At 60.7% G+C, this 56,860-nt stretch carries 58 protein-coding genes (2 of these 58 only partly in view); 15 read left to right on the forward strand and 43 right to left on the reverse strand.

Annotation, left to right across the window (positions count from 1 at the left end; translation table 11 throughout):
* The 9 genes from fliJ to fliR form a co-directional block, all read left to right on the forward strand.
* Positions 1-177, forward strand: partial view of a flagellar export protein FliJ gene (fliJ, locus tag NX778_RS08530; protein WP_258811295.1) — the final stretch only. It extends 264 nt beyond the left edge of the window; the window shows 177 of its 441 coding nt (coding positions 265-441); its start codon lies beyond the left edge, outside the window; it ends in the stop codon at positions 175-177.
* 13 nt (positions 178-190) lie between these two features.
* Entirely contained in the window at positions 191-1,537 is a 1,347-nt protein-coding gene (locus NX778_RS08535; RefSeq protein ID WP_258811296.1) for a flagellar hook-length control protein FliK, read from the forward strand.
* Positions 1,538-1,788: 251 nt separating this feature from the next.
* A complete protein-coding gene (fliL, locus tag NX778_RS08540; protein WP_258811297.1) occupies positions 1,789-2,289 on the forward strand; it encodes a flagellar basal body-associated protein FliL in 501 nt (166 codons plus the stop codon).
* Positions 2,290-2,299: 10 nt separating this feature from the next.
* The gene (fliM, locus tag NX778_RS08545) at positions 2,300-3,298 is read left to right on the forward strand and encodes a flagellar motor switch protein FliM (protein ID WP_258811298.1); all 999 of its coding nucleotides are present in this window, start codon (positions 2,300-2,302) and stop codon (positions 3,296-3,298) included.
* A gap of 2 nt (positions 3,299-3,300) precedes the next feature.
* Positions 3,301-3,720, forward strand: coding sequence for a flagellar motor switch protein FliN (gene fliN, locus NX778_RS08550; RefSeq protein ID WP_258811299.1), 420 nt, complete (start codon positions 3,301-3,303; stop codon positions 3,718-3,720).
* Positions 3,717-4,298, forward strand: a complete 582-nt coding sequence (gene fliO / locus NX778_RS08555; protein ID WP_258811300.1) for a flagellar biosynthetic protein FliO — start codon at positions 3,717-3,719, stop codon at positions 4,296-4,298. Before fliN ends, fliO begins: the two co-directional genes overlap by 4 nt.
* Complete coding sequence (fliP, locus tag NX778_RS08560) at positions 4,288-5,028, forward strand: flagellar type III secretion system pore protein FliP (protein ID WP_258811301.1); 741 nt, start codon at positions 4,288-4,290, stop codon at positions 5,026-5,028. The genes fliO and fliP overlap by 11 nt, the downstream gene beginning before the upstream one ends.
* A gap of 10 nt (positions 5,029-5,038) precedes the next feature.
* Positions 5,039-5,308: a flagellar biosynthesis protein FliQ gene (gene fliQ / locus NX778_RS08565; RefSeq protein ID WP_258811302.1), complete on the forward strand. Its 270-nt coding sequence runs from the start codon at positions 5,039-5,041 to the stop codon at positions 5,306-5,308.
* 18 nt (positions 5,309-5,326) lie between these two features.
* Entirely contained in the window at positions 5,327-6,139 is an 813-nt protein-coding gene (gene fliR / locus NX778_RS08570) for a flagellar biosynthetic protein FliR (RefSeq protein ID WP_258811303.1), read from the forward strand.
* 97 nt (positions 6,140-6,236) lie between these two features.
* Here fliR and flgL read toward each other — a convergent pair whose 3' ends face one another.
* From flgL to flgB, 11 genes are all read right to left on the reverse strand, one after another.
* Entirely contained in the window at positions 6,237-7,457 is a 1,221-nt protein-coding gene (flgL, locus tag NX778_RS08575) for a flagellar hook-associated protein FlgL (protein WP_258811304.1), read from the reverse strand.
* Positions 7,458-7,474: 17 nt separating this feature from the next.
* Positions 7,475-9,451, reverse strand: a complete 1,977-nt coding sequence (gene flgK, locus NX778_RS08580) for a flagellar hook-associated protein FlgK (RefSeq protein ID WP_258811305.1) — start codon at positions 9,449-9,451, stop codon at positions 7,475-7,477.
* Between the two features lie 67 nt (positions 9,452-9,518).
* Positions 9,519-10,439 carry a flagellar assembly peptidoglycan hydrolase FlgJ gene (gene flgJ, locus NX778_RS08585; RefSeq protein WP_258811306.1) on the reverse strand — a complete coding sequence of 307 codons (921 nt, stop codon included), beginning with the start codon at positions 10,437-10,439 and terminating at the stop codon, positions 9,519-9,521.
* A gap of 4 nt (positions 10,440-10,443) precedes the next feature.
* Entirely contained in the window at positions 10,444-11,538 is a 1,095-nt protein-coding gene (locus tag NX778_RS08590; protein WP_258811307.1) for a flagellar basal body P-ring protein FlgI, read from the reverse strand.
* A gap of 10 nt (positions 11,539-11,548) precedes the next feature.
* Positions 11,549-12,193 (reverse strand): flagellar basal body L-ring protein FlgH, encoded by a 645-nt coding sequence (locus tag NX778_RS08595; protein WP_258811308.1) that lies wholly within the window; start codon positions 12,191-12,193, stop codon positions 11,549-11,551.
* Entirely contained in the window at positions 12,190-12,972 is a 783-nt protein-coding gene (gene flgG / locus NX778_RS08600; RefSeq protein ID WP_258811309.1) for a flagellar basal-body rod protein FlgG, read from the reverse strand. The genes NX778_RS08595 and flgG overlap by 4 nt, the downstream gene beginning before the upstream one ends.
* 64 nt (positions 12,973-13,036) lie before the next feature.
* Positions 13,037-13,780 carry a flagellar basal-body rod protein FlgF gene (gene flgF / locus NX778_RS08605; RefSeq protein ID WP_258811310.1) on the reverse strand — a complete coding sequence of 248 codons (744 nt, stop codon included), beginning with the start codon at positions 13,778-13,780 and terminating at the stop codon, positions 13,037-13,039.
* A gap of 68 nt (positions 13,781-13,848) precedes the next feature.
* Positions 13,849-15,372 (reverse strand): flagellar hook protein FlgE, encoded by a 1,524-nt coding sequence (locus NX778_RS08610; protein ID WP_258811311.1) that lies wholly within the window; start codon positions 15,370-15,372, stop codon positions 13,849-13,851.
* A gap of 30 nt (positions 15,373-15,402) precedes the next feature.
* The gene (locus tag NX778_RS08615; RefSeq protein ID WP_258811312.1) at positions 15,403-16,125 is read right to left on the reverse strand and encodes a flagellar hook assembly protein FlgD; all 723 of its coding nucleotides are present in this window, start codon (positions 16,123-16,125) and stop codon (positions 15,403-15,405) included.
* Between the two features lie 14 nt (positions 16,126-16,139).
* Positions 16,140-16,541, reverse strand: coding sequence for a flagellar basal body rod protein FlgC (gene flgC, locus NX778_RS08620; protein WP_258811313.1), 402 nt, complete (start codon positions 16,539-16,541; stop codon positions 16,140-16,142).
* 2 nt (positions 16,542-16,543) lie between these two features.
* Entirely contained in the window at positions 16,544-16,960 is a 417-nt protein-coding gene (gene flgB, locus NX778_RS08625) for a flagellar basal body rod protein FlgB (RefSeq protein ID WP_258811314.1), read from the reverse strand.
* Between the two features lie 167 nt (positions 16,961-17,127).
* On the opposite strand from flgB, the gene flgA reads away from it, so the two are divergent.
* From flgA to NX778_RS08640, 3 genes are all read left to right on the forward strand, one after another.
* Positions 17,128-17,814: a flagellar basal body P-ring formation chaperone FlgA gene (gene flgA / locus NX778_RS08630; protein WP_258811315.1), complete on the forward strand. Its 687-nt coding sequence runs from the start codon at positions 17,128-17,130 to the stop codon at positions 17,812-17,814.
* Positions 17,815-17,917: 103 nt separating this feature from the next.
* Positions 17,918-18,229 carry a flagellar biosynthesis anti-sigma factor FlgM gene (gene flgM / locus NX778_RS08635; RefSeq protein WP_258811316.1) on the forward strand — a complete coding sequence of 104 codons (312 nt, stop codon included), beginning with the start codon at positions 17,918-17,920 and terminating at the stop codon, positions 18,227-18,229.
* An 11-nt stretch (positions 18,230-18,240) separates the two neighbouring features.
* A complete protein-coding gene (locus NX778_RS08640) occupies positions 18,241-18,708 on the forward strand; it encodes a flagella synthesis protein FlgN (protein WP_258811317.1) in 468 nt (155 codons plus the stop codon).
* A gap of 206 nt (positions 18,709-18,914) precedes the next feature.
* Here NX778_RS08640 and motD read toward each other — a convergent pair whose 3' ends face one another.
* From motD to NX778_RS08695, 11 genes are all read right to left on the reverse strand, one after another.
* Positions 18,915-19,670: a flagellar motor protein MotD gene (gene motD / locus NX778_RS08645; RefSeq protein WP_258811318.1), complete on the reverse strand. Its 756-nt coding sequence runs from the start codon at positions 19,668-19,670 to the stop codon at positions 18,915-18,917.
* A gap of 8 nt (positions 19,671-19,678) precedes the next feature.
* Positions 19,679-20,425, reverse strand: a complete 747-nt coding sequence (locus NX778_RS08650) for a flagellar motor protein (RefSeq protein ID WP_258811319.1) — start codon at positions 20,423-20,425, stop codon at positions 19,679-19,681.
* The gene (locus tag NX778_RS08655) at positions 20,407-21,138 is read right to left on the reverse strand and encodes an RNA polymerase sigma factor FliA (protein WP_258811320.1); all 732 of its coding nucleotides are present in this window, start codon (positions 21,136-21,138) and stop codon (positions 20,407-20,409) included. Before NX778_RS08655 ends, NX778_RS08650 begins: the two co-directional genes overlap by 19 nt.
* 19 nt (positions 21,139-21,157) lie before the next feature.
* A complete protein-coding gene (locus NX778_RS08660) occupies positions 21,158-21,991 on the reverse strand; it encodes a MinD/ParA family ATP-binding protein (protein ID WP_258811321.1) in 834 nt (277 codons plus the stop codon).
* Positions 21,984-23,276 carry a flagellar biosynthesis GTPase FlhF gene (gene flhF, locus NX778_RS08665; protein ID WP_258811322.1) on the reverse strand — a complete coding sequence of 431 codons (1,293 nt, stop codon included), beginning with the start codon at positions 23,274-23,276 and terminating at the stop codon, positions 21,984-21,986. The genes NX778_RS08660 and flhF overlap by 8 nt, the downstream gene beginning before the upstream one ends.
* A 275-nt stretch (positions 23,277-23,551) precedes the next feature.
* On the reverse strand, positions 23,552-24,418 hold the full coding sequence (locus tag NX778_RS08670) for a phytanoyl-CoA dioxygenase family protein (protein WP_258811323.1): 867 nt from the start codon (positions 24,416-24,418) through the stop codon (positions 23,552-23,554).
* 1 nt (position 24,419) lies between these two features.
* Positions 24,420-24,932, reverse strand: coding sequence for an acyltransferase (locus NX778_RS08675; RefSeq protein WP_258811324.1), 513 nt, complete (start codon positions 24,930-24,932; stop codon positions 24,420-24,422).
* On the reverse strand, positions 24,929-26,152 hold the full coding sequence (locus NX778_RS08680) for a lipopolysaccharide biosynthesis protein (protein WP_258811325.1): 1,224 nt from the start codon (positions 26,150-26,152) through the stop codon (positions 24,929-24,931). Before NX778_RS08680 ends, NX778_RS08675 begins: the two co-directional genes overlap by 4 nt.
* Before the next feature lie 225 nt (positions 26,153-26,377).
* Entirely contained in the window at positions 26,378-27,376 is a 999-nt protein-coding gene (rfaD, locus tag NX778_RS08685) for an ADP-glyceromanno-heptose 6-epimerase (protein WP_258811326.1), read from the reverse strand.
* Between the two features lie 109 nt (positions 27,377-27,485).
* Positions 27,486-28,421, reverse strand: coding sequence for a D-glycero-beta-D-manno-heptose-7-phosphate kinase (gene rfaE1 / locus NX778_RS08690; RefSeq protein ID WP_258811327.1), 936 nt, complete (start codon positions 28,419-28,421; stop codon positions 27,486-27,488).
* A 294-nt stretch (positions 28,422-28,715) separates the two neighbouring features.
* A complete protein-coding gene (locus tag NX778_RS08695) occupies positions 28,716-29,369 on the reverse strand; it encodes a formyltransferase family protein (RefSeq protein WP_258811328.1) in 654 nt (217 codons plus the stop codon).
* A gap of 166 nt (positions 29,370-29,535) precedes the next feature.
* Between NX778_RS08695 and NX778_RS08700 the strand changes: the two genes are divergently transcribed.
* The gene (locus NX778_RS08700) at positions 29,536-30,120 is read left to right on the forward strand and encodes a YdcF family protein (RefSeq protein WP_258811329.1); all 585 of its coding nucleotides are present in this window, start codon (positions 29,536-29,538) and stop codon (positions 30,118-30,120) included.
* A 16-nt stretch (positions 30,121-30,136) separates the two neighbouring features.
* Here the strand turns inward: NX778_RS08700 and flhA are convergent, their stop codons facing one another.
* Positions 30,137-32,266, reverse strand: a complete 2,130-nt coding sequence (flhA, locus tag NX778_RS08705; RefSeq protein ID WP_258811330.1) for a flagellar biosynthesis protein FlhA — start codon at positions 32,264-32,266, stop codon at positions 30,137-30,139.
* Positions 32,263-33,444: a flagellar biosynthesis protein FlhB gene (gene flhB, locus NX778_RS08710; RefSeq protein ID WP_258811331.1), complete on the reverse strand. Its 1,182-nt coding sequence runs from the start codon at positions 33,442-33,444 to the stop codon at positions 32,263-32,265. Before flhB ends, flhA begins: the two co-directional genes overlap by 4 nt.
* A 335-nt stretch (positions 33,445-33,779) precedes the next feature.
* Here flhB and NX778_RS08715 point away from each other — a divergent pair, with 335 nt between their 5' ends.
* Positions 33,780-34,112, forward strand: a complete 333-nt coding sequence (locus tag NX778_RS08715; RefSeq protein WP_258811332.1) for a hypothetical protein — start codon at positions 33,780-33,782, stop codon at positions 34,110-34,112.
* A 44-nt stretch (positions 34,113-34,156) separates the two neighbouring features.
* On the opposite strand, the gene NX778_RS08720 is transcribed toward NX778_RS08715, so the two are convergent.
* Positions 34,157-36,940: a YjbH domain-containing protein gene (locus NX778_RS08720; RefSeq protein WP_258811333.1), complete on the reverse strand. Its 2,784-nt coding sequence runs from the start codon at positions 36,938-36,940 to the stop codon at positions 34,157-34,159.
* A gap of 344 nt (positions 36,941-37,284) precedes the next feature.
* Here NX778_RS08720 and NX778_RS08725 point away from each other — a divergent pair, with 344 nt between their 5' ends.
* On the forward strand, positions 37,285-37,458 hold the full coding sequence (locus NX778_RS08725) for a hypothetical protein (RefSeq protein WP_258811334.1): 174 nt from the start codon (positions 37,285-37,287) through the stop codon (positions 37,456-37,458).
* A gap of 62 nt (positions 37,459-37,520) precedes the next feature.
* Here the strand turns inward: NX778_RS08725 and NX778_RS08730 are convergent, their stop codons facing one another.
* From NX778_RS08730 to NX778_RS08815, 18 genes are all read right to left on the reverse strand, one after another.
* On the reverse strand, positions 37,521-38,669 hold the full coding sequence (locus tag NX778_RS08730; RefSeq protein WP_258811335.1) for an MraY family glycosyltransferase: 1,149 nt from the start codon (positions 38,667-38,669) through the stop codon (positions 37,521-37,523).
* Positions 38,670-38,949: 280 nt separating this feature from the next.
* Entirely contained in the window at positions 38,950-39,447 is a 498-nt protein-coding gene (locus NX778_RS08735) for a WbuC family cupin fold metalloprotein (RefSeq protein WP_258811336.1), read from the reverse strand.
* On the reverse strand, positions 39,344-40,630 hold the full coding sequence (locus NX778_RS08740) for a glycosyltransferase family 4 protein (RefSeq protein ID WP_258811337.1): 1,287 nt from the start codon (positions 40,628-40,630) through the stop codon (positions 39,344-39,346). The genes NX778_RS08735 and NX778_RS08740 overlap by 104 nt, the downstream gene beginning before the upstream one ends.
* Positions 40,631-40,648: 18 nt before the next feature.
* Positions 40,649-41,779 carry a non-hydrolyzing UDP-N-acetylglucosamine 2-epimerase gene (gene wecB / locus NX778_RS08745; protein ID WP_258811338.1) on the reverse strand — a complete coding sequence of 377 codons (1,131 nt, stop codon included), beginning with the start codon at positions 41,777-41,779 and terminating at the stop codon, positions 40,649-40,651.
* On the reverse strand, positions 41,776-42,888 hold the full coding sequence (gene wbjC / locus NX778_RS08750; RefSeq protein ID WP_258811339.1) for a UDP-2-acetamido-2,6-beta-L-arabino-hexul-4-ose reductase: 1,113 nt from the start codon (positions 42,886-42,888) through the stop codon (positions 41,776-41,778). The genes wecB and wbjC overlap by 4 nt, the downstream gene beginning before the upstream one ends.
* A 3-nt stretch (positions 42,889-42,891) precedes the next feature.
* On the reverse strand, positions 42,892-43,926 hold the full coding sequence (locus NX778_RS08755; protein ID WP_258811340.1) for a polysaccharide biosynthesis protein: 1,035 nt from the start codon (positions 43,924-43,926) through the stop codon (positions 42,892-42,894).
* A gap of 29 nt (positions 43,927-43,955) precedes the next feature.
* Positions 43,956-44,735 (reverse strand): AglZ/HisF2 family acetamidino modification protein, encoded by a 780-nt coding sequence (locus NX778_RS08760; protein WP_258811341.1) that lies wholly within the window; start codon positions 44,733-44,735, stop codon positions 43,956-43,958.
* Positions 44,722-45,351 (reverse strand): imidazole glycerol phosphate synthase subunit HisH, encoded by a 630-nt coding sequence (gene hisH, locus NX778_RS08765; protein ID WP_258811342.1) that lies wholly within the window; start codon positions 45,349-45,351, stop codon positions 44,722-44,724. Before hisH ends, NX778_RS08760 begins: the two co-directional genes overlap by 14 nt.
* Positions 45,348-46,502, reverse strand: a complete 1,155-nt coding sequence (locus tag NX778_RS08770; protein ID WP_258811343.1) for an N-acetyl sugar amidotransferase — start codon at positions 46,500-46,502, stop codon at positions 45,348-45,350. The genes hisH and NX778_RS08770 overlap by 4 nt, the downstream gene beginning before the upstream one ends.
* Positions 46,477-47,694: a glycosyltransferase gene (locus NX778_RS08775; protein ID WP_258811344.1), complete on the reverse strand. Its 1,218-nt coding sequence runs from the start codon at positions 47,692-47,694 to the stop codon at positions 46,477-46,479. Before NX778_RS08775 ends, NX778_RS08770 begins: the two co-directional genes overlap by 26 nt.
* On the reverse strand, positions 47,675-48,862 hold the full coding sequence (locus NX778_RS08780) for a hypothetical protein (protein WP_258811345.1): 1,188 nt from the start codon (positions 48,860-48,862) through the stop codon (positions 47,675-47,677). Before NX778_RS08780 ends, NX778_RS08775 begins: the two co-directional genes overlap by 20 nt.
* A 3-nt stretch (positions 48,863-48,865) precedes the next feature.
* Positions 48,866-50,359 carry a capsular polysaccharide export protein, LipB/KpsS family gene (locus NX778_RS08785; RefSeq protein WP_258811346.1) on the reverse strand — a complete coding sequence of 498 codons (1,494 nt, stop codon included), beginning with the start codon at positions 50,357-50,359 and terminating at the stop codon, positions 48,866-48,868.
* 55 nt (positions 50,360-50,414) lie between these two features.
* A complete protein-coding gene (gene pseI / locus NX778_RS08790) occupies positions 50,415-51,461 on the reverse strand; it encodes a pseudaminic acid synthase (protein WP_258811347.1) in 1,047 nt (348 codons plus the stop codon).
* Between the two features lie 29 nt (positions 51,462-51,490).
* Positions 51,491-52,063, reverse strand: coding sequence for a UDP-2,4-diacetamido-2,4,6-trideoxy-beta-L-altropyranose hydrolase (gene pseG, locus NX778_RS08795; protein WP_258811348.1), 573 nt, complete (start codon positions 52,061-52,063; stop codon positions 51,491-51,493).
* Between the two features lie 20 nt (positions 52,064-52,083).
* The gene (pseF, locus tag NX778_RS08800) at positions 52,084-52,779 is read right to left on the reverse strand and encodes a pseudaminic acid cytidylyltransferase (RefSeq protein WP_258811349.1); all 696 of its coding nucleotides are present in this window, start codon (positions 52,777-52,779) and stop codon (positions 52,084-52,086) included.
* On the reverse strand, positions 52,776-53,936 hold the full coding sequence (gene pseC, locus NX778_RS08805; protein WP_258811350.1) for a UDP-4-amino-4,6-dideoxy-N-acetyl-beta-L-altrosamine transaminase: 1,161 nt from the start codon (positions 53,934-53,936) through the stop codon (positions 52,776-52,778). Before pseC ends, pseF begins: the two co-directional genes overlap by 4 nt.
* 171 nt (positions 53,937-54,107) lie before the next feature.
* On the reverse strand, positions 54,108-55,319 hold the full coding sequence (locus tag NX778_RS08810) for a Wzz/FepE/Etk N-terminal domain-containing protein (RefSeq protein ID WP_258811351.1): 1,212 nt from the start codon (positions 55,317-55,319) through the stop codon (positions 54,108-54,110).
* A gap of 28 nt (positions 55,320-55,347) precedes the next feature.
* A protein-coding gene (locus NX778_RS08815) for an SLBB domain-containing protein (protein WP_258811352.1) crosses the window boundary here: on the reverse strand, positions 55,348-56,860 show its 3' portion. The gene runs 800 nt beyond the window's last position; only the last 1,513 of its 2,313 coding nucleotides appear in the window; its start codon lies beyond the right edge, outside the window; the stop codon is at positions 55,348-55,350.

Consider the following 56,860-nt stretch of genomic DNA (forward strand, 5'->3'; position numbering starts at 1 on the left):
CACGCCGAGGCGCGGGTGGCGATGGAGCAGAAGGCGTGGCAGGAAAGCGAGCGCAAACGGCTGTCCTACCGCACCCTGACCGAGCGCGCGGCGGCCGAGGCGCTGAAAATCGAGAACAAGCGCGACCAGAAGCTGATGGACGACCACGCGGCGCGCTCCGTGTACTACAAACGTTGACGGCAGATTGACAATGCAGACCACTCCCCTCCCCAGCCTGAACGCCACCAGCGGCGCCAACGCCGCCCCGCAGCGCTCCGGCGAATCCGACGGCGGCGCCCAGTTCGGCGCCACGCTGTCGCACGAGATCAGCCAGCGCAACTCGGCCGCGCAGCAGGCGCCCGCCGCCAATGACGGCGCGCAGAAGACGCAGCAGCAGGCGCCGCAGAACCAGCAGGCGAGCACCGACGCGGCCCAGCCGCCGGCCAAGGCCGACGCCAAGCCGGCCGACGGCAAACCTGCCGCCGATGCCAAGGAGGGCGACGACAAGGACGATTCCGCCACGGCCGCCGCAGCCGCTGCCGCCGCGCCGGTCACCGACATGCTGGCGATGGTCGAGAGTGTGGCCCAGCTGCTGAAAGGCGCGGTCGCGCCCACGGCCGCGCCGGCCGCCGACGGCAAGGCCGATGCCAAGGGTGGCGTCAGCGCCGCTGCCCCCCAACTGGCCGGCCTCGCCGCCACCGGTGAAGGCGTCGCCGCCGATGCCGCCGTGCCGACCGACGCCGCCGCCCGCTTCGCCGCGCTGATGCGAACCGGCCAGGGCACGCAGACCGCACCAGCCGCCAACCACGCCACGGCCGACGCCAACGCGCGCGCCGACATCAAGCCGTCGACCCGCGGCGCCACCATCGCCGCCAATGCGCCGGCGGCCTCGCTGGCGCCCAGCGCCGCGCCGAGCGCCGCTCCGGGCAGCGCTCCAAGCCTGGCCCCGACCAATGCGCCGGCCGCGCTGGCCGCGCAGCTGGCCGCCGCCGTCCCGCAGGAAACCAAGGCCGCGCCCGACCAGGCCGCGGCGCAGCTGCTGGCCGCTTCACAGGTCCAGCAGGCCGCGCCGGCTGTCGCTCCGGTCCAGGCCGAGGCGGTGGCAGCGCAAAACTACATTCCGGCCCAGCTGGGCACCTCGGCCTGGGACAACCAGGTCGGCCAGAAGGTCGTGTGGATGGTGGCCGGCGGCGAGCAAAGCGCCTCGCTGACCCTGAACCCGCCGGACCTCGGCCCGCTTCAGGTGGTATTGAGCGTGAACGGCGACCAGGCCAGCGTGGCCTTCTCGTCAAGCCACCAGGATGTGCGCCACGCGCTGGAATCGGCCCTGCCGCGCCTGCGCGAGATGATGGGCGAAAGCGGCATCGCGCTGGGGAATGCCACGGTGGACGCCGGGGCGGGCCAGCGCCAAGCCCAGGACAACTGGCAGGGCATGGGCCAAACTGGGGCGCGCTCCGGCGGCGGCACGCTGGCCGCCGGCGACGACAGCCCGGCCCCACGCGTGGCCACCCGGACCACGGTGCTGGGCGACCGCGGGATGGTCGACACCTTCGCCTGACCGTTAAACCAAAGACCGTCGTCCCGGCGGAGGCCGGGACCCATAGACCACGTGAGCAGTCGAAACGCCAACTCAGCATGGGTCCCGGCCTTCGCCGGGACGACGGGGGTGGGTTGACAGGGTGTCAGCGCGAGGCGCGCAAACCACGGAGTTGGGCGCGCTTCCCCCCGTTTTTCGGCGCTTTTTGATGCCTTGCCAGACCCGATAATGCCATAATGACGGACCGATCCACTTGAAGGCTCAGAGCTATCTTGAAAGCGAACTCGAAATCCAAGGCTGACCCCAAAGACGAAGCCAGCGCGCCCAACACCAAGAAGAAAATGCTTGGCCTGATCGGCGGCGTCGCCCTCGTGATCGTGCTCGGCGTGGCCGGCGGCTGGTACTGGACCTCGATGGGCAGCGCCGGCGGCAAGGAGCACAAGTCGGAGAAAGCCGAGCCGCCGGAATACATCGCGCTCGACCCCTTCACCGTCAACCTGCAGCCGGAGAACGGCGACCAGTACCTTCAAGTGCAGTTCACGCTGCAGGTGGCCAATGCCGAAACCGCGGAGCTGATCAAGGCGAACATGGCCAAGGCGCGCAGCCGCGTGCTGCTGCTCCTGTCGGGCAAGCACGCCTCCGAGATCAACACGGTCGAGGGCAAGCGCGTGCTGGCCAAGGAAATCGTCGACGCGCTCAAGCAGCCCTTCATGCAGGGCGGCGAGCCGCAAAAGGTCAGCGACGTCTTGTTCACCGCCTTCATCATCCAGTAATACAAGCGCAATGTCGGACAATTTTCTCTCCCAGGAAGAAGTCGATGCCCTCCTAAAAGGGGTCAACGGCGACCAGGACGACGTCGTCGCGCCTGAGGACACTTCGGGAGTCCGCACCTACAACCTGGCGACGCAGGAACGCATCGTCCGCGGCCGCATGCCGACGCTCGAGATCATCAACGAGCGTTTCGCGCGGTATTTGCGGGTGGGGCTGTTTAACTTCCTGCGCCGCAGCGCCGAAGTCTCGGTCGGTTCGGTGCGGGTATCGAAATACAGCGAATTCATTCGCAACCTGGTGGTCCCCACCAACCTGAACCTGATCCACATGAAGCCGTTGCGCGGCACGGCGCTGATGGTGTTCGACCCGGGCCTCGTGTTCCTGCTGGTCGATAACCTGTTCGGCGGCGACGGGCGCTTCCACACCCGGGTCGAGGGCCGCGACTTCACGCAGACCGAGCAGCGCATCATCCTGCGCATCCTCGACATCGTGTTCGAGTCGTACACCAAGTCGTGGGAACCGGTGTACCCGGTGCAGTTCGAGTACATCCGCTCCGAGATGAACACCCAGTTCGCCAACATCGCCACGCCGAACGAGGTGGTGGTGTCGTCGACCTTCACGGTGGAACTGGGCTCGGTGTCGGGCCAGATCCACTTCTGCATGCCGTACTCGATGATCGAGCCGATCCGCGACGCCCTCACCTCCAGCCTGCAGGGCGAGGCGCTGGAAGTGGACAAGCGCTGGATCCGCCTGATGACGCAGCAGATCCAGGTCGCCGAAGTGGAGCTGGTGGCCACCCTCGGCCACGGCCGGACCACTTTCGACGAACTGCTCAACCTGAAGGTCGGCGACATCATCCCGATCACGGTGCCGGAATCGATCGAGGCCACGGTGGACGGCGTGCCGGTGATGGAATGCGGCTACGGGGTCCTCAACGGGAACTACGCGCTCAAGGTCGAAAAACTGCTGGCCACGAGCGAGCAACAACTCAGCGGTAAACTAGGAGAATGACCATGTCCGATACCCAGGACGACCAGTCCCTCGACGACGATTGGGGCGCGGCGATCGCCGAACAGGCGGCGGCGGAAGCGGCCGCTCTCGAGAAGCAGCAGTCGGCCCAGGCGGCCGTGTTCAAGGACTTCTCCAACAAGGGCGCGCGCACCGAGACCCCGAACGACATCGACTTCATCCTCGACATCCCGGTGCAGCTCACCGTGGAGCTGGGGCGCACCAAGATCGCGATCAAGAACCTGCTGCAGCTGGCGCAGGGATCGGTGGTCGAGCTGGACGGCCTGGCCGGCGAGCCGATGGACGTGCTGGTCAACGGCTGCCTGATCGCCCAGGGCGAGGTGGTGGTCGTGAACGACAAGTTCGGCATCCGCCTGACCGACATCATCAGCCCGTCCGAGCGGGTGCGGAAACTGAATAAATGATTTATACGGTTCGCGCCACGATCGCCGCCGTGCTGCTGGCGGCAGGACTGGCGGCGCCGGCCTTCGCGCAGCAAGGCGCGTCCGCACCGGCGCAAGCGCAGCCTACCGCCACAGCGGCACAGGCATCGCAGCCTGCGGCCAGCGCGCCTGAAATCCAGGCTGCGCCGGCGCCCGCTGTCCAACCAGCGGCTCCGGCCGCAGTTGCCCCGGCCACCTACCAACCGCCCTCCGCTCCCGGCGCCATCAGCCTGCTGCAAACCCTGTTCGCCCTGTGCTTCGTGCTGGCCCTGCTGGCCGCGCTGGCCTGGCTGGCCAAGCGCTACGGCCCGCGCGCGATGGGTGGCAACGCCAACCTGCGCGTGGTCGGCTCGCTCAGCCTCGGCGGCCGCGAGCGCGTGCTGGTGGTCGAAGTGGCCGACCAGTGGATCGTGGTCGGCGCCGCCCCGGGCCGCGTCAACCTGCTGACGACCATGCCGCGCCAGGAAGGCGTGCTGCCGGCGCCGGGCGCTGCCGCCGGCGTGCCGGCCGGCTTCGGCGACTGGCTCAAACAGACTCTCGATAAACGCAATGCGAAATAAAAAACTCCTGCTGGCCGCGGCCGCGCTGCTGCTGCCGCTGGCGGCGCTCGCCGCGCCCGGCATCCCGGCCTTCACCAGCACCCCTGCCCCGGGCGGCGGCACCGCCTACTCGCTGCCGGTCCAGACCCTGCTGCTGATGACCGCGCTGTCCTTCCTGCCGGCGGCGCTGCTGATGATGACCAGCTTCACCCGCATCATCATCGTGCTGTCGCTGCTGCGCCAGGCGCTGGGCACGCAGACCGCACCGCCGAACCAGGTGATGGTCGGCCTGGCGCTGTTCCTGACCCTGTTCGTGATGGGCCCGACCTTCGACAAGATCTACACCGAAGCCTACCAGCCGCTCCAGGAAAACAAGATCCAGATGGAGGAGGCGATGACGCGCGCCGCCGCGCCGCTCAAGGGCTTCATGCTCAAGCAGACGCGCCAGTCCGACCTCGCCCTGTTCGTGAAGATGTCGCGCACCCCTGCCCTGCAGGGTCCGGACGACGTGCCGCTGCGCGTACTGATCCCGGCCTTCGTCACCAGCGAACTGAAGACCGCGTTCCAGATCGGCTTCGCGATCTTCATCCCCTTCCTGATCATCGACATGGTGGTGGCCTCGGTGCTGATGTCGATGGGTATGATGATGATGTCGCCGGCGGTGATCTCGCTGCCGTTCAAGCTGATGCTGTTCGTGCTGGTCGACGGCTGGCAGCTGCTGCTCGGCTCCCTGTCGCAAAGCTTCTACTGAGGACCATGCCATGACTCCGGAAACCGTCATGACGATGGGCCGCAACGCGATGGAAGTGACGCTGATGGTGGCGGCGCCGCTGCTGCTGGTGGCGCTCATCATCGGCCTGATCGTCTCGATCTTCCAGGCCGCGACCCAGATCAACGAATCGACCCTGTCCTTCATCCCCAAGCTGGTCGGCATCTTCGTCGCGCTGGTGATCGCCGGGCCGTGGATGCTGTCGGTGCTGACCGACTACATGCGCCAGGTCTTCACCGGCATCCCGGGCATGATCGGCTGACGCGCCGCCAGCGCACGCATGATCAGCTTCACCTCGCTCCAACTGAACGCCTGGCTGGCGGCCTTCCTGTTCCCGCTCACCCGCATCCTGGGCGTGATAGCGGCTGCGCCGGTGTTCGGCAATGCCGCGGTGCCGATCTCGCTCAAGGTCTCGCTGGGCGTGCTCCTGACCCTGATCGTGGCGCCGGTGATTCCGCCGATGCCGGCGATCGATCCCGGCTCCTGGGCCGGGCTGTTCGTGGTGCTGCAGCAGCTGATCATCGGGCTGTCGATGGGATTTGCGATGCGGCTGGTGTTCGCCGCGATCGAATTCGCCGGCGAGGTGACCAGCCTGACCATGGGCCTGGGTTTCGCCACCTTCTTCGATCCTTCCTCGTCGGGCCGGTCGTCGGCGATCAGCCAGTTCCTGGCGCTGGTCGCGACCATGGCCTTCCTGGCGGTGAACGCGCACCTGGCGCTGGTGTCGGCGCTGGCCGAGAGCTTCAACACGCTGCCGGTGTCGGCCACGCCGTTCTCCGGCAATGCGGCGCTGGAGCTGGCGCGCTGGGGCGCGCGGATATTTTCGGCGGGGCTGCAGCTGTCATTGCCGATTGTGGCGGCGCTCCTGATCACCAACGTCGGCATGGGCATCCTGACGCGCGCGGCGCCGCAGCTGAATTTGTTTGGTATCGGGTTTCCGGTGACGCTCGGTGTTGGGCTACTCGCGATCAGCCTGGCGCTGCCTTATCTGGGAACGCCGATCGTTAATCTGTTCAACCAGGGGATTGAGGCGAGTCGGGCAATTCCAAGGGCCGGTGTGCCAAAGCCGCCAGCTACTGCACCAGCTCGTTGAGCGCATACAAAATGGGGTTCCCGCGCACGCGGGAACCCCATTTGCCTTTTCAAACACGATACAAAAAATCGGCCTTGTGCCGATTTTTTGTATCGCTTTACCCGTTGATGTAGTTGAACAGCGACAACCCCGACATCATGGTGAACGACTTCTGCGCCGCCTGGAAGGCCACCTGCTGCTGCGAGTACAGCGAGATGGTCTTGACCATGTCCAGGTCCTGCAGGTCCGACATCGCGCTGGCGTAGCGCACATCGTTCTGGTCGCCGGTGGTGTCCAGCGTGTCCAGTTCCTGCAGCCGCGAGCCGACCGCCGAGTGCACCGCCAACACGTTGTCCATCGCGTTCGTCACGTTGGTGTTCGCCACCGTCAGCGCGTTGGTCAGCGCGGTCTGCGCGGCGCTGCCGCCGGCGGGCTGGCGCAGCGCCTGGGCCAGGTCGGCCAGGGTGGTGAAGATCGACTGCTTGCGCGCCGACGACACCGTCAGCTGGTCGCCGTCGGCCGGCGTGCCGCCCACCGTCAGCTGCAGGCCGCCGAAGTTGATCGCGCCGCCGTCCGTGTAGGGTTGGGCGCTCTGCACCGTCGCCGGCGGGGTCGAGCTGGTGTCGAGCACGTCGTAGGTGGTGCCGGCCGCGGTCACGCTGAACTTCACCGAATAATTGTGCCCGGTAACCTGGGTCAGGTCCGTGATCGAGCTGGCCGTCACCGCCGCCGTGCCGGTGTTGGCCGCATCGGCCGCGGTGTGGAAGGTGCCCTTGGCCGCCACATTGTTCTCGAAGATCGAGCTGCCCGAATCGCTGATCGACAACGCGCGCGAGGCGCCCACCTGCACGTCGCGCTGACCCTGGTCGCCGTTGTAGGTGGCGCCGGTGGCGGTTTGCGTGAACGGCTTGGTGCCGATCTGGTAGCCGGAGAACAGGTAGCTGCCGGCGCCGTCGGTGGTGTTGGCCAAGCCGACCAGGTCCTGCAGCCGGCCATCCAGTTCGGTCGCGAGCGAGGCGCGGTCCGAATCCGACAGCGAAGGATTGCCGGCGCGGACGATCAGCGTCTTCACATTGGTCATCAGGTTGGTGACGTTGGTGAGGGTGCTGTCGACCTGCGCCAGCGAATTGCGCGCGCTGGTGCGGTTGGTCGAGAACTGCGTGTTCATCGACTGCGACTGGCTGATTTCCAGCATGCGCGACGAGGCCACCGGATCGTCCGACGGCGTCAGCACGCGCTTGTTGGCGCCCAGCTGCATCTGGGTCTTGGCCAGCTGCGCCTGCATCGTGCTCATCTGGGTGGTGCTTGCCTCGTAGAGGCCGCTGGTACTGATACGCATGTACTAGCTCCCTTAAATTAACTGCCGATCGAGAGCAGCGAGTTGAAGACGGTCTGCGCGATCTGCATGATCTTGCTGGCGGCCTGGTAGGACTGCTGGTAGCGCAGCAGGTTGGTGGCCTCCTCGTCCAGGTTCACGCCCGACACGCTCTGGGCGCTGCTGGTGGACTGCGCCAGCAGCGCGCTGGCGGCCTCGCCGTTGACCTGCGATTCGCGCGCCTTGTTGCCGACGAAGCTGACCAGCTTGGCGTAGCTGCCCTGGTAGGTGGCGTTGCCCTTGTCGAAGATGTTGGTGCTTTGCAGGTTGCCCAGCAGGTTGGCGTTGCGCACGTCGCCGCTCGCGCTGGCGGGCGTGGTGGCGGCCACCGTGAACTGGTCGGTGTCCTTCATGCCGGCGCTGATCGAGAACGAGATGCCGCCGACTTCGTAGCTGGCGCCGGCGGCCGGGTACGGGATGTTGGCGCTGCCGGCCGGGTAGGTCGTGCTGGCGCCGTTGACGGTGACGGTGACCGCTTGCGCCGGGTCGAAGCCGGACAGGTGTCCGCTGGCGGCGTCGTAAGTCAGCGTCATCGGCAGGGCCACGCCGCTGCCCAGGAACTTGGCGTCGACCTGGCCGGCGCTGATCGAGGCCGTGCCCAGATTCGTCATCGCGCTCGAGGTCATCACCGGCGCCGCGGCCGCGATCTGCGCGGTGTCGGTCAGCGCGACGGCGAAGTTGGCGGCCGCGCGGATGGTCGGGCGCACCATGAAATTGTCGCCGGTGGCGGCGCTGCCGCTGACGCTGAAATCGAGGCCGTCGATGGTCTGCGGCCCGGCCTGCGGATACGGCGCGATCGTGGTCTTCTTGTTGTCCGACAGGCGCGTGACCGTGAAGTTGGCGCCGTCGTAGTCGACCTTGTAGTCGCTGCCGGTGAGCTGGGTCGGGTCGCTGATCGCCACGTTGACTGCCGTGGTGCTGGTGAGCGCGTTGTTGGAGTTGCCGGTCACCACCGGTCCCGCCAGCGTGAAGAAATCCCCGCCTGGCTGGCCGTTGGCATCCAGGCCCAGCTTGTGCTGCGCGTTGAAGGTGAAGGCCAGGCCGGCCGCCACCTTGCCCAGCTCGTTCTGGGTCTTGTCCAGCACGTTGTTACGGAAATCCAGCAGGCCGCCCAGCGCCCCGCCCTGCAGCGTGGCTTCGCCGAGGATGTTCGGGCGGCCGGAGCCGTTCACCAGCGCCACCTCGGTGCGGGTGCCGTCGGTCGGCGAGGTGGTGGTGGTCAGCTGGAAGGCCTGCTTGCCGATCACCAGCGGCATGCCGTTGCCGATCGAGACCGTCAGGCTGTTGCCGTCGCCCGGCGTCACATTGGCCTTCACCACCTTGTTCAGCTCCAGCACCAGCTGGTCGCGCTTGTCGAGCAGGTCGTTGGGCACGTTGTTGCTGTTGCCGGCGCCCGTCATGCCGGTGATCTGGTTGTTCAGGTCGGCGATCTGGCTGGCGTAGGAATTGATCAGATTGACATTGGTCGTGATCTGTCCGTCAACACCGGAACGGATGTCCTGCAGCTGGCCGTCGAGCGCCTGGAAGCGCCCGGCCAGGGTCTGGGCCGACGACAGCAGCGACTGGCGCGAAGCCACCGAGGCGTGGTCGTTGGCGACTGCTTGCACGCCGCTGAAAAAGCTCTGCAGCGCGGGCGACAGGCCGGCGCTGCTATCGGCCAGGATATTGTCGATCTGCGAGATCTGGGCATTGAAGGCGTCCAGCGCGCTGCTGTTGGCCTGCGCGTTGCGCACCTGGCTATTGAGGAATTCGTCGGAGAAGCGCTTGATCGCCGATACCGTGGTGCCGGTGCCGACAAAGCCCGCGCCGGTCGCGATCGGCACCGCGTTAGCCTGCACCACCACCTGGCGGCTGTAGCCGGCCACGTTGGCGTTGCTGATGTTGTGCCCGGTCGTGGTCAGCCCTGTCTGTGCAGCGAACAGTGCGCTCTTGCCGATGCTAAGGATATCTCCAGCCATGTGTCTCTTTCTTTCTGCTTAATGCATTTTCGGCAGTTGCGCGCGAAACTTGACGGTTGCCCTCTCCTCAGGCGAACGAGTGCTTGATCAGCGTGGTCAGCTTGGCCGCGTATTGCGGGTCGGTCGCGTAGCCGGCGCGCTGCAGGCCGCGCGCGAAAGTCGCGGCGTCGCCGCCGTGGGCCAGCACCTGCTGGTAGCGCGGATTGCTGGCCAACATCTTCGCGTAATCCTTGAAGCCTTCCGCATATGAGTCGTAGGCGCGGAACTTCTCGACCTTGGTATGCGGCTTGCCGTTGATGTATTCGGTGGTGACGGCGGTCGCGACCTTGCCCTTCCAGCCGGGACCGGCCTTGATGCCGAACAGGTTGTGGCTGGTGCTGCCGTCGGCCATCTTGATTTCGCGCTTGCCCCAGCCCGACTCCAACGCGGCCTGCCCCAGCATGAACTTGGCCGGGATGCCGGTGGCGCGCTCGGCCTCGTCGGCCTGGGCGGACAGCTTCTCGCGGAAGGCGCGCACGTGCGGCGGGCGCTTGCTGTCGGCCGCCTTGGTCTCGGCAGCGCCGGTGTCGATCGACTTCGCCAGCGCGGCCGGGTCGAGCGTCAGGCCGCTCGCGCTGCCGGCTGCCGGCGCGGACGCGCCCTGCTCGCCCGACAGCGCCAGCGCCTGCTGGTTGACCTGCTGCGCCGTCATCTGGCGCACCAGCATGTCGGCCAGGCCGATGCCGCGCTTGGCCAGCGTCTGGCTCATCTGCTGGTCGAGCATCGAGGTGTAGGTCTTGCTTTCCTGGGAATCGAGCACGCCGTCCTGCGGCGTGGCGTCGCGCATGGACTTGAGCATCATGTTGATGAACAAGGCTTCGAACTGGGTCGCCGCGCCCTTCAGCGCATCGGGCGAATTGGTCTTCGCCGACTGCTTCAGCCCGCCCAGCGACTGGGTGTCGAAGGCGAGGCTGGCGGACAGGTCGGGAGCGGCGGCCTTGATGCTCATGGCGTCAGATGATCTCCAGCTCGGCGTGCAGGGCGCCGGCGGCCTTCAGGGCCTGCAGGATCGCCAGCAGGTCCTGCGGCGTGGCGCCGATCGCATTGAGGGCCTTGACCACTTCGGCCAACGAGGCGCCGCCCGGCACGCTCAGCACCTTGCCCGGGTCCTTCTTCAATTCGATCTGGGTGTTCTGCGTGATCGCGGTCGAGCCGCCCGAGAACGAGGACGGCTGGCTGACGTTGGTCTGGGTGCTGACCGTGACCGACAGGTTGCCGTGCGAGATCGCGCAGGGGTCGAGCGTGACGGCCTGGTTCATCACCACCGAGCCGGTGCGCGCATTCATGATCACTTTCGCGGCCACCGGGCCGGTCTTGATGTCGACGCCTTCCAGCATGCCGAGGAAGGCCACCCGCTGGTCGCTGGAGGACGGGGTGCGCACGCGGATCACGCGGCCGTCGAGCGCGGTGGCGACGCCGGGGCCGAACTTGTCGTTGATGGCTTCGGTCACGCGCGCGGCGTTGGAAAAATCGGCTTCCTTCAGTTCGAGGCGGATCTGGTTGTCCGCGCCCAGCACCGAGGGCACCGCGCGCTCGACCGTGGCGCCGCCGGTGATCTTGCCGACCGACAGGTGGTTGACGGTGACCGAGGAGCCGCCGCCGGACGCGCCGGCGCCGCCCACCACCAGGTTGCCCTGCGCCATCGCGTAGACCTGGCCGTCCGCGCCCTGCAGCGGTGTCATCAGCAAGGTGCCGCCGCGCAAGCTCTTGGCATTGCCCATTGACGAGACCGTGATATCGATGGTCTGGCCGGGCTGGGCGAAGGCCGGCAGCGAGGCCGTGACCATCACCGCCGCCACGTTCTTCAGCTGCAACTGGGTGCCGGGCGGCATGGTGATGCCCTTCTGCTGCAGCATCGACATGATCGACTGCACGGTGAACGGGGTCTGCGTGGTCTGGTCGCCGGTGCCGTCCAGTCCCACCACCAGGCCGTAGCCGGACAACTGGTTCTCACGCACGCCGGCGATGCTGGCGAGGTCCTTCAGGCGCTCGGCCTGGGCCGGACCGACCAGCAGGAAACACAGCAGCAGGAGAAAACGGAAACGCATGAAAAAGTCCTCAGAACGGCAGCATCGACTGGAAGAAGCGCGAGAACATCGAGCTCATCTCGGCGCGGTCGATGCGCGCGCTGGTGCGGTATTCGACGCGGGCGTCGGCCACGAGGGTCGACGACACGATATTGCCGGGCTGGATGTTGTCCGGGCTGACCATGCCGGAGAAGCGGATGAATTCGATGCCCTTGTCCATCGCGACCTGCTTCTCGCCGACGACGATCAGGTTGCCGTTGGGGAGCACTTCGCTGACGGTCACGCCGATCGTGCCGGTGAAGGTGTTGGACGCGCTCTGGTTGGCGGCGTCCTCGTATTTGCTGGCGTTGTTGGCCGCGATGGTCGCGCCCAGGCGGCCCTGCAGCGGGCCCGGTACGCCGAGCGTGGTGCTGCCGGTCTTGCTGGCGGCGGCCTGGCCGCTCTTCACGGCCGACGTCTTCTCGACGATGCTGATGGTCAGGATGTCGCCGATGTGACGTGCGCGGCGGTCTTCGAACATCGGGCGGTAGCTGCCGTTGTTGTAGATCGCGCCGTCGGTCGGCGTGCCGGCGTCGGCCAGCAGCGGGCGCGCGCTGGTCGGGCGCTGCACGATCGACGGCGGGGTCGAGCTGCAGCCGGCCAGCGCCAGCAGCACGATCAGGCTCAGGCGTTTCATAACTGCGACAGCCTTTGCAGCATCTGGTCCGAGGTCGTGATCGCCTTGCTGTTGATCTCGTAGGCGCGCTGGGTCTGGATCATGTTGACCATCTCCTCGACCACGTTGACGTTCGAGCTTTCCACATAACCCTGCAGCAGGCCGCCGACGCCGTTGGTGCCGGGGGTGTTGGTGTTCGGGGTGCCGGACGCGCCGGTCTCGACGTACAGGTTCTCGCCCTTCGATTCCAGGCCGGCCGGGTTGACGAAGCTGGTCACCATCAGGGTGCCGACCTGGGTCGGCGCCGGGCTGCCGGGCAACTGCACGGTGACGGTGCCGTCCTTGCCGACCGTGATCGACTGGGCGTTGGCGGGAATCGTGATCGAGGGCTGCACCGGGTAGCCGCTGGAAGTCACCAACTGGCCGTTGCCGTCGGTCTGGAAGGAGCCGTCGCGGGTGTAGGCCGTGCTGCCGTCCGGCATCAGCACCTGGAAGAAGCCGGCGCCGTTGATCATGACGTCGCGCGGGTTGCCGGTCGAGGTCGGGTTGCCGACGGTGAAGATGCGTTCGGTGGCGACGTTGCGCACGCCGGTACCCATCTGCAGGCCCGACGGCAGCGCGGTCTGCTGCGACGACTGCGCGCCCGGTTGGCGGATGTTCTGGTACAGCAGGTCCTCGAACACGGCGCGCGAACGCTTGAAGCCGTTGGTGCTGACGTTGGCGAGGTTGTTGGTGATGACGTCGAGGTTGCTTTGCTGGGCCTCGAGGCCGGTCTTGGCGATAAACAGCGAACGGATCATAAGGTTCTCCTCCGGCCGGCGGACACAATCCGCCTTGCACAGCTAAATTATGCTTTACAGCAACTCAACCCAAAGCGTAGATCTGGCTGGCTTTCTGCTCGTTATTCTCGACGTTCTTCAGCAGGTTCATTTGCGTGTCGAAGGAGCGCGCCAGGCGGATCATGTCGACCATCGCGTCGATCGGGTTGACGTTGCTGCCTTCGAGCATGCCGCCGGCCACCACCACGGAAGGATCGGACTGCACGGGGGCGGTGCCGGGCGCGGTGCGGAACAGCCCGTCCTCGCCGCGCACCAGGTCCTTCTCGGACGGGTTGACCAGCTTCAGGCGGCCCAGCACGGTCGAGATCGCGGGCGGCGTGCCGCTCGGCATGGTGGCGATGGTGCCGTCGGCGCCTACCGTGACCAGGGCGTCGGGCGGGATCGTGATCGGGCCGCCCTCGCCCTGCACGGTCAGGCCGGACGAGGTCTGCAGCACACCATTGGGGCTGGTCTGGAGGGCGCCGTTGCGGGTGTAGGCTTCGCTGCCGTCGGGCGTCTGTACCACCAGCCAGCCCTTGCCCTTGATCGCCACGTCGAGGTCGCGGCCGGTCGCTTGCAGCGTGCCTTCCGAGAAGTCGGCGCCGACCGTGTCGTTGACCACCATCGCGCGGGTGGGGATGCCGTCGCCGCCGATCTGCACCGCCTTGAAGGCATCGATCTGGGCGCGGAAGCCGGTGGTGTTCAGGTTGGCCAGGTTGTGCGAGGTCGTGGCCTGCTGGTCCAGGATGTGCTTGGTGCCGCTGGCGACGGTGTAGATCAACCGATCCATTTTTATCTCCTACAAGCTACCGTCGTCCCCGCGCAGGCGGGGACGACGGTTTTCAGGCTAACGAATCATCAACGCAGGTTCACCAGCGTCTGCAGCACCGAGTCCTGGGTCTTGATGGTCTGCGCATTGGCCTGGTACACGCGCTGCGCGGTGATCATGTTGACCAGCTCGGCGGTGAGGTCGACGTTGGAGTTTTCCACCGCCGACGACTGCAGCACGCCCAGGCTGCCGGTATTCGGCACGCCGACGATCGGCTGGCCCGAAGCGGAGGTCTCGGCCCAGGCGTTGTTGCCGAGCGCCGTCAGGCCGTTCGGGTTCTGGAAGTTGGCCAGCACGATCTGGCCCAGCGGCTGCGAACGGCCGTTGCTGTACTGGCCGAGGATCACGCCGTCCGGACCGGCCGAGAAGCGCTGCAGGTGGCCCGCGGTGTAGCCGTCCTGGGTGGTCTTTTTCTCGCTGGTCGGCGCGCCGTACTGGGTGGTGCCGGCGAAGCCCACGTTCACCGGCAGCGTCAGGTTGGCGCCGGTCGCCGGGAAGATCGGCATATTGACCACCAGCGGCAGGGTCGACGAGGCCGCGCTGCTGAGCGCGCCGTTGACGTCGAAATTCAGGTGGCCGACCGCGACCGGGGGCACCTTCACCGCCGCCGCGATCTGCTTGTCGACGTCGTCCGGTGACAGGCCGGCGGTGCCGCCGGCGCTGGCGGCCGCGGCCACGATCGCTGCCTGGGTGGCAGCGCTGGCGCCGGCCGTGCCGGCTGCCGTCGAGACCGCAGCGCCGGCCGCTGCCGCGTAGGCCGCGAGGTCGGCCGCGATGGTCGCCGCCACCGGCGGGATCGCCTTCATGTCCGTGGCCCACTGGTTGCGCGCGGCCAGCACGCCGGCATTGCCCTGGCCGGCGGCCGACACCTGCTGCGCCTTCCACTCGACGCCGTCGCTGGCCATGTACACATCCCACTGGCCGGCGGTGGCCGACTTCACGTAGAACAGCGACATCACGTGCGCGTTGCCGAGGGTATCGTAGACGTCGACCGGGACCTGCTTGTTGTAGCTGGTCGGATCGTTGGCGTCGAACGGCGTGGTGACCGGCACCTTGTCGTCCGAGTTCAGGTTCATCTGGGTGTCGACGCGGGTGGTCGCGACCGGCTTCACGTCCGACGAGTTGATCTGGATCGGCACCGGCGCGCCGGCCAGGATCTGGCCGTTGTTGCCGACGCCATAGCCGGTCAGCTTGGCGCCCTGGGCATTGACCAGGTAGCCGTCCTTGTCCAGCGAGAACTGGCCGTTGCGCGAATACTGCGTCACGCCGCCCATCGACATGCGGAAGAAGCCGCCGCCGTTGATGGCGATGTCGAGCGGATTGTCCGAGGCCTCCACGTTACCCTGGGTGAACTGCTGGGCAATGGCCGACAGTTTCGAACCGATGCCGGCGGTGTTGCCGCCCGCGCCGTTCAGCGAGCTGGCGTACACGTCGGCGAACTGCGCCTCCGAGCCCTTGAAGCCGACCGTGCTGGCGTTGGCGATGTTGTTGCCGATGACGTCCAGCGATTTCGCGGCGCCGTTCAGTCCGCTAAGACCCTGTTGAAAAGACATGTGTGATCTCCGTGTGAGTGCCGGGTGGGCTTACAGAACCTGCTTGATGTCGGCCAGCGTGACCATGCCCTTGCCGGGCAGGTTCAGCTTGACGCCATCCTTGGCGTTGGTGGTGACGCTGGCCACGCTGCTGAGCGTGAGCGCGCTGGCGTCGGTGAGCGCGGTGGTGCCGCGGGTCGCGTTCACCTTGAAGGTATAGGTGCCGTCGGCCAGCGTGACCGGCTTGCCGTTGGCGTCGACATTGGTCGGGTCGGGCACGCCGTTCCAGGGCACCGGCAGCACGCCCGCCGGCTGCGCGCCCAAGTCCATGGTCTGCACCGTGTTGCCCTTGGCATCGAGGATGCTGACCTGGACGTCGTCCGCGGCGCTGCCCAGCTCGACACCGAACACGCCCTGCCCGCTCTGCAGCGCGACGCTGTTGCCGTCCACCAGCACGCCCTTGCCGATCAGGTTGGTCGCGGCGAGCGACTCGGTCGACTGGTAGCTGCCGGCCAGGCTGGTCAACGTCGCATTCAGCTGGTTGATGCCCGACACCGTGTTCAGCTGCGCCAGCTGGCTGGTCAGCTGGGCGTTGTCCATCGGGTTCAGCGGATCCTGGTTCTTCAGCTGGGTGACCAGCAAGGTCATGAATTTGTCGGTCTGCGCCGTGACGCTGTTGGCGTCGGTGCTGGAACCGGTGGCGGCAGGCTTGGCGTTCATGGTCGCCATCAGGTCGGTCATGCTGGCGCCGGTGGCGGAGGTAGTCGTAGTCATCGGGTGCCTTTAGCTTATTGGCCGAGGGTGAGGGTTTTGAGCAGCATGGTCTTGGCCGCGTTCATGGTGTCGACGTTGTTCTGGTAGGCGCGCGAGGCCGACAGCATATTGACCATCTCGTCGACCACGTTCACATCCGGCATGTTGACGTAGCCGTCCTTGTCGGCCAGCGGATGCTTGGGGTCGTAGACCTTCTTGAACGGCGCCTGGTCCTCGACCACCTGCTTGACGCGCACGCCCTCGGCGCCCTTGTCCAGTGGCACCGACTCGAACACCACCTGCTTGGCGCGGTAAGCTTCGCCGGTGGTGCTGGTCGCGCTGTCGGCATTGGCCAGGTTCGATGCGACCGTGTTCAGGCGCTGGGCCTGGGCCGTCATGCCGGAACCGGCGACGTTGAAGATGTTAAACAGGGACATGATCAGGAACCTCCTTGCACCGCGGCCAGCATGGCCCGGATCTGCTGGTTGATCATGGTGATGCCGGCTTCGTAGCGCAGGCCGTTGTCAGCGAATGCGTTACGCTCGGTGTCCATGTCGACCGTGTTCGAATCGGCGCTGTTCTGGATCTGGCTGCGGAACAGCACCGGCGTGCCGTCGGCCAGCGTGCCGGCATCCTTGGCGCCGGCGATGTGGGCCGGGTTGGTGGTCGCCATCTGGCCGGCCGGCGCCGCCGGCTTCAGCGCGTTCTGCAGGGCGCTGGCGAAATCGATGTCGCGCGCCTTGTAGTTGGGCGTGTCCGCGTTGGCGATGTTCGAAGCCAGCACCTCCTGTCGCTTGGCGCGCAGCGACAGTGCGGCTTCCTGGAATCGCAGGTAATCGTCGAGTTTGCCGATCATGGAACCTCCGGGCTCAAATCCTTTTTTGACAGCACAAATAATACGGCTGGGCAACAAGAGGCAATCCGGTGAGAAGGCGGCCCAAAACCGGGCTATTCATCGCTTGGCCGGGGTCGCGCGAGGCCTAAGATGGCCGTCAATCACCGTCGTGCCTTGCGCCGTCCGCCATGAAAACCATCGCTTTCCTCGCCCTCCTGCTGGCCGCGCCGCTCGCGCTGGCCGATGCGCGGCCACAGAACCCGGCCGCGCTGACCCACGTGGTCCAGCAATTCCTGCAAACCCAGACTGCCGGCCTGCCGGGCCAGGTCAAGGTCAGCGTCACGCCGCCGGACGCGCGCCTGGCGATGCCGGCCTGCCCCGCTCCCGAAGCCTTCCTGCAGCCGGGCGCGCGCGCCTGGGGCAACACCACGGTCGGAGTGCGCTGCACCGCGCCGACCGCCTGGACCATCTACATGCAGGCCCAGGTCAGCGTGACCGCCGACTACGTGGCGTCCGCCGTGCCGCTGGCCCAGGGCCAGCCGATCGAGCCCGGCCAGCTGGTGTTGTTAAAGGGCGACATCGCCGCCATGCCGGCCGGCATCCTGACCGACATCGGCCAGGCGGTCGGGCGCAGCCCGCTGGTATCGCTGCCGGCCGGGGCGCCGCTGCGCACGGACAGCCTGAAGCGCAAGATGGTGGTGCAGCAGGGCCAGGCGGTGCGGCTGGTGTCGAGCGGCGCGAATTTCTCGGTCTCGGCCGAGGCCAAGGCGCTGGCGAATGCCGGCGAAGGCCAGGTGGTGCAGGTGCGCACCGCCTCCGGCAGCGTGGTGTCGGGCACGGCGCGCGCCAACGGGGTGGTCGACGTATCCTTCTGACAGCGCGGAAAAATGTCGTCCTGTGCTAAAGTTCCGGGCCGTATTGCCGTTACCGGTGGCAGAAGCCGGTGATTGTCGCTCCGGCCCGACCAAGGATGATGCTGTGAAAATCAACGATACCCTCAAGAGCAACCAGGGCTTGCCGACCTCCGGCACCCCGGCGGGCGGCGCCAAGGGTGCGGAGAACGCGGCGGTACAGCAGGCCAACACGCCTGCGGCGACCGACACGGTCCGTTTGTCTTCGCAGAGCCAGGCGCTGTCGCGCGCCGCCGGTGTCACGGCCGTATTCGATGCCAAGAAGGTTGAGCGCATCAAATCGGCCATCGCCGACGGGCAGTTCAAGGTCAACTCCGAAAAAGTGGCCGACGGCCTGCTGGAAACCGTGCGCGACCTGCTCCATTCTCGCAAACGCTAATTTTTTGAACGATGAACAATCCTGCTTCGACCTTTGCCTCGGAACGCCAACTGCTTGACTCGCTGACCGGCTTGTTGAAGGAGGAGCAGCGCCTGCTGGTGGCGGCCGATGCCGAAGGCGTGGCCGGGATCACCCCGCGCAAGACCCAGCTCGTGCAGCAGCTGGCGACCGAAGCCGCCCAGCGCCATCGTGCTTTGGCCGCGGCCGGATTTGCCGGCGGCGAGGCAGGCATGGAGCCGTGGCTGGCGGCGCAAGGCACCGCGGACGTGCGCGCGCAGTGGGAAAGCCTGCTGGATGCGGCGCGCGAGGCCAAGGAGCTCAACCGCGTCAACGGCATGCTGATCAACAAGCACATGGCGCACGGGCAGCAGCTGCTGGCGGAACTGGGCGCGAACGAGGCCGGCGGCAATGCGGCGGTGTACGGGCCGGGTGGGCTGAACATCGGGTCGGGGCCGTCGAAGAAGTTTGTGGTTGGCTGATTTCCAACTTGCGCTGAATCGAGGCCGCGCGATGCGGCCTTTTTTGTGCCCGCTGCCAGCGCATCTTACAATCGTTAGCAATGTACGTCGTCCCCGCGAGGCGGGGATCCATGCTGAGCTACCGGGCCTGCGGCGCACGTTTTCGATTACGCATTTGGTCTATGGATTCCCGCCTACACGGGAACGACGGTATTCAGGTTGGCGGGTTATTTGATGACCGGTTCCGCCGGCGCATCAGGCAACGCCGACAAAATCGTTACGGCGACACGCCGGTTACGCGCTCGCGCAGCGGCATCATCATTCGGCGCAATCGGCCTGGTCGAGCCGTGCCCCACGGCCGTCAGGCGCTCCGGCGCCACGCCGGCATCCGCGAACAAGCGCACCACACTCCCCGCCCGGGTCGCCGACAGCTCCCAGTTCGACGGGAACAGCGGATTCGAAATCGGCACATTGTCGGTATGCCCCTCGACCTCGATCGCATGCGGATCGTTCTTGAGCAGCTCCGCCATCGTGCGCAGCAGCTCCGTCGAGTCGCCATTCAGTTTGGCGTCGCCGCTCTCGAACAGCACGCTGGCCGGAATCTCGACCGACACGCCGCGCCCGTTCTGCGTCACGCGCACCTTGCCGGCCTTGACCAGCGGCGCCAGCGTCTTCGTCAATTCCTGCGCCAGGATGTTCAGCCGCTCCTTCTCGCGCTTGACCGCCTCCGCGCGGCGGCGCGCGACGATGCTGGTCAGCGGCAGCGGCTCGACCTTCGGATGATCTGCCTTCACCGGCGCCGCATCGCGTCCGCCAAACGCGCTGCCCAGCGCATCCGACAGCACCCGGTACTTGCCCTCGTTGACCACCGAGATCGCATACATCACGACGAAGAATGCGAACAGCAGTGTGATGAAATCGGCGTACGACACCAGCCAGCGCTCGTGGTGCTCCTGTGGCTCTTCGTACTTTTTGCGCGCCATGACCCGCCTCAGGTCCGCGCCAGCAGGCTGGCGACACGCTCGTCGATCACGCGGGTGTGGTCGCCGCTGGCGAGGTCGTGAAATACATCGGCCAGGATCTCGTACTGCGCCACGCGCACCGCGACGATCGCCTTCAGCTTGTTCCCCACCGGGTGGCAGAACAGGTTGGCCAGACCGACACCGTACACGGTCGACACGAAGGCCACCGCGATGCCGGCGCCGAGGCGCGACGGGTCGGACAGGTTTTCCATCACATGGATCAGGCCCAGCACCGCGCCCAGGATGCCGATGGTCGGCGAGTAGCCGGCCGCCGCTTCCCAGATGCGCGCGGCCTGGCGCTGGCGTGTTTCGAAGGCGGTGATTTCGGTGTCGAGCAGGCTTTTCACCTTGTCCGGCTGGATGCCGTCGATGACCAGGCGCAGGCCCTTGACGATGAACTTGTCGCGCGACTTGTCCATGAAGCGCTCCAGCGCGAGCAGGCCGTCGCGGCGCGCGACCAGGCTCCATTGTTCGATTTCGCGCGCCAGCTGGACGCGCATATTGGGCGGGGTGCGGAACACCCACGACAGCATCGCCATGCCGCGCCAGAAGGTCTTCGCTTCCGACTGCAGCAGCACTGCGCCGGCGGTCCCGATCACGACGATCGCGAACGCGGCCGGCTGGATCAGGGACGAAAAGCGGCCTCCGTCGAGCTCGTGCCCGACGAAGATGCCGACCAGCGCCAGCGCCAGGCCGGCTACGCTTGACCAGTCCACAGCTGCTCCCGCAGGGCCGCGCGCAGCCGCGACACCGCCTGGGTGTGCAGCTGCGACACGCGCGATTCAGACACGCCCATCACGGCGCCGATCTCTTTCAGGTTCAATTCTTCCTCGTAGTAGAGGCCCATCAGGATCTTCTCGCGCGGCGGCAGCGAATCGATGGCGTCGATCACCGCCTGGCGGAAGTCGGTTTCCAGCAGCGCGCGCAGCGGGTCGCTGTCGTCCACCGCATAGCGGTCGAGGAAGCTGTCATTGCCGTCGTCGTCGCCGTGGAAGTCCTCGTAATAAATCAGCTGGTGGCCGCTGCCGTCCGACAGCAGGTCCTGGTACTCGCCCAGCGAGATCTTCAGCGATTTGGCCACCTCGGACTCGGTCGGCGGCCGGCCCAGCTTCTGCTGCAGCGCGTTCATCGCCGTCTCGACCTTGCGCATGCTCTGGCGCGTCGAGCGCGGCATCCAGTCGCTGTTGCGCAGCTCGTCCAGCATCGCGCCGCGAATGCGCAGCACCGCGTAGGTCTCGAACTGCGCGCCATGGGTCTCCTCGTAGCGGTTGATCGCGTCCAGGAGGCCCATCATGCCAGCTTGTACCAGGTCGTCCACTTCGACTGAAGGCGGCAGCTTGGCCTTCATGTGGTGCGCCAGGCGCTTCACGAGGGGCATGTGCTGCTCCAGCAAGTGATCCCTGTCCGCTTTCCCTTTGACCGTGTACATGCCCTATGCGTTTTTTTTCTCAGGTACCAAAATGTGCGCCGCCTCCCTGCCACCGCGAATGCCCCGCGCCGTCCAGCGCGAAGCGGCCGGCCAGCTGGCGGAACGCCACCGACGCGCCCGCGAGCGGGAAGGCATCGACCACCGCCCGGCCCAGCCGCGCCGCGCGCTGCAGGTACTCGTCCGCCGGCACCGAACCCATCGAGTTCAGCGTTACCGCGAGGTAACGTGTTGCCGCAGCCGACATATTAGCGTATACAACCCTCGCCTCCGCCTCGCTGGCGTCGGTCACCAGGATTCCGAACGGGCGCCGGCCGAATTGCTGCGCGAGACGCTTGATCAGGGCATAGCCATTGGTGATCGAGGTGGCGCTGGTGGACACCTGCACCACCAGCTCGGAATCGGCCAGCGCCGGCAGCACGAAACCGTCGTCGCCGAATTCGCCGTCGACGATCACGATGCCGGACTGCTTGGCCATCACGTCGAAGGCCTTGGCGAGTCGGCGCTGTTCTTCCTGGCCGGCCGTCTTGCGCTTTGCGTCGCGCGCCAGCGTCGCCACCGAGAAGCCCTGCGGCGCCTTGCGGATGATGTCGTTGAGCGCGGACTCCTGGCGCGCCACCTGCAGCAGCGAGGGACCACGGTCGAAGCCCAGGCGCTGCGCCACGCCGTATTCGCGCTCGCAGGCATCCATGATCATGACGTCGTTGCCGGCCTGCGCCAGCGAGGCGCCGAGGTTGACCAGCATCGCGCCCTTGTCGTCTTCGGGCGTGGCGGACAGGAAGGTGACGATGCGCGGGCGCGGGCCCGCCAGCATCCGCCGCAGGCCTTCTGCCTGGTCGAAGTCGAAGCTAGCCAATCGACACCTCGCGCAGGCTGCTGTCCGAATGGACGCCGCCGGTCTGCGCCATCACCACCGGCAGGTCGGCGTCGGCCAGCTGTTCGCGCTTGCCGCGGAAGGCGCGGTCGACCAGCATCGCACGGTCGCCCATGTGCAGGTCTTCCGGCACGCGCTGGCCGTTGGACACGTAGAACAGGTTCAGCTTCTGGCGCACCAGCACGTCCAGCACGCTGCCGATCGACGCCGCTTCATCGAGCTTGGTCATGATCACACCGTGCAGGCCGCTGCCCTGGTAGGCGCGCACCACTTCGTTGAGCGTGTCGTGGGTCGAGGTCGCGTTCATGCACAGGATGCGCTTCACGTCGGCGCCGGATTCGTTCAGCATCGCCACCTGGGTCGCCACCATCTGGTCGCGCTGAGACATGCCGATGGTATCGATTAATACGGTATGTTTGTTTTTCAGTTCCTTCAGGGCGATGCGCAGGTCCGCCTCGTCCTTGACCGCATGGACCATCACGCCGAGGATCTTGCCGTAAATGCGCAGCTGCTCGTGGGCGCCGATACGATAGGCGTCGGTGGTGATCAGGGCCAGTTTCTCCGCGCCGTGGCGCATCACGCAACGCGCGGCCAGCTTGGCGGTAGTGGTGGTCTTGCCGACGCCGGTCGGGCCGACCAGCGCGAACACGCCGCCCTTGTCGAGGATCGCGTCCTCGTCGGTCATCACCTGCAGGTTGCGGCCGATGACGTTTTTCACCCAGCGCAGCGAATCGGCGGCATCCCTGTCGGCCGGGAGCTTGTCGAGCAGGTAGCGCGACAGCGTGGCCGAGAAGCCGGCGGCCAGCATCTCGCGCAGCACGGCGGCCTTATGCGGAGTGCGCTGCTGGCTGGCGTTCCACGACAGCTCGGCCAGCTGGGTCTCCATCAGGCCGCGCATCGCGCGCATCTCGCTTATCATGCCGGACATTTCGGCGGCGGCGGTTTCGGTGGCGCGGGCCACGGCGGCGGACACCATCGTCGACATCGCGGCCAGGTCGATCGCCGGCTGCGGCTCGGGCGCGCGGCGGTTGGCGTAGGACTGGGAGCGCGCTTCGGGGATGTGGTGCAGCTGGGGCGCCGGGGCCGCCATTTCCGAATCGGGCGCCGGCGACGCGATCGAGGCGACATCGTCGCTGGCCAGGGCCAGGATCTCGACCTCGCCATCGACGGCGCGGTTGGACAGGATCACTGCATCGGGACCTAACGCCTCCCGCACCTTGCGCAAGGCTTCGCGGGAAGTTGGGGCTGTAAATTTCTTCACATTCATCGTTGGTCTCCGCGGAACCGGAACAGTGCTTTCATCATCGCTAATCTTTGTCGGTGAGAGTGCAAACGCCCTCTTCTACGCTAAGGATTATTGACGATGCCACATGGAAACCATCGATGGAAAAGGACGGGGAAAATACGGCTATTTGCCGGGGTGCTTAATGCTTGGGCGGCGAGGCGAAAAAATTCACTGCGCGCGTAAGCCCTCCGGCAACGGACATGGCGTGCCAGGGAAACCAGTATCGGGCTTTCGAGAGTGCCTCGACAGAATTGCAGCTACTTGCTGACCAGGGATGTGATGGAGGACTTCTTCGGGTTTGGCCTGACGACGACGACCGGCGAACGAAACTGTGTCTCCGCCGTCGCGTATCGGAACTGAACCAGCAAGCGGCATCCTTCCCGTGGCAACTGCCCCTTGTGGATACCAAACGTATCCTCAAGAAAAGCATCTCCAGCCTTGCCGATCATGACGAGGATTTTTTCCTTGCCAAAGGCCTCTTCTACTTGAGCGTCACCTAGGCGTCCAAGTTGGGTAAGAACCGGACTGCGCGGAGACCCTTCCACAAAGACATGAGGTCCATTTGCTTCGCCAACATCGGTCATGTAGATGAAGAATTTCAGGAACCTGATTCCATCATTATCGCGATGGAAGTTCTCGGCCTCCTGTGGTGTCTCGTTTCCCGAATAGGACCACCAGGCCTGGATACTATCCAGATAGGGCTTGGCATTGAAATAGCCAGTCGCGAGATCGACGATCCGGTCATCCATCGCCAGCTCGTGAAGCGATTCAAGCGTGGGAGCCAGCCTGATCTGCCCGACGTGAGTCCCCTCCGGTGGCACATCGAATGAAAACTCGCCGGCCTTACGATTCCACGGATCGAAACACGGCAAGGACGATAAATCCTTGACCAGCCTCGCAGTACGCTCGGCGTCGATGAAGCCAGGGAAATGAGTTACACCGCGATCGAACAGTTCGCGCAGCGCCGCTCCTCCAGTTCCCACGTGGCGACGGCGATGCAGGGTTGTCAGCCATGCGATCTTCCGGCGTACTACTGGGTTCCTGATTTTTTCCTGAACGATCGCAATGGCCCGGGTTAAGGGATGGGGCCGCACATTGGTCTTCAAAACGGGTAACGACGTCATCTCAAGCCTTTAAACGCACTTGGTTCTTAGCGCTGACACAGATCGAGTTAGGGGGAAGATCCTTGGTAACAACAGCGCCTGCGCCAACGACGGAGCCTGCTCCAATTGTAACGCCACCAAGCACCATGCAATTCATCCCCAACCATACATTATCTTCGATAACGATTGGCTTGGACTGGTGAACATACGGAACGACTCCACGGATATTCAAGGTCGCAGTCTCAATACAAACGCCACGCGAAATCCGGACGTTGTTTCCGAGCCTGATAGGACTGTGAGCCCCGAGTACCGCATGCGCCCCTACGATTATGTTCGAGCCAAACGTGATGTTTTCACGATACTTGAGCGAAGCAGTGCGATCAAGCAATAAACCGCGCGCTTCAGGAAAGAACGCAACTGCACGCCAGATCGCCATCGCTTCACCGACGTAAGTAGATGCAAGGCTGAGGCCGCGATACAGCCCTCGCATCGGTCGTGAACGACAAAGATTCATATACATTCTCTTGAGCTTCATTGTGCCTTTTCCAACGCTGTCTTGAATGTGTGATATTTCATTCTCGCGAGGAAGAGTGCGACGCCGAAGACACTCATCGCAACACCAACAAGTCCAAAAAGCTTGGCGAGTGCAACGCCCCCAGCAAGCGAGATGATAATGCTCACCAAGCCGATGTTGCGCAACAGCTTGTCGAAATGTGAGGCATAAAGCGCCAGATGATAAGGCTGCGACCAAGCGAGAAGAAGCTGGGCGCACAGGATCATAAGGAATATCGGAAAACTGCTGAGGACATAAGGCTTATTGAGCACGCGCGCCATCGGATAATAGGCGAGAATCAGCGCCAATCCAACAAGTGCTGCACAAAACAGTGATTTTCTGGCGACAGTTCGAGTGAGGTTCCGACTTTCCGGTCCGGGCTTGGTATACGCCCGCAAGATTCCCATCATGTACTTGTTCGTAACGGCAGACTGAACAATGCCACCGATTGAGCTGGCAAGTGATTGGAAAAATGTATAGATGCCCAACACACTGCTACCCAGTAGGCTCTGCACAATGATGCGGTCCAAGCTTTGTTGCACCGAATTGGCAGCAGCGACAAAATAATAGTCACGAGCTTTAAAAATTCCGTGCCGTATATATCGCCAATTTATTCTACCTGAGGGGATTTTTCGAAATTCGGCAAGGCTAAGTGAATAGGTAGCACAAGCCAATGCTGACAACATCCAGGGGATGAAAATAGCAGTCACTGGACTGATCCGTGTACCAGCGATCAAGGCAATGGAAATCAGGTGCCAAGCATATGACCGAAAGAATGTAAGCTGGACGGACGCATGTGGCTTGTTCAGCAGTACGGTCATCCGCGTCGTTTCTTGCAATATTGCGGCGGCCGCTACAATTACGACGGCCGCCCCCACCGCCACGACCTCACTGGCTACAGACAATAGCCACATTACCACCGGCACGACCACGACAATCATTGGCAGGGTGAGCTTGAGCAGGTGGGCGTGCGTCCGCTGCAGCACTGCAAGCCTTGAACGAGAAGGATTGCGGGCGTAACGGCGACCGGTAAATGTATGCATTTCGAAACCAAAGACATACACGCCGATGGTTTCGATTGTGGATACAATACTATATAACCCGAGAACAGCGGGCAGGTCGTGCTTGACCAGGAAAAGCAGGAAAATAAATCGAATCCCCAAGCCTGCCATATGCAGTATGGCCAAAGCTTTTGAGGACAACGATTTTCTCCCTAGATAAGCAAAATATACGCGATGCGCCGCAAGCCCTGAGTAAAACCTTAACTATAGGGCAGACCTGGACTGTAGGAAATGTCCGCGGGCCATTATCAGGTGCATGCCTGTAAAAGTCAAACGCCGCGACGGTTCACTGTACCAAATCTGACATCGGGCAAGTTGCCTTAAAGTACATCGCGCATTTCCATTATTTTCGCGTCAATGTTTCAGTCACGCGTAGGAGTTCAACCAGTTAACGACGTAATCACGCACGCCTTCGTCGACCGCGAGGAACGGCTCGGCATATCCTGCCTTGCGCAAGTTCCCCATATCCGCCTGCGTGAACGACTGGTACTTACCAACCAGCGCATCCGGGAACGGAATGTATTCGACGATCCCCGCCTCCACCATCTCCGCGGTCGTCATCGCCGGCTTGCCTTCGACTTCGCGCATGGCGTTGACCGTAGCCGTCGCCACGTCGTTGAACGGCTGCGCGCGACCGGTGCCCAGATTGAAAATACCCGACACCTCTGGATGATCGAAGAACCACAGGTTCACCCTCGCCACATCTTTCACCGACACGAAGTCACGCAGTTGCCCGCCGTTCGCATAACCATCGCGGCCTTCGAACAGCTTGACCTTGCCGGTCTCGCGGTACTGGTTGAAGTGGTGGAAAGCGACCGACGCCATGCGGCCCTTGTGCTGCTCGCGAGGTCCGTACACATTGAAGTAGCGGAAGCCAACCACCTGCGCCGTCATATCGCCCGCTTTCTGGCGCACGACCTGGTCGAACAGGAATTTGGAGTAGCCGTACACATTGAGCGGATTCTCGAATTCGCGCTCTTCCTTGAACACGGTGCCGCCGCCGTACACCGCCGCGCTGGACGCGTACAGGAACTGCGCGCGCTGCTCCTTGCAGAATTCAAGCAGCTCGAGCGAGTACTGATAGTTATTCTCCATCATGTACTTGCCATTGTGTTCCATCGTGTCCGAGCACGCGCCTTCGTGGAAGATGGCCTTGATGCGTCGGTCGTAATGATGGGTGCGGATGCGAGTGAGGAACTCGTGCTTGTCGAGGTAATCGATGATTTCGCAATCGACCAGGTTCTTGAACTTGTCGCCGCGCGTGAGGTTGTCCACCGCGATGATGTTGGTAATGCCGCGCTCGTTGAGCGCCTTGACGATGTTCGAGCCGATCAGGCCGGCCGCGCCGGTAACGACGATGTACATAGGTACCTCTGCAATCTGTACGCTTGTCCGCTATGCAAACAAGTAAGTTACCGTCGTTCCCGCTTTCGCTGGAACGACGGTCAAGTATTATTCTGGCGTTACAGGCCGCTCAACCGAACAGCTCTTCCTGTGTCACCACCGCCGTACCCAGCTTACCCACAACGATACCAGCGGCGCGATTCGCCTGCTTCATCGCTTCCGGCATGTCCTCGCCCGCGGCCAGCATCAGGCCGAGCGTCGCGATCACGGTGTCGCCGGCGCCGGACACATCGAAGACCTCGCGCGCAACGGTCGGCTCGTGGATTGCCTCGCCATCGCGGTACAGCGACATGCCCTCTTCGCTGCGCGTGACCAGCAGCGCCTGCAGGTCCAGTTCGCGGCGCAGCTGGTCGGCCTTGACGGCCAGCGCCTCCTCCGTCTTCCAGCTGCCGGCCACGGCCTGGAACTCGCTGCGGTTCGGCGTCAGCAGGGTCGCGCCGCGGTAGTGGCTGTAGTCGCTGCCCTTGGGATCGACCAGCACCGGCTTGTTCTCGGCGCGCGCGGCCGCGATCATTTTTTCAGCGAAGGTCAGGCTGCCCTTGCCGTAGTCGGACAGGATCACCAGGTCGTGTTCGCGCACCAGGCGCGTGTACACATCCAGCTTGTTGGTCAGGACTTCGGCCGTCGGCATCTCCTCGAAGTCGATGCGCAGCAGCTGCTGCTGGCGCGACAGGACGCGCAGCTTGACGGTGGTGGAGATGGCGGCGTCGCGGTACAGGTGAGCGCGCACGCCGTTCTTGTCGAGCAGGGTTTCGAGCGCGGTGCCGGCATCGTCGTTGCCGACCACGGACAGCAGGGTGACCTGGCCGCCGAGGCTGGAGATGTTGCGGGCCACGTTGGCGGCGCCGCCGGCGCGGTCTTCGGTGCGGGTGATGCGCGCGACCGGCACCGGCGCCTCCGGTGAGATGCGGTTCACGTCGCCGAACCAGTAACGGTCCAGCATTACGTCGCCGACGACCAGTACGCGGGCGGATTGGACACGTGATTTCAAATCAATTGTGGACATAGCGCTTGTTGTTGGCGGGCGGCTTTGTACCACCCCTGCAAGCGTGCATTTTCCCACAGATGGGGCAGTTGCGGCATGTGCATATGCTCGCGCTGTCCGACGCGCCGCCGCTTGTTAGCCCCCCCTTTGACCATTACTTTGGTGTCGTCTGTAGTGCCGCACGTCAGCACACATTTGCGCGATATCGCGCTCGGCGGTCCAGCCCAGTTCGTCGCGCGCCATGCTGGGATCGGCATAGCACTTCGGCCCAGCATTGACACCCTGTTCGCGATTGATGCTAAGCAAACCAAACGGTCAAGTGCGCCCACCAAGCACACGGTCGAGTCGCGCGAGCTCAGTACTGATATCTGCATCCCATCCGCTGAATTCCACTGGGAGATCGGAGAGCTTATGATAGGTGCCTTTGCCACGTTGGGGTGTCACTTCGAACGACTTGGTGAGAATGGCGTCGAGATTTTCTACGAATAGAGACTCAATCTCACGGACCAGCCGCGTATATGTCTGCGCAAACGTTTTCTCCTGCTTTAGGAAGTTGACATAGCGCTGGACGACAACCGCCCCAGTATCGACGCCTTCGTCGATTAAATGAATGGACACACCGCTAGGCGTTCCATCGAAGAATGACCAGAAGTTGGGATGAGCACCACGGTTGTAGGGCAAATACGAAATATGTAAGTTAACTATAGGCGCATTGGAGCTAGAGATTACATCGCGCCGCAGAATATGCCGGTAGCCGAAGCTAATTACGAGATCGAAGCCTTGAGTAGTCGAAATCTTCTGATCGGTATGCCAGACTTCATGATTCTTTTCAACGATAGCATTAATTATGGGAGTATCAAATTCGTTGTAGCCCAAGAAAAGGACGCGGCCTGCAGGAGCCGAGAGCACTTTCACAAGTCGCATATTCTGAGTTTGGAGCGATTCCGTTAATCGTTTATCAAATGTCATCCACAGTCTCCGCTTTATGTGGGCCACAACTTCGAAAAGCAACCGTTGTGGCGGCCGGCGCATTGTACGCGCACGCAAAACTAGCAGCAAATCCACTTAACTAACGGGAGCATTTCAGGCTGGCGCTGCTGTTAGAATGCCAGTATCTTAAATTTCATGTCGTGCGATGACCAGCAAAGTCCCCCTACCGTCAGCAGTAATTGTGCTTGCAAACCTGATGGACGAGAACGGCGTCCTTAACAAAGAGTCAGCGGCACGGGCCGCAAAAGCGGTCGAGTTGTTCCGAGCCACGGGGAGCGACTTCATCGTTACTTGCGGGTGGCCCTATCGTTCGGACTCATCGCTCCCAATCGCGCTAGCGTTTCGAGACCATCTTCTCAAGAACTATGATACCCCGTCGAGCGCAATCATCACCGAGACGAACTCGCGCGATACCGTTGGTGATGCATGGTTTACCAAAGTGAACGTCGCCGTCCCAAGAGGGTTTCGCAGTTTGCACGTTGTGACCAGCGAATACCACGTCACCCGTACTGCCGAAATTTTCAACACAATCTACGGTCCAGGCTTTCAGATCACAGTTCACGGGGCTAACGTAACCGACGATGCAGCCATTCGCGAAAACGAGGCTCGCTCGCTTCAGGCTTTTCGTGACACGTTCAAAGGGGTGACTCCAGGCGACGACCAAGCAATTCTCGACAGACTTCGTGAGCAACACCCCTTCTATAACGGTGCTATATACCCGCGCATTTAAGCTAGATTGTCCGAAGTCACGTCGGCGCCCCAACAAGGCTCGTAACGCGAATGGTCTTCGTCTCCGGAATCTCCGAATGCGACAGCACCTTCAGCTGCGGTAGCGCGCGGCGCAGGAAGCGGGACAGCAGCGTGCGCAGCGGTCCCGGCACCAGCAGCACCGGCGTCAGACCCATCGCCTCCTGCTGCATCGCCGCTTGCCCCGCCTGCTGCGCGATCGTATCCGCCAGCCCTGGCTCTATGCCCGTGCCGTCATTGCCGGAACCAAGCGCCTGCATCAGCAACCGTTCGAGGCGGTTATCGAGCGTCATGACCGACAGCTCGGTCGAACCCGGGAACAGCTGCTGCACGATCGCCCGGCCCAGTGCGATCCGTACCTGGGTCGTCAGCTCGGTCGGATCCTGCGTCAGCGCCGCGAATTCCGACAGCGTCTCGATGATGGTCCGCATGTCGCGGATGTGGACGCCCTCGGCTAGCAGGTTTTGCAGCACTTTCTGCAAGGTCGACAGCGTCACGACCTTCGGTACCAGATCTTCCACCAGCTTCGGCACTTCCTTCACCAGGTGGTCGAGCAGCGCCTGCACTTCGATCCGGCCCAGCAGCTCGGAGGCATGGGTGGTAATGATGTGGTTCAGGTGCGTGGCGATCACGGTGCCGGCGTCGACCACGGTGTAGCCCATGCCCTGCGCCTGTTCGCGCATACCGGCCTCGATCCACACCGCCGGCAGGCCGAACGCCGGATCGGTGGTCGGCGCGCCGGGCAGCGCGCCGGTCGCCATGCCCGGATTGATGGCCAGGTACTGGCCGTTCATCGCTTCGCCCGTGCCCACCTCGACGCCCTTGAGCGTGATGCGGTAGGCCGACGGCCGCAGTTCGAGGTTGTCGCGGATGTGCACCGGCGGCGCGAGGAAACCGACTTCCTGCGCGAACTTCTTGCGGATGCCCTTGATCCGCTTGAGCAGTTCGCCGCTCTGCCCCTTATCCACCAGCGGGATCAGGCGATAACCCACTTCCAGGCCGAGCGTATCGACCTGCATGACATCCTGCCAGGTCGCCTCTTCGCTTTCGCTTGGCGTCGCGGCGCCGCCGGCCGCACCCGACGCACCGGCAGCGGCTGCGGCGGCTTTCGCCTCTTCCTCCTTTTTCGGCGCTTCCTTCAGGCGCTTGTCCATCAGGTAGCCAGTGCCGCCCAACAGGCCGCCGAACAACAGGAACACCAGGTTCGGCATGCCCGGGATCAGGCCCATGCCGCCGAGGATGGCGCCGGTGATGTACAGCACCTCCGGCTTGGCGAACAGCTGCGAGACCAGCTGGTTACCGATGTCCTGGTCGCTCGCCACGCGCGAGACCACCATGCCGGCCGCGATCGAGATGATCAGCGACGGGATCTGCGCCACCAGGCCGTCACCGATGGCGAGCAGCGTGTAGTTCTTGATCGCGTCGCCGAAGGCCATGTCATGCTGGACCATGCCGACGATCAGGCCGCCGATCACGTTGATCAGGGTGACCATGATGCCGGCCACCGCGTCGCCGCGCACGTATTTGGACGCACCGTCCATCGCGCCGTAGAACTCCGCTTCCTGCGCCACTTCCGAACGGCGGCGGCGTGCATCCTGTTCGCCGATCAGGCCCGCGTTCAGGTCGGCGTCGATCGCCATCTGCTTGCCCGGCATAGCGTCCAGGGCGAAGCGCGCGCCCACTTCGGCGATACGGCCCGCGCCCTTGGTCACGACGGTGAAGTTGATGATGGTGAGGATGACGAACACCACGATACCGACCGCGTAGTTACCGCCGATGAGGAAGTGGCCGAACGCTTCGATCACCTTGCCGGCGGAGGCGCCGCCGGTGTGGCCCTGGGTCAGCACCACACGCGTGGAGGCGACGTTGAGCGACAGGCGCAGCATGGTCGACACCAGCAGGATCGCCGGGAAGGCCATGAAGTCGAGCGGCTTGACCGTGTACAGCGCGGTGAGCAGCACGATGACGGACAGCGCGATGTTAAAGCTGAAGAAGACATCGAGCAGGAAGGCCGGCAGCGGCAGGATCATCATCACCAGCAGCAGGATGATGAGGATCGGCGCGGCGAGCGCGCTGCTGCCGCGGTTAGCGAGGCCGCTCAGCCAGGCGGGCAGTTGGATTGCGTTCATTGGTCAGCTCCGTCGGGACGGGCCGGCTGCGCGTTCTGCGACGCCGGGTTGAGCGGGTCCATTTCTGGCGGTACCGCGATCTTGGTCGGGCGGTCCGGATACTGGCCGCCACGTTTGCTATAGGTGCGAAGCTGGAACACGTAGGCCAGCACTTCGGCCACCGCCGAGTACAGCTTCTCCGGGATCTCCGCTTCCAGTTCGACGTGCTTGTACAGCGCACGCGCGAGCGGCGGCGCTTCGAGCATCGCCACGTTATTCTCTTTCGCCAGTTCGCGGATCTTGGCCGCGACTTCGTCGACACCCTTGGCGACCACGCGCGGCGCACCGCGCTGGCCTTCGGCGTATTTCAGCGCGACGGCGTAATGGGTCGGGTTGGTCACCACCACGTCGGCGGTCGGCACGCTGGCCATCATGCGGCGCTTGGCCATCTCGCGCTGCAGCTGGCGGATCTTGCCCTTGATCTGCGGGTTACCTTCGGATTCCTTCGATTCCTGGATCACTTCCTGGCGCGTCATCTTCAGCTTGTTCGCGTAGTGCCACATCTGGTACGGCCCGTCGAGCGCCGCCACCACGCCAAGCGCGCCGACCATGAAGATGAAGGCCGCGCCGATCAGGTGCAGCAGGTGCACGCTGCCTTCGTTGAGCGGCTCGATCGCGAGGCCAATCATCGCGTCCTTCTGGCTCATGATGACGAACCAGGCCACGCAGCCCACCAGCAGGGTCTTCGCGATCGCCTTGAGCAGTTCGATCAACGAGTTGGTCGAGAACAGGTTGGAGATGCCGTTGATCGGATTGAGCTTGCCGAAGTTGGGCATGAAGGCCTTGGACGAAAACAGCCAGCCGCCGATCAGCAGCGGCGAGGCCAGCGCGACCAGCATGATGGCGCCGGCCAGCGGCAGGCAGGCCAGCATCACGGTGCCGACGTCGACCAGGATGCGGTGGATCAGCACGTCCGGATTGAAGACCTGCTCTCGGTCCAGCGACAGGCCGGAATGAACCACCTCGGCCAGCTTGTGCGCGAGCATGCCGCCGGTCGCCCACAGGCCGGCGCCGGCCGTCATCAGCACGCCAAAGGTTGTCAATTCACGCGATCGGGGCACGTCGCCGTTTTCGCGCGCCTGCTCCAATCGCCGCTGTGACGCTGGTTCGGTCCGTTCCGCGTCGCTTTCTTCCGCCATCCTGTGCTCCGGTTACCAGCCAGGCGCCTCGCACGCGGCTGCTGCAGGATGGAATTATCAGTGATGTTGCTGTGGGGCCAAGTCAGGAAAAGGAAGGCAAAGAGCGCGCTTTTCGCCCCACACTGGGGGGATTGTGGGGTGGATACGACCTTTTTTGACTTTTTGTTTCTGATTTCTAGAGATCATTCCACTATTTTTGTCTATAATAAGATTGCTCGCGAGAATCGCCTGGGCACTCATTAATGAATAACAAGGAATTCCGATGAAAAAATTTCTCGTCATGACCGCTCTGCTGAGCATGGTCTCGATCCAGGCGATGGCACAGGTTCAGGCTGGTGCTGCTGCCGCCCAAGCTGGTGCTGCAACCGGCACCGCTGCTGGTACCGCTGGCACCGCTGCTGGTACCGCCGGCGCTGCTGCTGGTACCGCCGGCGCCGCTGCTGGTACCGCTGGTGTTGCTGCAGGCGCTGCCGGCGCCGCTGCTGCTGGCACCGGCTTCGCTGCCACTACCGCTATCGCTGGCCTGTCGGTCGGCACCCTTGCTGCAGTTGGCGCAGGTGTCGCTGCGGCGGCTGTTGCTGCAAGCAACAACGGTAACAGCACCACGACCCACCACTGATCGCTACCGTGTGGCGCCTCCGAGCGACGCATTGGCACGGCTCAAATGAAACAGGCCCGGATATTCGGGCCTGTTTTTTATGCGCTTGCTAAGTTAATAAGTGCCGCGCCACGCGACACTAATCTCTTTTACACCCGGTGCAATCGCAAACTGTGATTTCGTATCGTCCCGTTGCGCACGCCACAGCCAGCTGCCGATCGCGTAACCAACAACGCCCCCGCCCACCACATCGGACACCCAATGCTGACGTGCCGCGACACGCCCCATCGAGCTGACCGCCGCAAGACCGTATAGCCAAGGGGCGTCATACTCCTTAGCAAATGGCGTGATTGCCGCAAACGCCACCGCGCTATGGTTCGAAGGGAACGATGCATCCCTGCGATCGGTCGTATGGCGATACGGTCCGAGCGCCTCGTTTGGGCGTGCGCGGCCAATCGCGTGCTTGGTTCCAACCGAAATCGCGGCCGCAGCAGCCACCGATTCCAGCGAAATCAAACCCATGTTCTGCGCGCGGTCGTCACCAAAGAACACCGCCGCGCCAGCCGCGCCGGTAAGCACGATCGGCATCGCTTTGCCCACATCTCCCCATACCCGCATCGCGCTGGAAGCAGCATGACGCTTGACGAACCGGTCGACTGGCTTATCGAGCAAGACGCTGCCTGCGATCACCGCACCTGCCACCACACTGCCGTCCAGCCACTCCGGCCAACGCGGCGCGGACGACGCTGATTGCTCGACGCGCCAGCGAAATTCAGGCCACGGATTCGCCATCGAACGCACTGGCGGATATACTGCAGCGAGATTCTGTTCATCCGCGCGTTCCGCGAAATTACCTAGGCCATCGTAGCTCGTCATATCCCGCCGCGGTTGCTCGACCATCTCGTACAGGTCGCCCGGGCTTTGAACCATCTGGCCGACATCGCGCGTCCACGGCGAGAGGGACATGGCGGCGCTGGCCTGGGTGTCGGCCAGCAGCATGATGTTCAGTGGCACCGACAGAAAAACGCCTTTGTCGTGATATGGGCTCGTCGGCGTACCGGGGCTTGTAATATCCCTGCCATTGGTACGCGAATACCACGCACCAATCTCGACACCCGACGGAAAACGGCGCTTGAATTCCAGCCGAACTCCATTGTCACGGGCAAGGAAGCGGCCCACCCGCGCGGTCGCCGTCGTATCGTACGGCAGCCTGTAATGCAGCGCGCCCAATGCGGTGACGGTCTCGTAATCTCGCTTGTCGAACCAGCCCTTGTAACCGCGCTGCTGCAGCGCGTCTATCGATACGTCGGCGGCCCAGCGGCGGTCCTTCGGCAGATACAACGCCTGGCCACCGAAGCCACGGAACATTTCTTCGTAGAAACCGCCGGATACGCGCAGATAGACGCGCTCGGCCGGGGTCATGTACTGGTTGAGCATCAGGCGATTGAGCTTGAAGCGCCCTCCTCGCTTGTACTCCGCGATGTCGGTACGCACGTGCGGCAGCAGGCTGTTCGATGACTGTGTCACACCGGATACGTTTTCGAGCACAGTGGCCTTCAGGTCGCTGTTCAGATAGAGGCCTTGAGCCAATCGGCGATCGTAGCTTGCCGCCGCCCAGAGTTCGTAGCGCAGCGCACCACTGGGGTCGTTGAAGAAGAAAGACATCTTCGGCACGAGCTTGAACCGATTCGTTTCGCGGTCTTCCGACGCAACCTTGACGAACTCTCCGTCCTGATTGACCAGTATCCCAAGCGCGCCGTCGTCCTTGATCCCGGCAAGCATGCCGATGCTGTCGTCGTTAATGCGATCCTCCGGCGCGGCGTAACGCACATCCACCGACGGCAGGAAGGCGTCACGGTCGATCAATCCGGTGAAATAATCGGTAAGACGCTGCAAGTCGAGGAATTCATACGTCGCGATCGGCTGGTCCTGGCGCGTGTAGGTCACCTGGATTACGCGCGTTCCCTCTGGGGCAAATGCAAGAGCGGTGCGCGTGGCACGGCCGACAGCGCGACCCAGGTTCGAAATCCTGGTATTGGTCAGTGACAACTTAAGGGTTGCACCATCCAGCTCGACTCGTACATTCTTGAAGTCCTGGCGAACCAACGTCTGCACCAATTCGGCGGCATGCGCGCCGTTCGCCTGCCACGCATCGGCCGAGACACGGGGAGGTGCGTCTTTCGATTGGAACGGTGGGGGCTCCTGTAGCTTGGGCAGGAACTCGCGCTGGTCGAATGGCAGCGTCAGCCAGAGGTTGGCGCTAAAATGGTCACGATGGCGCGCGACTTGGGCCCCGAGCCAGCCCCAGCGGTATTCGATGCCGGCGGCCGCGCCTTTACTGCGCGCACGGGCAGCGGTCAAGCCAGCGCTGAAGTCCTTGCTATAGTCATTCGCGTCGTATTCGGCCACGAATGAGAGACCAGGCGCCGACACAGGCGCCCAGCGCGCTCCGGCAAAGAGTCCGCTCGGACGCTTGTGACCATAGCCGATGCTTGCCTCGAAATTGTTGGCCGAGCCAAACGCCTTGGATGCGACCAAATACTCGCCCTTGAAAAGTTCGGTACCGAATAAATCGCTCCGCCCGGCCGCGATCGCCGGCAGCCAGCTTGTCTCGCGCAATAGCTGCAGCTTGACGTCGACAACTTTGTCCTTGAATCGGCCGTACTGGCTGCCATATGCGCCTGGCACATCCGAAAAACCAGCGATGCCGTTAATCGAGACATAGCGCCCGGTCACCTGCAGGAACGGCAGGATCGTGGAGGTCGCCCAGAAGCTGCCATAAGGGCTGTCATAGCTATAGCCAGTACTGAAGGTGCCATCCGCCTCAACCCCGGCGCGCGGCATATTGATGTATCCCGACTGCCCTTGGACGCTGGGCACTGCGGCAAATGCGTTCACTGCGCCAAGCAAGACCCAAGCGCAGCAACTGGTGGTAATAGGGGATTTCAGCACTTATTGAACCAAACGAAACGTCGAACCGGCCACTTTGAGCCGAGGATTTGAGTCACAACAGGGCGGACAACCCAGCCTTGCGGGTCGGCTGTCCGAAACTGTTGTAATGTTGTCAGAAATGCTTGCGGCAATTCTCTACGATTATCACGTAGCAAATAACTGTTGTGCTACACTTTATTCAAGGCGATTCTGTATTCACCCTTAACCCCAAGGACGAGCAGATGAATTTCGAACGGCTTAAGAAGTCTTTTAAGGCATCCTTTCAGCCGACCTCGTCTGCACTAGCTTGCATGAACACCCTCGACCGAAGCATCCCCATTTTTAGGACAGTCTTCCTCGTCGCCGGCGTGGCTGGTGCTGCCTTGAGTATTGGTCCGACGGCTGATTACCTGTTTGCCGCCGGGCTCCTTCTGCATTTTACGATTTGGTTCGAGGAATGGTGGCGAACCGCCAGCGTTCACTGAACCAATATTTCCAGTCCTAAAACGCAACACGCATGCGCGAGGCATGCGTGTTTGGTCGCACGTCATTGCTGCTGTGGAGATTCTTGGCTGCCGCCGAGATGAAACAGGCTGGGCACGCTCCAGCGACCATGGACGAGGCGGCGATACGCAATCACGTAGATAAATATCTGAGCAAGTACCAACGCGACCGCCACCGACACATGGTCGCCAAACAATGCGCTAGCCGTGATGCAACAAGCGACGACCGGCAGGATATAAAGAAGAACAGCGGCATTGCGTTGCCAAGGGCGCTCGGCATTTCTTGGTACCGCTGCGAACACCACACGACGGTAAATCAACGTGTGCAGGTGCAACGCATCGGCCGCGCCAGGGCTGACCTTCTTGATGAATTTGCGGCGATAGATACTGAACATCACTTCGATGACAGGGTAACCGCAGATTCCCAGTACCTTCCAAGCGTTGATATCAGGATGGCGAACCAATAGCACGGCCATTTCGGCCACCCAGAACCCGAGGAAGTAGGCGCCCCCGTCCCCCAGGAACAGTTTACCGAACGGGTAATTGAACACGAGGAAACCCAGCGTCGCACCGATACACAACGCTCCGAGCAGCATGACGAATTGGTCGTTGTGTTGCCATGCGACGAAGCCGAGGCCACCTGCCATTAGGATCAGCGTGCTGCTGGACAATCCGTTAAACCCGTCGATGATATTGATCGCATTTGCACCGCCTGCAACTAGCAGCGCGGTAACGCAAACCGCGATCGGGGTGAACAACAGGAGCAGATCCACTCCCCAGATATCGATTTCGGTGACGGTCGCACTCAATGCGAAACTTGCCAGGAGCGCACTCAGGATGGTCGCTGCGAGCCGTACCTTGACCGACACCTTTTTCGTGACATCTTCGATGATTCCTGCCATGAAGGCGGGCGCCGCAACGGCGATGAGAGCCGAGAGCCGAAACATCCTGGTAGAGTTCAGCGCCTCGGGCCACACTTCATTGAAAAGCCAGAGCCCAGCAATAATGCCCACCAGGACCGCCACGCCACCAATCCGCGGCACAGCTGTAGTGTGAACTTTTTGAACGCCATTCAAGTCATGGTCGTACGAAAGCTTCCCATGCCACCGTTCAGAGAGGACGATGAGCAGGCTCATGCAAAAGCTCGCAGCAAAAGCCACTACACCCAGCTTGATTATGTATTCGACAAACATGAATGAATCCTGGATTGAGTCAACCGATCTGGATAGTCGCTGAGTCGCGAGCGGATGACGAGCTGGCGAACAGGCCGAATCTGACTGCACGAATTGAAATCCAGCAACTGACCAATTTGAGCAACGCTCAAATTACCCGCTGGAAAGTCATAGCTTGACATTATACGGTAGGAACAACCGAGAAATGCACGCAGGCAACCTTAATTTTCGGTTCTGTATCCAAAAAGCCCCATTGAAGGGGTAACTCTTCTTTACGAAGAATTACTTTATTTACATGTACTTACGCGGCGACCTCGAGGATCTGTCGCCTCAGGCGCTCAAAGTAAGCCGGCGCCTCGGCGCTCCCCTCCTCTGGTGCCCACGGTGCGAGCTCTTTGGCGGCGTCCGCCCTGAAAGGTCCGGCTTTTACCTCGAACAGTATTGCTCCTTCGCTCAGCGCAATCACCGTATGCCAGCTGCCGGGGGGCAGCTCTACGCCGGCGTTTGGTGACACCGGCTGGGCGCCCGAGCCGAAGATAAAAATGTCGCGCGGCGCGCCGGAATCGTCGAATAGCACAAGTGCAAACTGCCCCCGGAGCGCAAATAAGGTTTCGGTCTTGGGGTCAAGCGCGTGGCGGTGCGGCCGAATATAGCTATCTGTTCCAATCGCATTCAGCAAGCGCTGGCTTGGATCCTCATAGCTCTGATGAATATTGAGGTGTTGCCTCCTCCGCTTCGATTGAGACGCTTCCTGCGCCAGTCCATCCAGTGTTGCTGTCGAAAATACCCTGACGTTCATATTCCAAAGCTAAAGTAATTTTCCGAACTGCCGCTTCCGGCGAAAACATCTGTTCTGCGAGCGCTTTGCAACGCCTACCAATTTGGCCGTCCTGGTCAAGCGTAGCCAACAGTTCCTCCGCAAGCGCGGCCAGGGTTACGGCAGAGTTATCCGTACAAACGCGCCCGACGCGAGTTTGCTGAATCAATTCGATCAAATCATTTCCCGCGTTAATACTTGCAAGCACAGGAAGCGATGATTGCATATACGACAGGAACTTACCTGGTATGTTATGAGTCTTATGCCGCGGATCCAGCGCCACCAGTCCCACATGGCATTGCGCATACAGCCCGGGTATTTCGTCAGGATCGATCTCGTCAAAAAACAAAACGTTGTCGAGCGCGAGCTTTTTCGCCTCGTCTCGCAGGCGACGAGCGTCGCTGCCACGGCCAACAAACAAGAATCCGACATCGTTGCGATGGGACAAGCGCTTTGCCAGGTCGAGCAAAATGTCCATTCCTTGGGCGATTCCCATGTTCCCCGCGTACACGAACAGCTTCCGGCCTGACAGTGGCGAGTTTCGGGCCGAGACGCTACAACCAGTGTCGGGCGTGTCCGCGAGCCAGTTGTGCAGTACTTCGAGCCGGGCTCGTGAACCCGATCCATGGCTGAAGTACGCCAAGTTCCCAGGGGTTTGGACGCCGATCACATCCGCGACCGAGTACTGGTGGTTGGCCACCCTTTTGAAGAACCGGTACGGCAAACCTCGTCCCATGAGGCCCATGTCGACCGCCCATTCCGGAAAGATATCGCGGATGATCAAATAACTTGGGCAATCGCTTTTCTGTTTGAGCGCCTTGGCCACCGGTCCAAGGAAAATCGTCGGCGAGTACCAGACCACGCCATCGAAGGTCGCGTCCGCGAGTGGGCTGCGCCGGAGATTTCGCAGCATCGCAAATGGCATCATGAATTCGCCGAAGGTGCGTCGTATATAGCTCACATCCTTCGTTTTCGGTGTGCGCAGCCTTAGCACGCGCATCCCATTCAGGTGATCCAGCTGCCACGGCTTTTCCAGTTCCGGCGAGGCCACCATGACGGTGACTTCGTGACCTTGCTGGACGAACTGGCGCGACAGGTCGCGAAGCTGGACCGCGCCAGATGAACGAAGCGGCGGAAATACATCCGCAATAAGCGCAATACGCATGTCGGACTCTTCGCGGCCTTAGTACTTCTTCCAAACCACCCGGTTCACATAATCCGTGTAACTGTGGATGATGCGCACCACCTTGTCCGCCACATTGGGCATGCTGTAGTCCTCAACCAGGCGCAGGCTTCGTTCGCTGCCGCGTGCCTGGCTTTCCAAGATCGCCAAGCCCTGCCCCACCCGATCCGCTTCAAGTCCGACCATCATCACGGCGGCCTCCTCCATCCCTTCGGGCCGCTCATGGGCTTCGCGCAAGTTCAGCGCCGGGAAATTCAGGATCGACGACTCTTCGTTAATGGTGCCGCTGTCGGACAGCACGGCGCGCGAGTGCATCTGCAGATGCACATAGTCCTTGAAGCCCAGAGGCTTCAGCAGGCGCACGAGTGGATGAAACGTTGCTCCGCGTGCGTCGACCTTTTTCTGGGTTCGCGGATGTGTCGACACGATCACAGGCAGTTGATACGCCTCCGCGACCGTGTTCAGCACCTCAACCAGTTTGTCGAAATTGACGACCGAGTCGATATTCTCTTCCCGGTGCGCGCTGACGACGAAATAGCCACCCGCCGAGAGACCGAGACGTTCCAAGACATCGGACGCCTCGATGCCCGGGCGATAATAGTTCAACACCTCGTACATCGGGCTGCCGGTCTTGATCACTCGGTCCGGCGGCAAGCCTTCGCGCAGCAGGTACTCGCGTGCGATTGAGCTGTAGGTAAGGTTAATATCGGCGGTGTGATCGACAATCCGTCGGTTGGTTTCCTCCGGTACCCGCTGGTCGAAGCAGCGATTGCCCGCTTCCATGTGGAAGATCGGGATCTTGCGGCGTTTTGCGGGAATCGCGGCAAGGCAGCTGTTGGTATCACCGAGGATCAGCAATGCCTCCGGCTGCACCTGCTCCAGCAATGAGTCAATCGCAATGATGATCTTGCCGATGGTCTCGGCGGCCGTACCGCCAGCAGCATTCAGGAAGTGGTCCGGTTTGCGCACTTCGAGATCACGGAAAAAGATCTCATTTAGCTCGTAATCGTAATTTTGGCCCGTGTGGACCAACACCTGTTCACAATGCTCGTCCAACTTGGCCATCACCCGCGCCAGGCGAATGATTTCTGGGCGCGTGCCTACGACGGTCACTATTTTCAATTTCTTCATTCTTTAACCTTGTAGGCCACAGTGTCTGGCTTTTGGCGATCGAGGATCTCGTTCGCCCACAGCATCACCACCATCTCGTCATTTCCAATATTTGTTATATCGTGCGACCAGCCAGGTATTGTTTCGACTACCTCCGGAAAATCGCCGGAGGTAAAGTATTCGTGCGTCGCCCCGCTCTCGATATGGCGGAAGCAAAAGCGCGCCTTCCCTTTGATGACGAGGAATTTTTCGGTCTTGGTATGGTGGTAGTGACCACCGCGGGTAACACCCGGATGAGCCGTTAGATACGAAAATTGGCCACAGTCTGGCGTCTTGAGCATCTCGACAAACACGCCACGCGGATCCTCATGCTTCACCAGTGGATACGCGAACTGCGTGGGCGAGTAATAGCTGATGTATGTCGCATAGAGGGCACGTACCAGTCCGGTGCCGACAGGCTCCGTCACCATATCCTCGCGGCTGCGCTTAAACGCGTAAAGCTGCTCAGCCAAAGCGCCGACGGTCGTCGAGTAAACAGGCGCGACCTGCTGGTACAGCCCTCCCCTGCGCTCCTCTCCGAGGTGCGACAGGAATGCGGCGATGACATCGTCCACATAAACCAAGCGCAGCAGTGCCGCAGGGTCGTTTACCTGAATCGGCAGATTATTGACTATGTTGTGGCAAAACGTCGCGACAGCCGAGTTGTAATTGGGACGGCACCATTTGCCGAACACATTCGGCAAGCGATAGATATAAACCGGCAAGTCAACACGTTCGGCCAGTTCGCACAATGCCGATTCGGCGCCCCGCTTACTGATGCCATAGGGATTGTCCTGTTCAGCCTGCACCGACGAGGTATAGACAATCGGGATCGTCTGGCCCGCCTCAAGCAATGCATCGCACAATGCCCGCGTTAGGTCGCAATTACCACGCGCAAAATCGGCTTCTTCCTTGGGACGATTCACGCCCGCCAGGTGAAACACGAAGTCGGCTTCGCTCACCTTTTGCCGGAGATCGCCCATCGTGTCGCCACGCACGAAGCGCAGCACCTGGATGGACGGCCGCTCCTTGAGGTGAGCCACAAGGTTTTTGCCGATGAAGCCATCGGCGCCGGTGACCAGGACCTTCATCGATCAGGCATCCAGTACCGGCGTTTGCCCGCTCGCGACGGCGCGCATGAAATCAAGCTTCATCAGCAGGTGTTTCATACCACTCTTGTCAAGGCGCTCGGTATTGTGCGAGTTGTAGTCATCGAGCTGCGAGATCTTCTGCTCGCCTTCTTCCACAAATTTGCCATAGTTGAGGTCGCGCAGGTCAGGCGGCACGCGATAGTAATCGCCGAGATCCTCGGCCGCCGCCATCTCCTCACGACTCAGCAGCGTCTCGTAGAGCTTTTCACCGTGGCGGGTGCCGATCACGTTAACCTGATGCTGCGGTTTTTCCAGGATCGACAGGAGCGCCGCGACCAGGGTTTCGATGGTCGCCGCCGGCGCCTTCTGGACGAACAGGTCGCCGTTGCGGCCGTGCTCGAAGGCATACAGCACCAGGTCGACCGCGTCTTCCAGGGTCATCATGAAACGCGTCATCGCCGGATCAGTCACGGTAATCGGCTTACCCGCCATGACCTGGTCGACGAACAGCGGAATCACTGAACCGCGCGACGCCATCACGTTCCCGTAGCGGGTACCGCAGATGACCGTCTTGTTGTCATCCAGCCCGCGAGACTTGGCGACGAAAACCTTCTCCATCATCGCCTTCGAAATACCCATCGCATTGATCGGATATGCGGCCTTGTCGGTGCTCAGGCATACGACACGGCGCACGCCATTTTGGATCGCAGCTTCGAGCAAGTTGTCGGTACCGATCACATTCGTCTTGACCGCCTCCATCGGGTGGAATTCGCAGGACGGCACTTGTTTCAGGGCCGCCGCGTGGAAGATGTAGTCGACACCGCGGGTGGCATTAAGCACGCTACTGAAGTCGCGGACATCGCCAATATAAAACTTCAACTTCGAGTTGTGGTACTGCTTCCGCATGTCATCCTGCTTCTTTTCGTCGCGGCTAAAGATCCGGATCTCGGCGATACCCGTGTCCAGGAACCGCTTCAAGACCGCGTTGCCAAACGAACCGGTTCCTCCGGTAATAAGAAGCACTTTGCCTTCAAACATATCTATCCTTATTCGTTATTTATCGCGATTCATTTCCCGAGCGCCCGCGCGATGATTTCATCACGCTGAACCACATTCGGATAATTAATCAGCACGGCCTTGTAGGTCCCCTTGAACACAAACAAACTACCAGCCGACGCGCCGATGACGCCGCAAGCGCCCAACAGCTTTTCGATATCCTGCAAAGTTCCGGCACCACCTAAGATCGTGATCGGGATGGACACCGCGTCGCGGATCCTGCTCGCGAACGTTATGTCGTAACCCTTCATTTGGCCGTCGTTGTCGATCGAGTTAATGACAATCTCGCCGGCGCCCAGAGCTTGCATCTGCTGCGCCATCTCGAGCGCGTTGCGCTTGGTGTTTTTGCGACCGTTGTGGACGTAGACGTCGTATTCCTTGCTGAGCATGCGCTTCTTGACGTCAAGGACGACGACCACGCTCTGGCGTCCGACCTCTTCGGCGATGCGCGAGATCAACTCAGGATTCTCCACGGCAGCAGAACTGATCGCAATCTTTTCGACGCCAAGACTGATGATGTGTTTTGCCTGCGCAACAGTCCGTATGCCACCTCCGTAGCAAAGTGGCATGCGGCACTCGGCCGCCAGACTCGCGATCAGCTTGTAGTCGGGTTCGGCGCCAGCGACCGTCGCGTCGATATCCAACACCATCAGCTCATCGGATTCCTTCTCGTTGAAAATCTTGACCGCATTGATCGGGTCGCCAACATACTTGGGCGACTTGAACGAGACGGTTTTCACGAGCCCCTTGTCGTGCACGAGCAAACAGGGAATGATCCTAGGCCTGAGCATGTGCCAACTCCGCAAAATTTTTCAGGAGAGTCGCTCCATAGTGATGACTCTTTTCGGGATGGAATTGAACGCCGTATACGTTCCCAGCAGCGACCGCACAACCGAAATCAAATCCATAGGAAGCGCGCGCCAGTACGTGCGACCGCTCCTCGCAATCAAAAAAATACGAGTGCAGGAAATAGAAGCGCGCATCCGCCCCGAGCCCGGCGAACAAAGGCGCGCCCGCAGCCGGCACCACGTCGTTCCAGCCCATATGGGGCATCGGCAACTGCGCTGACTCGGGCACTGAATGAAACGAGCGGACGTGTCCCGGCACCCATCCCAACCCGGATGCGCGCCCCTCCTCGCTCGACGAGGCCAGGATCTGCATCCCCACACAGATGCCGAGAACCGGCACGCCCTTTTCCAGCACAAGATGCTCAAGCGCCGGGCGCATGCCTGATTGGTGGAGCAGTTCCATCGCATGATCGAACGCGCCGACACCCGGCAGGATGATGCGGCTGGCGTCCGCAAGGTCGCCAACTGATTTGGCGCGCGCGGCATCGAAGCCGAGGCGCTTGTACATGTTGGCAAAGGCCTGCACATTACCCAAACCGTAATCGACAATACGGATCATCGGAAATACCTTTTTTCGATACCAAGCATGCGCAAGGTGTTCGTCCCCATACCGATCAGCCAACGCTTGTTCTTGTAATCGCGGTAGGTCTTGTTTTCGCCTTCAAAAATCGCCTGCAGCTCGTCCACCGACAGGTCGAGCTTGCTCGCGACATATTCAAACTCCTGCGCCAGGAAGTGCTCGTCCATTTCTGGACATGCGATGCGATCAAGCGCCTGTTCGCGCGTCATTTGACCGGTCATGATCAGGCTTGAAAAGTGCGCACGGCGCTTGTGAAAGCCGAACTTACGCGGCAGCCAGAAATCCTCGTAGAAGCGCGTAAAGCGGGATTCATGGTGCTTGTGCTGAAAGCGCTTCCACCCAAAGCGACGCTCCAGCTCATCCTCGGCATCCTTTTTCACGAAGGGCACCATGTTCAGTGGCTTGGCCACTTCCATGCCGAACAGGTATTGGTACATGCCTTTGTAGACCAGGATGTCGAGCAGCGGGAAAGTCTTGAGCGGGCGGCGACCGAAGCGTCGGTGGATGTCCTCGAACAGCGTCCGGTCGATGCCCAGATACCCGCCCCACTCCTCCGGTTCGCGGCAGCACTCGGTCGAATAGTTCGAACCAGTGATCACATACTTGATCTTGTTTTTGCGCGCGAACTTGTATAAGGAAGAGAAAAAAGCCGCGTCCTGGGGCAGGTCCTGGTCAGGAATTTGCGATTTGAAAAAAGCCACCTGCAGGTCTTTCATCTCCTCCCAGTTGATCACTTCGGTGTACAGATCAAGCCCGAGACCATCGACCAGTTTCTCGATATTCCCTACTGCCTGATCCGTGTTCCAGCCAGCATCGACATGGAACAGCAAGGGGCGAAGGCCCATTTTTTCCTTGGCGATGTATGCCGCGTAAGAGCTGTCCAGGCCGCCGCTCAGGCCGATGATGCAGTCAAAATCCTTGCCTTTGCCGTCGGCTGCGATTTTTTCCGCCAGCGCGGCCAACTCAGCCTCTCCGCGTGCGTCGGTGTGCCAATTCGGCTTGATTACGAGTTGGTAGTTATTACAGTAATCGCACAGCCCAGTATCGTCGAACGAGATATTCGGATCCGAGGCATCCATGATGCAACAAGTGCAAATCATCTGCTTATACATGGCGACGGCTTTCTTCATACAAATTCAAATAATCCTCGCACATCCGCTCATTACTAAAACTCGAGCGCGCATATTTAACGCATTCATCATCGCCAGCAATCGGAAGCTCACCACGATAACCATCCAGCAGAAGAGATGCCAATTTTTCCACTTGGCCAAATGGCACGAAATAACCATAGGGCCTGGGGGCCACTTCGGCAGGCCCACCGGAGTCAAAGCCGATAACCGGAGTACCGCACGCCAAGCTTTCCGCACACGTGAGGGAAAAAGTCTCGCTCTGGCTGGTTAGCAAAAAAACATCGGCCAGCGAATAGTATCGGGCCAACTCATTCTGATCGCGCGTTGGAGGCAAAACTATCACATTAGGCGGCAAATCGGTCAGCTTCTCGACAACGCCAATCATTACAAATGTGATAGGTTTGCCCAGCGATCTCTTGGCAATTTCCAGAACCCAGCTGCCACCTTTGCGTTCGGACATAAGATCAGGCGCAACCGACAGCGCAATATATCGACCTTCGAGTTGATGTCGACGCACAAGGTCAGCCGTGTCGCGAGGATAAAATATTTCCGCTGTGTTTATTCCGTTATGAACGACTGTCGCTTGCTTATTTTTTAAAAAAGACTGTGTCAGTCGATCATGCAACCAGTTCGACACCGGAGCAAACGTGATTCGATCCATATCCGACAGTAAATTCTTTTTTCGCTCAAACTGGACGGCCGACCGGTCAAACAACAAACTCCGCGGATAATCATTCAACTGAGGGCACTTCTGGCAGGCAGTTTTCCATTGATCGCAACCAAAGGCATATCCACAACGGCCGGTATACGCCATTTCGCAATGTAGAGTCCAAACAACCGGGATATTGCGTTTCTTAAGATACTCGATGAGCCGAAAATAATTTACAAAGTACCCATGAATCTCATGTAGATGAACGACATCCGGCTGGAAGGCATCGAGCGACGCCAACAACTTGTTGGTTGCCATTGGTGAAAATACTCCGGTGTAGCCAGTCAACCTCGAGAGACCGGCATCTACAAACACTTCCAGATCATGACTGATCTTGGAAACATTCGGCTCCCCCTCATCAGGACCGCGACCATAGAACACCTTCGAATCGTGGCCGACGTCAAGCAAATGGTCATGAATAGCCTTAACGATTTTCCCGGTGCTACCCGCCCCGTAAACCACGTCAACCTGTGCAACCTTCATATATTTCACCTTCTTCTCTTGTCGTGATTTTTTGGAGATTTTGATTAAAAACAATTGCCCAAAAAACCAAGCAAATAAGCGACTCCGGACGCAGGATATTGGATTCAGAAAACGAGAACAACCAAAAACTCAATACGAAAGAATAGGTTCGATAATCGCGAACCAACGCACATTCTCTTATCACGCAAAAAATCCGCCACACCAGATAGGCCATGAACGGAACTCCGAACGCCCCAACCATCAGGGCAAACGCGTTATCGATTGTCAGCGCTTCCGGCGGATCCACTCCCCCAATCAGCACCCGGTAAAACGGAAGGGAATTCAAATATTCGGCCATAAACGAAAACCTGCCGCTGAAAATCAGATCAATCAACGGAAACTTGTCGAGCACTGTTGCCGCCAGTATAGAGAGCGCGATGGGTACAGCGATCAGAACAACTGACACTATGTAGAACAAACGCCGATGTGCGACAAAAATCAAGAAAACCAGGGAAAAAACGATGAAAGAACAAGTAGCCAGAAGCATTGTGCGGCTATCAGTATATTTATAGAAAATATAGCTGACCATCACCGCCGACGCAGCACGCAACACGACCCGTTTTCCCGAAAACATGAGCAGAAGGCAGAAGGCCGTGACCACCCCGGAAAAAGCGTTGACGTTCCTAAACCCGAACGTCATTCGGGTGCGTTCGTCGTCGCCCAACTCCGCCGCAATGCCGACGACATCGGTGCCGTTCTCCACATAGCCAAACTGGATGAGCGCGAGTACAAGCAGAATTGTCGCCCCGAGAACGAACGTCGAGGTCGACGCCAACGATCTAATTTGTATCGACCTGACAGCGAAACATACAAGCAAAATGAACACCATATTGAGCGATAACGAGCTGGTAAGTGCGCCGATCGCCATTAATAACAGATAGACAAATAATAGACGTTCGCCCTTTCTAATCTCCACACCACGTGCCAACAATCCGGCAATTGCCACCAGTGCCGCCACCCGGAACAACATGATGGAACCAGGCTTCATATCGAACAGGTTGACACCCAGGTAGCCAAGGTTGAGAAACCAGAATAGAACGGCAACCAGCACCTTAGCTAGAAAAGACGAGCGCTCACGCCTGCGGTGATCTTCGCTGTCTGGTATTGGCTGCTCTAAAATGCTCTGCATTGTTTACTGCTGCTGTTCGAGTACTGAATATCTCGAGACGTCCGGCACACGGGTTGCATGCTGCGCCAGCGCCAAGGTCAGGTGCTCGCGAATCTGGTCGTAGACGCTATCGGCGCATTCGTTTGCCCCTTTGCCCATTTTCATCAAATTCAGCGTCCCGGGTTTGGTCGCATAGTAATAGGCTGCAATAAAGTCCAGATTATATGCGCGGTCATGGCCACAGTCTTCTCGCAGTTGCTCCTGCAGCATGGAATGAAGCCCCGCCGGGTTCTCGACCTTCCTTACGCATTTGTGAAATCCATAAAACACTGATCCGAACAGGAAAACTTTTTTTCCCATCAGCAAAGCCTCATATCCGGCAGTGCTGGTGAGGGTTATCACCGCAAGCGACCGCTTGATCAGTGATTTGATTTGCGCCGTCGGGGAAATCACGCGAACGTTAGGCAGACGCCTCAGATTGCGATAAAAGGATTTCGCAGGAAAACCATATGCGCTGATATGGTCCTTCACATACAATCTGACTCCCTGCGGCAGATTAAACGCTATATTTCGAACTACTTCGTATTCGTTAAGATAAGTCCCTGCCAAAATGGAAGTGGACGATTCCGGGTGGAAATGCAGAGGATACAATATGAACCTCTCGCCTTCCTTGGGGTGATCGTAGTAGTCCCACAACCACTTTAACTTGATCGATCGTGCGACGTTGCGCTTGAAAAGATTGAAGTAATGCTGAACTGGATTGCCCATCTGAAATGCATGAAGGGATTTGTCCCCCGCGTGCCGCAGCAGCGTAAGGATTGTCTTGATTCGGTCCCAGCGCAGATAACGGCGCATTAAGCGGGTGTCATCGAGACCGTTGATCTTCATGTAATCCGGGACGATCGTTTCCAAATTGTCGAGATACTGCTTGCACCATTCCTTGACCTCAGGATCGACTTCGCGCTGTCCTGCCCTGATCGCGTAAAAGATCTCAGCCGGTTTGCTGTCATTAAGCGGATCGGCAGTGATCGAGAAACGACCTGGAAGCCTGGAAGCGCCAATCCCGCAATAGCACGCTCCGAACTTCGTGGCGACAAAATACGCAAAGTGGGCAAAAGCGTTTGACACATTTTCATACAGTACGGCGTCGATTTTGTACTTCTCGAACAGATCTTCGAAATAACAAAGCAACGCGCTCTTCAGCCGTTCAAGATAGTCTTCTTCGTCAACATTCCAGATCCCGTAAACTTCAGCTCGCTCACAGTCAGAGAGCAAGGCCGAGTTGAGGTTACAATCCGAGTACTTATCAAGAACAACATTATTGATTTTATGAGCCGCGAAAAATGCCGAAAAATCATGAATATCAAAACCAAGTGCATCGAGTCCATTGACTTCGCGCGAGAAGCTACCATCCACTGCCACAACCACCTGCGCGCCATCGCCATGAAACCTCCGGACCAGATGATTGAAGAAATAGTGGTAATTCGGTGCGTTATTCGACAGCAGTAATATATTCATTTATTTAACAGGCAATACGGTGACATCAGATGCGAAGCTTAATCCCGACGCAAACTCAAGTATTGAGCAAATCAAAGGACGCAGGTGTGCCCCGGGAAACATTCACATTCACCGTGCGACCCAACAGCGAATCGAAGTGCTTGGGCGCGAGGCCAAAACCTGGGCGAATACGTCGAATGTGCTCAGTGGTGATCACCTCGCCCGCTGCGATATCCTTGACGAAATATACGGAGCGTCGGAAAATCTTGTTCCCCTCCTCGGCCTTCTGCCGCTCAAAACCGGCCCTTCCAAGGGCGGACCATGCATCATGCGTCTGCTCGCACAGCCGTTTCAGTTCAGCCGGCTCGATGGAGAACTCACTATCCGCGCCTTTATCTTCGCGGCTCAGGGTGAAATGCTTTTCGATCAGGCATGCACCCAATGCAACCGCGGCAACCGAAGCTGTGGTCCCCAGCGTGTGATCGGATAAGCCTGGTATTGTCCCGAATCGTTGCGACAACTGAGGCATTTGCAAAAGGTTCGCCTGGTCCATCGGCGCCGGGTAGCTGCTGATGCAATGCAGAAGAACCATCTCCCGGCAACCAGCCTCACGCGCCGTCACTACCAGCTCCTCGATCTCTGCTTCCGAGCACATGCCCGTCGACATGATCATTGGCTTCCCCTTCCTAGCCACGTACCGGATCAGTGGCAGATCGGTGGCCTCGAACGAGGCGATCTTATAAGCCGGGGTGTTTAGCGATTCCAGAAGATCAACTGCGGACTCATCGAACGGGGTGGAAAAGACAGTAATTCCCAAGCTGGCGGCATAATCAAAAATCGCCTTATGCCATTCGAACGGGGTTTCCGCCCACTTGTACAGGTCGTACAACTTGTAGCCGTCCCACAGTCCGCCGCGGATCGTGAAATCCTCGCGATCGCAATCGATCGTCATCGTGTCGGCTGTGTACGTCTGAATCTTGATCGCGTCCGCGCCGCTGTCATGCGCGGCCTTGATGGTGCGAAATGCGCGCTCGATGTCACCATTATGGTTGGCCGACAGTTCCGCGATGATATAGGGTCGGCAACCAGGTCCGATTTTCCGTCCGTTGATTTCAATGACCATCGTATTATTCCTCATGATTCTTTTCCGATTTATGATGCCAGCACGCGACGCGCCAGGCTCGCGCAACGCGCGGCGCCAAACTGCGGGCCTAACAGTGCGAACTCCGAGCCGATGAGCATGGAAGCTCCAGCCGGAACGAGGCTGTTGTTGTCAAGCGCGGATCGTCCCGGGTTTTGGTCCAACAACAAGTCACAGTGGTGCGGTCGGTCAGCGAAATCATCGATGACCATTACCCGTCTATACCAAGCGCGCGCGGCCCGCTCCCATTGACTATCGAGCGCATAGTGATCGACGACAATCCAGTCCACCACACCGTATCCTAAGGCGAGGGAGGTTTCGGCGGCATCAGTCGCCCAGTCCGAGCCCAACCAGTACGCATGCGCAGGAGAGGACGCTTGTGCCGCGTCCGCAGCCCGATACGGCACGAGGACAGCCTGAAATCCCCGTCCAACGATCAGGTTTTGCAGATGGCCCGTGTGTTCCCGGCAAACGAACACACATTCAGCGCCGCCCTCGCGCAAGGCGTCGGCGAGCGAAAAGCATCGCATGACGTGTCCGATACCTGCCTGGAACGAGGCATCTGTGCGGAAGGCGACGCGCATAGTCAAGCCACCCTATGGTCTCAAGCTGATGTCCGGCTCAAGGCCGTGAACATCCATTCGGCACGCTCCCAATCCTCCGGCGTATCGATATCCTGCACACGGTAGCGTGGCAACACTACCGGCGCGGCATCGCGACCGAACAGCTGCTTGCCTGCCAACCATGCTTCAGCGCGCCCCCAATAAAACTGCCCGGCGTCATGCCATGCTTCTTCAAGGTCCTGTGAACGGCTGTTGAAATGCTCTGGCTGGAACATTTCCACCCGCTTGTCGGCTCCGATTCGTAATGCGCGCTGAATCGGGAACGCGAAGCTCGTCACCGAAAAGGCGTAAGCGGTACCGCTGCGTTGCAGTACCTCCAGCCCCTGCCGCAAGTCCGCCGGCTGGACAAACGGCGCGGTCGCATAAATGCAGCAAACTGCATCGACGGCAGGGCCATGGTTTGCCTGCCACTGTACCGCGTGCGCCACCACTGGAATGGTACCGGTATGATCATCCGCCAAATTGGCAGGACGGATAAACGGCACCTCCGCCCCGTGGTGGCGCGCGACATCGGCAATCTCAGCGTCGTCGGTCGACACGATGACACGATCGAAGCAGTCACTCCGCAATGCAGCCTCGATCGACCACGCGATCATCGGTTTGCCAGCGAACTGCTTAATGTTCTTACGCGGAATTCGTTTGCTGCCGCCGCGTGCGGGAATGACCGCAAGCTTCATTTGCCCATGGCCTGGCGCAAGCTATCGATCACCGTATCCTGTTCTGCATCGGTGAGCGAAGGATGCATAGGGATGCTCATGGCCTCGCGATAATACTGTTCGGCCTCGGGATAGTCACCCGCCTTGAATCCCATGTGTTGGTAGTAGGGCTGCGTGTGCACCGGGATATAGTGCAAGTTGACCATGATGTCCTTGGCGCGCATCGCTTCGAAAACCTCGCGATGGGTCGGCGCGATTTTGTCGAGCTGCAGGCGGATCACATACAGGTGGTACGCACTATAGCTATCCGGGTGCTGCCATGGCAGGGTCAATGGAAGGTCCGCCAACAATTCGTTGTAGCGATTCGCGATTTCATGGCGACGGGTAACGTATTGCGTCAGGCGGTTGATTTGGCTCGCACCGAGGGCAGCCTGGATATCGGTCATGCGATAGTTATAACCCAGCGCGACTTGCTGGTAATACCAGGAGCCATCCATCGGCTGGGTCATCAGGGCCGGATCGCGGGTAATGCCATGGCTGCGCAGCAATCCGAGACGGGTGGCCAGTTCATCGTTGTTGGTCAGTGCCATGCCGCCTTCGGCGGTGGTAATGATCTTCACCGGGTGGAAGCTGAAAACGGTAATGTCGCTGTAACGGCAGTTACCGATGGGTTCCCCCTTGTACGTGCCGCCGATCGCATGGGAGGCATCTTCAATGATCCTAAAGCCGTACTTCTGGCCCAATGCATGTATCGCAGCCAAGTCGCAAGGCTGCCCGGTCAAGTGGACCGGCACCACTACCTTTGGCAATTTACCGACTTTCGCTGCTTCCATCAGCTTTGCCTCAAGTTTTTGAGGGCATAGGTTATAGGTACGCGGGTCGATGTCGACAAAATCGACCTGTGCGCCACAGTACAAAGCGCAGTTTGCAGTCGCAACAAAGGTATTGGGCGTGGTCCACAGCCAGTCGCCCGGACCGACATCGAGCGCCAGGCAGGCGATATGCAATGCCGAGGTGGCGCTATTGACAGCAAGTGCGTGTTTTGAATTCGTATGGGCCCGGACAGCCTCTTCGAACTTGGGTATGTTCGGACCTTGCGTAAGATTTACGGACCGAAGCACTTCAACAACAGCAGCGACATCCTCCTGAGTGATCTCTTGTTGGCCATATCGAATCATATATAAGTTCTCGTATTAAAGATTAATCGGTTTGCTTTGCCGCTCGGTTATGAAGCTGTACAAGAGCCCGACGATCCTGCAAACCGGTATTCAGTGCAAGGAAGATCACCCGGTTACGCCGCAACCTGGGTTCACCCGCAACGCGCCTTTGCGCGGGCTGGGCGAAGCGCATTAATTCTGTTGATTCGGGCGCCGCTTGAAGCTCAGGTTCGACGTCAGTTCTGCCCACAACGCGGCATCTCCTGGCGATCGCAATGCCCGCTTGCTCGCTTCCGCTGCAACGGCCCAGCAAGCTACCAGGAACGCCGTCGCCAGGGCCGAGATCAGGACGATTAACGCACGCCAAGGTTTGGCTTTACGCTCTGGCTCCACGGCCGGGTCCAGCACCTGGATCACGGACGGGTCCTTTGCTTCGTCGATGCGCGCGACCTCATACTGCTTGGCCAACACCTCATAGAGCATTTGCTGATACTTCAGGTCGCGCATCAGCTTGATGTTCTCCAGGCCACGCTGCTTATCATCGCCCGGCTTCGATCCACTGCCATTCTCAAGCTTCGCCAGCTCTGTCCGCAGGCCATTCAATTCTTCCTCGACCCGTCGATAGTCCGGGTTGGTGTTGGTGACGAATGCACGCATCGAAGTAAGCTGAATCTCCTTCGCTGAAATTTGCGCCTTGAGACGCGCTGTCGTTTCGAGTGCAGCCCGGCTCTCGGTATCGACACTGATCACGCCGCCGGTGTCCATCGCCTTCTTCAGCGCTATTTCCGCCGCAGCCAGATTGTCCTTGGTCGCTTCAAGCTGGCGCTCGTAAAACAGCCTGCGTTGTGCTGCATCGGTTACCGCCAGCGTCTTCATCAGGCGAAACAACTCGCTCACATACGCATTGGCAATCGCCGCAACGCGCTTCTTGTCCTTGTCCAGAACGTCGACGGCGATGAAACTGTCCTTGCCGGCCGCGATATTCGTATTTTCCTGAAGCAGTTTGCGCGCCTTCTCCTGCGAATCGGTGTTGTACGCCTTCTTGAGGTCGAACTGGGCGATGATGCGATCAGCAACTGTCCGGCTGCGCAGCATGCCAACGTACAGATCGCTCGGGTTTTTCATGCCGGCCGCCGAAACTGCCGCTCCCGCTATCCCTCCCAACTGCGAAAGCAGGGCGTTCGCGCTGGACTGCGTTTGCTGTGGAGGAAGCAATTTCGTGGACGCCCTGTATTCATTAGGTATGGTTAAACTGATCGCTGCCGAAACAATAGCGCCAACAATCGCCGCCCCGATGATCTTCTTCTTGTTCTGGGCGAGCACAAGCAGAAGGCTGACCAGGTCGAGCTCTCGTCCGGTCTCCTGCGTGATAATTTCCTGCGAAGTTTGCGAATGATTCATCATTATCGTAATTCCAAGGTTTAGCCCGGCGTCAATTGCGCAATGTCTTGATTGCCGCCGCGCCCAAACCGAAGTTCGCAAAAATCTGCGCCCACTCACGAGTATTACGCGTGAAAGCTGTCCAGCGGCTTTCCCTGTCGAATTTCTGAGGAATCACGACGCTGTCACCCGGCATGACTTCCAAGCCACCGATGCTGCCGAAAAACCAGCCTTTGGATTCGGCTGATACGACGCTACCATCGGCACGCATCACAAATACGTTGTCGACGTCCGCATCCGGGGTCAAACCGGCCGACTTGAGGTAATCGCTTACCCGAGAATTCGGACGCCACAACAGCGACGACTCCAAGTTCACAGCACCGAAAACATTCACAAACGCCGGTTTCGCAGGCACCACCAAGCGGTCACCGTTTTCGAGCTTCAGCTGCGGCAGTCGAGAGAACGAACGCTCGTTTGGATCCAGGCTGAGAGCAATCCGGCCCGTCGCCTTCAGGTGGCGGAAGCGGTTCAGGGATTCTTTTGCCGCATCGACTTGCATCTGGCGCTGCGCCTGAACAACGGCAGCATCGCTCCCGGAAAACTCACGCACGTTCGCTGCACCTTTTACCTGCTCGCTGCGCAATTGATTTTCCAGCTTGTCAGCAACCTTTTCCAGGTTCGCCTGCTGTTCCCGGCGCGCGGTCTCGCGATAAAACGCGGTGCCGAACAGATAGGCGTTTGATGTCGCCCCCCCTGCTTTTGCCAGCATCGTCTGTACGGTGTCGTTGGCTGTCATCTGATAGACGCCCGGCACCTTCACCTCACCTTCGACGCGCACAAACACCCGCCGCTTGTCCAGCGGCACAGCGACATCTGCCTGCGAGAAAATCGTCACCGTATCACCAGGCTGCAGCAGAATATTGTCCGCGCCGGCCGGATTCGAAAAAACGTTGCCGAGATTGAATGGAAGGAGACTGACGCTCACGTCCGAGCGGTTGACCCGTTCCACCACAGCGTAATCCCAGTTGATCGGATCAATCAGCCCGCCGATTCGGCCAGCGATCGAGCCTTCGGCTTCGTTCGTAGCGCGATCATTGTCACCGGTTACAATCGCGCTATTTTGACGCTTGACCGAACCGCGAGTGATCAGATACTCCCGGCTTGGGATCAGGTCGCTGACGCGCATGCCAGGCTTGAATGGTGCGCGGACTGGCTGATCGACATTACCTCGAAGAACGACAGCATTGGAGAAGTCCGGCGTGATTGAGATGATGTTCAGTACATCGCCGTTCTTCAATGGACGCTTCAGTCCTTGGGCATCCAGCGCAAATTCCTCAACGCTGCGCGGGTGATTCTTCTCCGCGTTGATTCGCTCAAGGAAGGCACGGCGCGGATCAGCGACTACCGGAAGGCCACCTGCAAAATTGAGCAGCGACTCGATCGTATCCTTGCCATCTTTTAACTCGTAAATTGCAGGGGAATTGACCTTACCGACAAGCGCTACAAATCCGCCCGCCGGCGGAATATAGATCGTGTCACCGTCCAGGAGTTTGATATCCGCGGAC

Source organism: Massilia terrae, from assembly GCF_024753145.1.
Lineage (GTDB): Bacteria > Pseudomonadota > Gammaproteobacteria > Burkholderiales > Burkholderiaceae_D > Telluria > Telluria terrae.

Bases quoted from the DNA above. Each gene is read 5' to 3' on its own strand.
- NX778_RS08700 (WP_258811329.1), top strand. From the start codon at position 29,536: ATGACCAGCAAAGTCCCCCTACCGTCAGCAGTAATTGTGCTTGCAAAC.
- flhB (WP_258811331.1), bottom strand. From the start codon at position 33,444: ATGGCGGAAGAAAGCGACGCGGAACGGACCGAACCAGCGTCACAGCGG.
- rfaE1 (WP_258811327.1), bottom strand. From the start codon at position 28,421: ATGTCCACAATTGATTTGAAATCACGTGTCCAATCCGCCCGCGTACTG.
- pseI (WP_258811347.1), bottom strand. From the start codon at position 51,461: ATGGTCATTGAAATCAACGGACGGAAAATCGGACCTGGTTGCCGACCC.
- NX778_RS08590 (WP_258811307.1), bottom strand. From the start codon at position 11,538: ATGCGTTTCCGTTTTCTCCTGCTGCTGTGTTTCCTGCTGGTCGGTCCG.
- flgA (WP_258811315.1), top strand. From the start codon at position 17,128: ATGAAAACCATCGCTTTCCTCGCCCTCCTGCTGGCCGCGCCGCTCGCG.
- fliQ (WP_258811302.1), top strand. From the start codon at position 5,039: ATGACTCCGGAAACCGTCATGACGATGGGCCGCAACGCGATGGAAGTG.
- wbjC (WP_258811339.1), bottom strand. From the start codon at position 42,888: ATGAAGGTCCTGGTCACCGGCGCCGATGGCTTCATCGGCAAAAACCTT.
- wecB (WP_258811338.1), bottom strand. From the start codon at position 41,779: ATGAAGAAATTGAAAATAGTGACCGTCGTAGGCACGCGCCCAGAAATC.
- NX778_RS08735 (WP_258811336.1), bottom strand. From the start codon at position 39,447: ATGAACGTCAGGGTATTTTCGACAGCAACACTGGATGGACTGGCGCAG.
- NX778_RS08780 (WP_258811345.1), bottom strand. From the start codon at position 48,862: ATGCAGAGCATTTTAGAGCAGCCAATACCAGACAGCGAAGATCACCGC.
- flgL (WP_258811304.1), bottom strand. From the start codon at position 7,457: ATGCGTATCAGTACCAGCGGCCTCTACGAGGCAAGCACCACCCAGATG.
- NX778_RS08675 (WP_258811324.1), bottom strand. From the start codon at position 24,932: ATGAAGCTCAAGAGAATGTATATGAATCTTTGTCGTTCACGACCGATG.
- flgJ (WP_258811306.1), bottom strand. From the start codon at position 10,439: ATGAGCATCAAGGCCGCCGCTCCCGACCTGTCCGCCAGCCTCGCCTTC.
- fliP (WP_258811301.1), top strand. From the start codon at position 4,288: ATGCGAAATAAAAAACTCCTGCTGGCCGCGGCCGCGCTGCTGCTGCCG.
- NX778_RS08810 (WP_258811351.1), bottom strand. From the start codon at position 55,319: ATGATGAATCATTCGCAAACTTCGCAGGAAATTATCACGCAGGAGACC.
- flgK (WP_258811305.1), bottom strand. From the start codon at position 9,451: ATGGCTGGAGATATCCTTAGCATCGGCAAGAGCGCACTGTTCGCTGCA.
- hisH (WP_258811342.1), bottom strand. From the start codon at position 45,351: ATGATCCGTATTGTCGATTACGGTTTGGGTAATGTGCAGGCCTTTGCC.
- NX778_RS08785 (WP_258811346.1), bottom strand. From the start codon at position 50,359: ATGAATATATTACTGCTGTCGAATAACGCACCGAATTACCACTATTTC.
- flgF (WP_258811310.1), bottom strand. From the start codon at position 13,780: ATGGATCGGTTGATCTACACCGTCGCCAGCGGCACCAAGCACATCCTG.
- NX778_RS08535 (WP_258811296.1), top strand. From the start codon at position 191: ATGCAGACCACTCCCCTCCCCAGCCTGAACGCCACCAGCGGCGCCAAC.
- NX778_RS08755 (WP_258811340.1), bottom strand. From the start codon at position 43,926: ATGTTTGAAGGCAAAGTGCTTCTTATTACCGGAGGAACCGGTTCGTTT.
- flhF (WP_258811322.1), bottom strand. From the start codon at position 23,276: ATGAATGTGAAGAAATTTACAGCCCCAACTTCCCGCGAAGCCTTGCGC.
- NX778_RS08640 (WP_258811317.1), top strand. From the start codon at position 18,241: ATGAACAATCCTGCTTCGACCTTTGCCTCGGAACGCCAACTGCTTGAC.
- pseC (WP_258811350.1), bottom strand. From the start codon at position 53,936: ATGATTCGATATGGCCAACAAGAGATCACTCAGGAGGATGTCGCTGCT.
- NX778_RS08610 (WP_258811311.1), bottom strand. From the start codon at position 15,372: ATGTCTTTTCAACAGGGTCTTAGCGGACTGAACGGCGCCGCGAAATCG.
- rfaD (WP_258811326.1), bottom strand. From the start codon at position 27,376: ATGTACATCGTCGTTACCGGCGCGGCCGGCCTGATCGGCTCGAACATC.
- fliR (WP_258811303.1), top strand. From the start codon at position 5,327: ATGATCAGCTTCACCTCGCTCCAACTGAACGCCTGGCTGGCGGCCTTC.
- NX778_RS08655 (WP_258811320.1), bottom strand. From the start codon at position 21,138: ATGTACACGGTCAAAGGGAAAGCGGACAGGGATCACTTGCTGGAGCAG.
- NX778_RS08670 (WP_258811323.1), bottom strand. From the start codon at position 24,418: ATGACGTCGTTACCCGTTTTGAAGACCAATGTGCGGCCCCATCCCTTA.
- motD (WP_258811318.1), bottom strand. From the start codon at position 19,670: ATGGCGCGCAAAAAGTACGAAGAGCCACAGGAGCACCACGAGCGCTGG.
- flhA (WP_258811330.1), bottom strand. From the start codon at position 32,266: ATGAACGCAATCCAACTGCCCGCCTGGCTGAGCGGCCTCGCTAACCGC.
- NX778_RS08695 (WP_258811328.1), bottom strand. From the start codon at position 29,369: ATGACATTTGATAAACGATTAACGGAATCGCTCCAAACTCAGAATATG.
- flgB (WP_258811314.1), bottom strand. From the start codon at position 16,960: ATGATCGGCAAACTCGACGATTACCTGCGATTCCAGGAAGCCGCACTG.
- NX778_RS08595 (WP_258811308.1), bottom strand. From the start codon at position 12,193: ATGAAACGCCTGAGCCTGATCGTGCTGCTGGCGCTGGCCGGCTGCAGC.
- NX778_RS08725 (WP_258811334.1), top strand. From the start codon at position 37,285: ATGAACACCCTCGACCGAAGCATCCCCATTTTTAGGACAGTCTTCCTC.
- NX778_RS08770 (WP_258811343.1), bottom strand. From the start codon at position 46,502: ATGAAGAAAGCCGTCGCCATGTATAAGCAGATGATTTGCACTTGTTGC.
- NX778_RS08775 (WP_258811344.1), bottom strand. From the start codon at position 47,694: ATGAAGGTTGCACAGGTTGACGTGGTTTACGGGGCGGGTAGCACCGGG.
- NX778_RS08760 (WP_258811341.1), bottom strand. From the start codon at position 44,735: ATGCTCAGGCCTAGGATCATTCCCTGTTTGCTCGTGCACGACAAGGGG.
- NX778_RS08615 (WP_258811312.1), bottom strand. From the start codon at position 16,125: ATGACTACGACTACCTCCGCCACCGGCGCCAGCATGACCGACCTGATG.
- NX778_RS08730 (WP_258811335.1), bottom strand. From the start codon at position 38,669: ATGTTTGTCGAATACATAATCAAGCTGGGTGTAGTGGCTTTTGCTGCG.
- fliO (WP_258811300.1), top strand. From the start codon at position 3,717: ATGATTTATACGGTTCGCGCCACGATCGCCGCCGTGCTGCTGGCGGCA.
- NX778_RS08740 (WP_258811337.1), bottom strand. From the start codon at position 40,630: ATGCGTATTGCGCTTATTGCGGATGTATTTCCGCCGCTTCGTTCATCT.
- flgC (WP_258811313.1), bottom strand. From the start codon at position 16,541: ATGTCCCTGTTTAACATCTTCAACGTCGCCGGTTCCGGCATGACGGCC.
- pseF (WP_258811349.1), bottom strand. From the start codon at position 52,779: ATGAAGCTTGCGGTCATTCCCGCACGCGGCGGCAGCAAACGAATTCCG.
- fliM (WP_258811298.1), top strand. From the start codon at position 2,300: ATGTCGGACAATTTTCTCTCCCAGGAAGAAGTCGATGCCCTCCTAAAA.
- pseG (WP_258811348.1), bottom strand. From the start codon at position 52,063: ATGCGCGTCGCCTTCCGCACAGATGCCTCGTTCCAGGCAGGTATCGGA.
- fliN (WP_258811299.1), top strand. From the start codon at position 3,301: ATGTCCGATACCCAGGACGACCAGTCCCTCGACGACGATTGGGGCGCG.
- flgG (WP_258811309.1), bottom strand. From the start codon at position 12,972: ATGATCCGTTCGCTGTTTATCGCCAAGACCGGCCTCGAGGCCCAGCAA.